This window comes from Desulfomonilia bacterium (genome assembly GCA_036567785.1).
Lineage (GTDB): Bacteria > Desulfobacterota > Desulfomonilia > UBA1062 > UBA1062 > DATCTV01.
Genome location: DATCTV010000037.1, coordinates 230,686 through 288,356, shown reverse-complemented (window position 1 = coordinate 288,356; position 57,671 = coordinate 230,686). Strand labels below are relative to the sequence as shown.

Here is a 57,671-nt window from a genome sequence, read left to right as displayed (position 1 = left end):
CGAGGTGTGTTTTCCGGACATTGATCACGATCGGAGGTTTACCGTTGCCTGCCAGGATAGATTCCTCATGAACCGTCATATCCCGCCATTTGCCGTCCCATTCGTACTGCAAAGGGTTGCCCGGGTTCACCTTTATCTGATACTGGTCGTTAACGTCGGGGTATACGTTCGTTGTGCCCCAGGCGATGTCGTTATTGTGGCCTACAACCACTCCGGGACTCGATGCAAATGCGAAGCCTGCCACGTCGAAGGGTCTCCCCCTGCCGTCATCCGGGCAGTGAAGCGCAATCTCGTACCATATCGAGGGCTGCTGTATGCCGAGATGAGGGTCGTTTGCAAGCAGAGGCATGCCGCTTTTTGTAAGGCCTCCTGTGGCCACCCATGAGTTGCTGCCTGTCCCTTCCGTCTGTCCCATCAGCATGGACAGATCCGCCAGCGGGCCGGTATTTTCAAATGCCTTTCCTGCCGGAATTTCATTGGATGAGAGCTTAACCGCCTGACCGGGAGAAGAGGGATTGAGTGCATCCGGGAACATTGCTTTTATATCCTCATCGAGAAGTATGGTGGGCTTCTCCTTGAGCGGCCATGGCGGAACGAGGAATTGTTCGGCCATTTTCGCACCCAGCTTTGCATAAAGTTTTGTCCGAGGCTGCTCCATGTCGCGTGACAGGCCGAGGTCCCAGGCCATAAGCTTTGAAAAGGCCAGGGAATCCAGAGCCGACCAGGGCTCCACCTTGAACTTTACTCCCGTAAGTCCGAGGATTGAGTAGTTTACCGATAGCTGTCCGGGGGTTCTCTTCGATATATATGCGTTCACGCCCTTGGCAAAGGCGTCAAGAAGGGCCCGGTCCGCAGAGGAATAGCTTTTGTACTCCTCCTCCACGACCCTGTATATGCCAAGAGACCGAAGATATATATCGGCGTTCACCAGGGCGGCCTTCCTGCCAGTGAGTTCCTCTATGCGCCCTCCGCATGTCTTGCGGAAGAACTCCATCTGCCAGAAGCGGTCCTGAGCCTGAACATAGCCCTGGGCGAACATGAGGTCATGCATGTTTTTAGCATATATGTGAGGCACCCCCCACTCATCGCGCAAAACCTCTACGCTCTCCCTGAGCCCGCCCGCCTTCAGCTCGCCTTCGACCTTCGGGACAGGGCTCTTCATCATGCTCCTGTAAAAGACATACCCGCCTGCTGAAATTATGACAACCAGAGCAAGTAGAATGTACAGAATGGTCTTGAGTACCTTGCCGGAATTGTCCCTTGCCATATATTTACCTCCTTTAGCGGCGCGGCCGGAAGCCGGCCTGATTCGTGGAACAGGTCTAAAAAGGTGCGGGTTCAATAACTGAAAGGTTAAACGCCGCAGGATAAAAAATGCAAGGCCTATTTGTCTGGCGGAAGAGGCCTTTCTGTTTCGAAATGTCTTTTCCGATGCGTCATTTCAGCCCGTCCCTGAATTTCAGATAATCACCGGCCGTCCTGTCCGGCTCTTCGATCATGGGAAGGTGGCCTACTCCCGGCATGATAATGACTCTGGATTCCGGCATCAGGTTGTGGAGCACCCCGGCAGTGGCCGCACTGATGACCCGGTCGTTTTCTCCCCACACGATAAGGGCAGGCGTTTTGAGGCCGGCCACGTGCTTCTCGATCGAATCATCGCTCAATTCCTTAAAAATCCGCTTCTCCAGATTATAATTACGTATGCGCTCTTTTGCCATGACATTCAGCATCGGCCTTGGAATGAAAGGCGGTTTCGACATTACGAAAGCAAATATCCGGGCGAAATCATCTTCGCTTTTAGCCATAAGAGGATTTTCTCCACCCTGAGCGATAACCTTTTGAAGTTCGCCGGGAGGCGCGCTCCATATGCCGCCCGGGTCCAGCAGCCAGAGGCTCTGTACCTCATCAGGATACATCGCGGCATACATCATGGAAATGTGGCCGCCCATCGAACTGCCTCCCAGGTGCACTTTCGTTATGCCTAGGGCCAGGGCCAGGTTCCTGAGTCTTGCGGCCTGGGCGCCGGGCCTGTAGTCGGCGTCAGCGGGATGACCGGATTCTCCGAAGCCCAGGTTATCGGGAATTATTACTCTGTAACGATTTGTCAGAAAACGGGCCACCCGGACAAAATTATCCTTGTCGGCCCCGAAGCCGTGCAGGAGCATAAGCGGTTCCCCCTGCCCTCCTTCAAGATAGGCATAATGCAGCCCACCGGGCAGATCTATTTCCTTGAACGAAAGCCCGGCTAGTTTCCGCTCAAGACCAATTGCCATCGCCGTGGCTTTTTCAGGAGCCAGATAGACGAATAAGATACAGCTCAGTATTAAGATAACGATAAAACCAATAACCGCCCTGATGATGCGCATGATCCCCTCCAAATGTATAACGTTGTCCGGTGCCTTGATATAATAGCATTAAAAGATAGATTCAAACCATATCCGATATTCTGAAATGCAAGGCAAATTGGCTTGACATAAAAAAACCAAAAATTCATACTTCCTCTATTATAAAGGAGCTTCTTAATATGAAAACGCAATACCTGATGGCAATCGACATAGGAGGGGGATCCGGCCGTTGCCTCCTTCTGGATATTGAAACAGGGGCGGTAAAAACAGCAAAGCGAAACTGGACACACCCTTCAGCACCCGGCACCAGCGGCCTCGGCTTTTCCATCGATACCGCCGGCATCCTGAAAAAGCTGGGCGAAGCATCCCGTGAGGTGCTCGCAAAAGCCGGCGTTGCACCTGAACAGATCGCGGGCATTGCTGCAAGCGGTATGCGCAATACGACCGTTGTCCTTGATGCAGGTAATGAGATACTGCTGGCAACTCCCAACAAGGATGCCAGGGCCCTTGGCGAAGGCATGATGCTGGGCTTTGAACGTGGAAATGAAGTACACGCCATATCAGGCCATTGGCCGACACCTCTGTTCCTGGGTACCCGTCTTATCTGGCTTAAAAACAACGCACCCGATCTTTTCAAGCGGGCAACCGCCGCGCTGTCGGTTACCGACTGGATTGCATTCATATTGTCAGGAAAACTCGCCTCAGAGCGCTCACAGGCAGGAGAGACGCTTCTTTTCGACCTGAAAGAGAACCAGTGGGCATCCGATCTCATCAACTCACTGGGGCTTCCCGTCTCGCTCTTTCCGGCGCCAGTGGATTCCGGCTCGCATCTCGGTCCGCTGACAAAAGAAGGCGCCGATATCCTGGGCCTTGTCCCCGGAATACCGGTTGCGGCTGGCGGCGCAGACACCCAGTGCGGTCTGCTGGGGGCCGGGGCAGTTGCCGATGGCGACCTTGCAGTCATAGCAGGCACCACTATGCCGCTTCAGCTGGTGAGTGATGATCTGATACTGGATGATTCCGGGCGGCTCTGGAGCGGACAGCATGTCGTACCCGGGAAATATGTCCTGGAAAGCAACGGCCTCATTACCGGCGACATCATCGACTGGTTTGCCCGCCTGCTTTATCCTGACGCCCCCGATGCCGCCCTCGGCTTGTTTGCAGAGGCGGAAGATTCGCTGCCCGGGGCCGCAGGCGTTTACTCCACTTTCGGTACGGCATTATTCGACGGCAGGTCAGTCGGTCTGCCCGTAGGAAACCTCACCTTTTCCCACATGGTTACCGGAGACCCGGCCCGCAGCCGCAGACACATAGCCCGCGCCCTTATCGAGGGTATTGCCTTCTCCGTACGGGCAAACCTCGAGCAGATCATCGCCGTCTCAGGCAAAAAGATACCCAAAATTATGGTTACAGGCGGCATGTCCGGAAGCTTACTCTTCACGCAGATCACATCTGACGTGACAGGATGCGCTGTGAATGTCCCTCCGGTCTCAGAGGCTTCATCGTTAGGAGCAGCAGTGCTTGCAGGCGTAGGAGCAGGAGTGTTCTCCGACCCTGCAACAGGCGCCAGAAAAATATCCATGGCTTTTAACGAATACAAGCCGGGTAAAACCGCGGAAAAATATCAGAACCTCTATACGGGATGGAGGCAGGCCTTTGACAAACGCGCCACTGCCGATGCATGCATCGGCGACCTTCTTACCGCTTCGCTCTTCGAACCCTCTCCCGCAGCGGGCAGGGCAGCCGATCCGTCATTCAAGCCGGATATCTTCATCACCGCTTCCCTTGAAAAGACCGCCATCAGCGAATTCGAAAGCATAGGCAATGTTGTTTACGAGGGATGGCGCGAAAAAATGAAGTTGTACGACGGCGGTAAGGAATTGGCCGATGCGCTTGCGGGCAAAAAAATATTCGTTACCGAAATGGATGTGGTAGATTTCCCCGCCATCCGCGATTCAAAGGACCTCAGGGCGATCGTCACCTGCCGCGGGAACGCGGTCAATGTTGACATCAAGGCGGCAACAGCCTTTGGCATTCCCGTAATGAACACACCCGGACGTAATGCAGATGCGGTTGCCGACCTGACAGTCGCCTTCATGATCATGCTCGCCCGCATGATGCCGGGGTCATCCGATTTCTTAAAGCGCGGAAATGTGAAAGAGGGCGACATGGCAAAGATGGGAGAGGCCTATCTGAAATACCAGGGCAAAGAACTCTGGAGAAAGACCGTGGGGCTGGTGGGAATGGGAAATGTAGGCGCAGGAGTCGCTGCCAGACTGTCCCGATTCGGTGCCAGAATCGTCTTCTATGACCCGATGGTAACCGAAGGGGCCGGTGCTTTGCTTTCAGCACAGAAGGTTTCCCTTGATGAGCTGCTCTCCGTAAGCGATTTTATAAGCATTCATGCCCCTGCGATTGAGGCCACAAAAGGGATGATCAATCGTGAGGCGTTTGAAAAAATGAAAACCGGGGCCTTCTTCATCAATACAGCCAGGGCCTCCCTTGTGGAAGACGATGCGCTGTTATGGGCTCTTACATCTGGCAAAATAGCGGGCGCCGCCCTGGATGTTTTCCCGGCGGAGCCTCCGGGATCGGACGACCCCATCGTATCACACCCCAATGTTATCGCCACTCCTCATCTTGGCGGGAATACCGCCGAAACGGCGGCGCATCAGGGGGCGATAGCAGCAGGTCAGATCAGAAAGCTCATGGCAGGAGAGAAACCGGATTATATCCTTAATCCCGAGGTGCTTCAGGCATTCTCATGGTCGGCCCCCCGCCCCGAGCCGGATGAAAAAAAGCTTGAGGAGCTTTCTAAAAACAAGCGGCCTTCAGTCACGTCATAATACGGCACAGGGACAAACAGGTAAAAAAGGGACTATTTTTTTCCAACGAAAAAGCTTGAAAGGAGCAAAACTGTATATGGGTAAATTTGAAAAGTACCAGAATGAAGTGCTCGAAGCCAGTATATGGCTGTCCGACAACGGTTATTTCGGCTCACTCAGGGGTACGGGAGGCAATGTATCGGTGAGGATAGACGGCGAAAATTTGATGGCGATCACACCGTCATCAGTGAAATACCACGAGATCACCCCGGATGACATCTGCATCGTCGATCTTTCCTGTTCCGTGGTGGAAGGTTGCCGTCCTCCCTCGGTAGAAGCCGGGATGCATGCTGTCATCTACCGCGAAAGGCCGGACGTGAACGCCGTAGTCCACACACATCAGATATACGGGAGCGTCTTCGCACTGCTGAACAAGCCCATCCCCGCACTTTTTGACGAGGTCTCCTTCATGCTCGGCGAATCGGTCGAGGTAACCCCATACGCAGTTTCCGGCAGCCCGGAACTGGCCGCGGGTGTTGCAGGCAAGCTGGGCAACAACGCCAACGCCTACATTATCCAGAACCACGGGATAATTGCCCTGGGTAAAAATATGGACAAGGCGCTGCTTGCCGCAGAACTCCTCGAAAAGGTGGCACACATATACTATATGGCGCTATCTTCAGGACTGCCGGTCAACGCCCTACCCGATCAAGTTCGGGATATGGCCCGGAGTCTGAGGGAATATGAGGTAAGCGAGGCGAAGAAAAAGGCGGCGGCGAATCGCTAAGCAATTATTGAAGGTTATTGACTCTTTATTCAACCTAACTGCTCATTAGCTTAAAAGCTTAACTGCTTTTTCGTGGAGGCATTATGAAAGTTTTAGGCGCAAACGAGCTTATCGCCGATGTCCAGTCAAAGGGCCTTTGCATAGGTTGCGGGGCATGTGTTGATCTGTGCCCTTATTTCAAAAATCACCGAGGAACGACGGTCAGTCTTTTCCCATGCACATCAGCCACCGGCAGGTGCTTCGCTTTCTGTCCGAAGATAGAGGTTGACCTGGATGAGCTCTCAAAAGCATATTTCGGAAATGCTTACAGGGCAAAACCTCTCGGCGAATATCGGAAGATTCTCATCGCAAAGGCTGCGGATAAGACCGGCAAAGGTGATTTTCAGGCAGGAGGCGCCGTTACGGCCCTTGTAATCTCCGCACTGAAATCGAAAAAGGCGAGGGCAGCAATCCTTACCGACAGTTCAGGCCTGCTCCCTGTGCCCAAGGTCGTAAAAACTGCCAAAGGCGTCCTTTCGTGTGCCTCATCGAAATATTCGGCGGCGCCATCTCTTTCGGCACTAAACCGCGCCGTGAGAGAAGGCCTTGACAACCTCGCTGTTGTGGCCACACCATGCCAGTCGCTTTCCCTCGCACAGATGAGACTCAATCCGACCGGTATGGATAATTTCAGAGACCCGACAGCCGTTATCATAGGCCTTTTCTGCACATGGGCGCTTGATTATGGCAGGCTAGAAGCATTTCTGAAGGACAGGCTCGACATTAAAACAATTAAGAAGTTCGACATCCCGCCCCCGCCTGCCGAGGTCTTCGAGGTATATACAGAAGGCGGCAAACTCACCTTCCCGTTATCGGAAATAAGGGGGCTTGTGCCCGAGACCTGCTCTTACTGTACGGACATGACCGCCGAGTTTGCGGACATTTCAGTCGGTGTGCTCGAAGGCAGACCGGATATGAATACGCTTATAATAAGGACGGAACGCGGCGAGCGCTTTTTTGACGATGCAGTTAAAAAAGGCTTCCTCATAACAGACGAGATGCCTGCGGCAAACCTGGAGCACCTGAAAACAGCCGCGAAAAACAAAAAACAGAGGGCGTTTGTCAAGGGCTCATCTGAGGGAAGAATCAACTGTGATGCCGAAGGAACGCGGGCCATGATGCGCCTGGGCGCCGATGTACTTAATGAAATAATTTCAGCCGGAGGTGCAGAATGAGCCGACTGACGGAAGAAAAAGGCGGAGACATCCTTCTGATGATGGGAAACGAGGCGATAGCAAGGGGCGCGCTTGAGGCAGGCGTCCAGGTCGCATCTGCATATCCCGGTACGCCTTCCTCGGAAATAATTGAAAATCTTGGAAAGGCCGCAGATGAACGGGGCCTGTATGTGGAGTGGTCGGTCAACGAGAAGGTGGCGGTCGAAGTCGCGGCAGCCGGTTCTTTTGCCGGATTGCGTTCGCTGGTCGCCATGAAGCAGAACGGCGTTAACGTGGCTTCGGACTTTCTCCTGCATCTGGGGCTTTCAGGTACAAGAGGAGGCATGGTGCTCATTCCCTGCGATGACCCCGGCGCTCTTTCAAGCGTGAACGAAGGCGAATCACGCCATTTTGCAAAGCTGCTTGAACTGCCGCTCCTTGAACCGGGCGATTTCCAGGAGGCGAAGGACATGACCAAGTGGGCGTTCGAACTCTCCGAAGAGATCAAGGGCCTTGTGGTCATGAGGAGCGTCACGCGCCTTTCCCATGCAAGCGGAACGGTTAAGACAGGCCCCCTGCCGGCAGAGAAAAGGAAGGCGGTTTTCAGGTCCGACGGATTCGTGATCGACCCCGAGACAGGACCGGTCCACACCATGCCGGTAGCCTACTGGCATCCGATACAGCAGCAGAAGCTGAAAAAGGCCGAGGCCCTTTTCGAACAGAGCCCTTTCAACACATACACAGGCCCCGTCGAGCCCGAGCTTCTTATAATCACAAGCAGCGCATGCACCTTCTATTCAAAGGAAGCGGTCAATGTCCTGGGTGTTGAAGACAGGGTAGGCATTCTCAAGCTCGGCACCACATGGCCGCTGCCGAGAAATCTTATGAAGAAGCATCTGTCGGCTTCAAAGAAAATTCTCGTTGTCGAAGAAGTTCTCCCTTTCCTCGAAGACAACGTAAAGATTCTTGCCGCCGAACTGGCGGATGAAACAGGCGTCAAGCAGTTTTTCGGAAGGGCGGAGGCGACGCTTCCAACTACCGGTGAACTCAATCCCGATATAGTGATAGCAGCCCTTGCCGGCATTCTGGGAATCGACTACAAACCTGTACCTCAGGAATTCGAGATAAATGCAAATATGCTTTCTTTCGGCAACGCCCCCAGCCGCGAAACCACCTTCTGTGCAGGATGCCCTCACAGGGCGTCATTCTGGGGCATTCACAATGCGCTTGCCATGGATAACCGCAAGGGATTCGTCTGTGGTGACATCGGCTGCTATACGCTCGCCTTTCTGCCTTGCGGGTTTTCGACGCTCAAGACAGGTCACTGCATGGGCGCGGGCACAGGCATAGCAAGCGGCTTCGGCCAGCTTGGAAGATTCGGCATGGACCAGCCTGTGTTGAGTGTATGCGGCGATTCGACATTCTTCCATGCAGCGATGCCCGCGCTTGTGAATGCAGTGCACAACAAATCGGACATCATCATGGTCATACTGGACAACAGCGGAACGGCCATGACGGGCTTCCAGCCCCATCCCGGCCTCAAAGCCAGCGTGATGGGCGACGATGTTCCGGATGTGGATATTGAGGCCGTCTGCAAGGCGGTAGGAGCGAAGACTGCGATAAGCGACCCCTTCGATGTCGAGGCAACTGAGGCGGCCCTGCTTGACATGCTGAGAAACCAGACCGGCACGCGCGTGATGATTTTGAGGCAGAAATGCGCACTGTCACCGGAAAGAAAGGGCAGGAAATATTTCGAGGTGAGCATTGACGAGAATGTCTGCCTGGGCGAAAAGTGCGGGTGCAACCGCTTGTGTACAAGGATTTTCAGGTGCCCCGGCCTTATATGGGACCAGGCGGCGGGAAAGGCGCGTATAGACGAGGTAATCTGCGCCGGCTGCGGCGTCTGCGCAAGCATATGTCCGTCAGGTGCTATAAAGAAGGCGGAGGTGGCAAAATGAGCGCTATCGTGAAAGACCCTTACAACGTTATAATCACTGGCGTCGGCGGGCAGGGTAATGTTATCGCATCGCGCATGCTGGGCAATATTCTCGCAAAAAAAGGTTATACAATAACGATTGGCGAAACCTTCGGCGTATCCCAGCGCGGAGGCTCGGTCATGAGCCATATCAGGATCTCCGCCAGAGGCACATGGAGCCCCCAGATGCCAAAAGGAAAGGCCGACCTCATCGTTGCGCTGGAGCCCATCGAATCACTCAGGGTCATGGCGGGCTACGGCAATCCGTCGACAAAGGTGCTCAGCAATTCGAGGCCGGTCTATCCGGTGGGCGTCATAGCGGGAGATCAGAAATACCCGAGCAGGGAAGAGCTTAATGACGCGCTCTTGAAGCTGACCTCGGACGTGAAATTCGTCGATGCAACAGACGAGGCGCTCAAGCTTGGCGAACCGATTCTGAGCAATGTAATAATGATGGGGGCGATAGCCGGACTCGATGATCTGCCTTTCGACACACCTGACTTTATCGAGGTCATGGCAGGGACATTCAAAAAGGAAAAGCAGGAAATAAATATAAAGGCATTCGAACTGGGCAAGGAGCTTGTGATAAAGGCATAAAGCAACGGCTAAGGCGGTAAGCCCTGATCTGAATTTCCGTTATATTGCCCTGATCCTTTGGATTCCTTGATATTATTTATTTGCCCATTATTATTACACCATTCTGTTACTTGATAATGATGATTCTGGGGAGATATTGGAATGGGTTGGAACATGACACGATTGCTGTGCCTTCTCTGGTCCTGCATGGTGTTGACTGCAGCTTCCGGCAAATCCATAACCACGGGCGAATTGAAGGTCGACAAGGCTGAAGAAAAGCGTGTTCTGATCCTGTACACCTACAACTACAACCAACCCGCCCAACAACAGATATCAGCCGGGCTAGAAACTGCCAGAAAAGTCGCAAATCTCAACCCTGATGACTTCATATATGAATATTTGGACATCTCACCGCCTAAAACCCGGGAACAACGTCTTCTGCTCAGTCGGCTCTTGCTCGATAAATACGCCGGGCAACGATTTGATCTCATTATCACCGTTTTCAACGATGCCCTCAATTTCCTCCTTAACGAAGCCAGAAACCTCTCACCAGGGAGCCCGTGTCTAGCTCTTTACGGCCAGAAGAGACCGCATCTTGAGCGAACGGGCAAACCAATTTTTCAAAGCCCGTTGGCCTTCGATGTGCGTGGGACGCTGGAGCTTGCATTGAAACTTTTCCCCGAGACGCGCAGGGTCCTGTTTGTCTCCGGCAAGGGTGATCTTGACAAGTCATTCGAACACAAGGCCATGATTGATTTTGGCTCGTGGCAAAAAAAGCTGGATTTCGAATATTCCAGCAACATGTCTGTGAACAATCTTCTAGAGCATGTGAGAAGCCTGCCTCCAGGAACAGTGGTCATCTACTCTCGCATTTCATCGGACATTACCGGAAATACATATCAGCCGATCGATATAGCAATCAGTCTTGCCCAAACATCCAATGCACCTGTTTTCTGTCTTGCCACCTCGCAACTGGGTACCGGTGTCATCGGCGGCTCTATGGTTGACGTGCAAGCACTCAGCACCATGCTGGGGAGAATCCTGCCTTCCCTTATGACGGATAATCCGCTTCCTCTCGAACCTGCCTCGCGTTTTTTAAAACCAATGGTTGACTGGCAACAGATCAAACGTTGGGGTGTAAATCCAGGCCTCATTCCGGATAATGCCTTGATAATAAACCGCCCTCCGACTCTCTGGAACCAGTACAAAGCTGTTGTCGTCGGTACGATAGCCGCGTTTCTTGTTCTGGCCGGCCTGATTACAGCCTTAATCATACAGAACTATCGCCGCAGGATTGCAGAGAAACAGGCACGTGAAAGCGAATCCCGTTACCGCATCCTCATCGAACGGGCACCTGATGCCATTTTAGTATATGATGTGGATCAGCAGAAATTTGTGGATGCAAACGCCAGTGCGGAAAGGCTTTTTGGTTGCAGCCGAGATGAACTTCTCGAATCTGATCCGCAACGATTCTATGTAAAAAAGCAACCGGACGGACGCAATCCGGATGAGAGCATTTCAGATCACAGTTTGCGGGTTCTGGCAGGAGAAGATCTTCAATTTGATCGAATTATTCACAGTGCCAATGGCAGGGATCTGTACTGCGAGGTTCGCGTTGTCCGATTGCCTTCCGAAAACAGGAAACTGATTCGTGCCAGTTTCATCGACGTCACGGAACGCAGACAGGTGGAAGAGGCTCTCCGCGAAAACCAGAAACAACTGATGGAAGCCCAACGGCTTGCCCATATCGGTCATTGGGAACTCGATCATACGTCCAATAAAATCACCTGGTCAGATGAGATTTTCCAGATATTCGAGATAGACAAACAACGTTCAAGTTTGTCCTATGAGGTATTTATGGAGAACATCCACCCTGATGACCGCGAAATGGTCATAACCGCATTCAAGCAATCCATGCAAACCAATAAACCATATAAACTGGTCCACAGGCTGCTGTTTCCTGACGGGCGGATAAAATATGTGCATGAACAGGGCGAGACATATTACAGCCCTGATGGAGAACCGATACGCTCAGGCGGGACCGTACAGGACATCACCGAACTCAAACATGCGGAAATTGAAAAGATGAAACTCCAGGAACAATTGACAACAGCGCAAAAGATGGAGGCGGTGGGCCGCCTGGCCGGAGGAGTGGCTCACGACTTCAACAATATACTCAGCGTCATTATGGGACATACCGATCTTGCACTTCAAAAAACCGATGATTCGATGCCCGTATTTGCCAATCTTAAGGAAATACAAAATGCGGCCATCCGGTCCGCCGATCTGACAAGACAGCTCCTCGCCTTTGCACGCAAACAAACCGCCATTCCGAAAATTATGAATATGAATGAGTCAGTGGAAGGCATGCTCAAGATGTTGCGGCGCATGATAGGTGAGGACATCGAACTGATCTGGAAGCCTGAAATGGGATTATGGCCGGTGATGATCGACCCCAGTCAGGTCGACCAGTTGCTGGCTAATTTATGCATCAATGCACGGGATGCAATCGCCGGTGTCGGGAAGATAACCATTGAGACTAGAAATATACTCGCGGATGAGGCCCTCTGCTCAAGATATGCGGACTGCATGCCAGGAGAATATGTGATGTTGGCCGTAAGTGACAATGGAAGCGGAATGGACAAAGATACACTTGATCATATCTTCGAGCCGTTTTTTACCACCAAGGGAGCCGGTCAGGGCACCGGCCTCGGTTTGGCTACAGTGTATGGAATCGTCAAACAGAATGAAGGATTCATCAACGTCCGCAGCGAGCAGGGCAAGGGATCGACATTTTATATTTACTTACACCGATGCAAGGTTGAGAATATTGAACAAATCACTGATAGACCTGAAAAACCATATGCCGGTCATGGTGAAACCATCCTGATTGTGGAAGATGACACGGCCGCATTGTATACAGGGAAGACAATGCTGGAACATCTGGGATATACCGTATTGACCGCCAGCACGCCAAAAGAGGCGCTTCTCATGGCCGAAAATCATATTGACCGGATATCTTTATTGATCACAGATGTGATTATGCCCAAGATGAATGGATGGGAATTGGCTAAAATAATCACCGGCATGAAACCCGGACTGAAATGCCTTTTCTGTTCCGGATATACGGCAGATGTCATATCCAACCGCGGTATGCTTGAAGAAGGGGTGAATTTCCTTCAAAAGCCGTACTCAATCAAAGATCTGGCAATCAAAGTCCGTCAAGCCATGGAATAATACATCTGAGTTTCTTGATGTATAATTTGCATCTGGCTTTTTGATAAATCATGTTGCAGTTGATTCAAGTCATCTGCCCAGAACTTTTTTGAGTTCCTCTTTCATATTTTCAAACTGGTAAGGCTTCTGGATGAAGCCGTCCGGACCCTTCTCCTTGAAGCTGTTCATCACTTCGATCCCGTTATAGCCGCTGCTTATTATCACCCTGACATCAGGATCAATAAGCATAAGTTCGCCATAGGCCTCTTTTCCGTCCATTATCGGCATGGTCATATCCAGTATGACGCATCTTATCTTATCCCTGTTCCTCCTGAAAACGTCGAGCGCGTCCTTGCCGTCAACGGCAGTTATCACATCAAAACCGATTCGCTCCAGCATCTTTTTACAAACGTTTCTGATCTGATCATCATCATCAACCAGCATTATTGTGCCGCTTCCCTGCCAGGTCTGCTCCTGTTCAGCCTTTACCTTGTTTGTGCCCGTGAAAGGTTCTGTTGCCGGGAAGAAGATTTTGAATGTCGTGCCCCTGCCCGGTTCGCTGTATATTTTCAGGGCACCCTTATGGCTCCTCACTATACCGAGTACTGCAGCGAGGCCCAGCCCTCTGCCCGTGAATTTCGTCGTGAAGAAAGGGTCAAAGATTTTGCCCATGGTTTCCCTGTCCATGCCGCAGCCTGTGTCCGATATCTCCATACAGACATAAACACCCTCAACCATCTCATCACCCAGATCCAATGTCTTCAGATATTCACCGCTGCATTCAATCTGTCGGGTCATAATGGTAATAGTGCCCGTATCTTCTCCTATAGCCTCGCTTGAGTTTATTACAAGATTCATTATTATCTGCTGGATCTGCGGCAGATCGGCTTTTATGAATGGAATCTTTTCATCGAGAATCAGATCAAGTTTCGCCTTCTTGGATATCGAGGCTATAAGCATCTGCTCCATCTCGCGAATGAGTCCGGTCAGATTGATCGGTACCATCTGGAAAGCACCCTTCCCCGAATATGCGAGCATCTGTTTGCACAGGCCCGCAGCGCTCATTGCCACCTTAATAACATTCTGCAACCGCTGTACGGCCGGGGACGTCTCAGAGATGTCCAAAAGAGCGAGTTCCGAATTACCTATTATTGCCGTAAGCATGTTGTTGAAGTCATGGGCAATACCTCCTGCCAGCACGCCTATGCTCTCGAGTTTCTGGGCCTGCTGGATCTGCTTTTCCATCAGCTGCTTCTCGTTCTCTGCCTTCTTTCTTTCCGAAATGTCGCGTCCGACTCCCAGAAAGCCGATGGGTTTGCCTCCCGAATCCCTCAGAAGAGTCATTCTGATCTCGCCTGTAAATATCGTGCCGTCCTTGCAGATAAATTCGAGCTCAACCATTCTGGATATCTCACAATCCCTGTCAGCGAGACGTTCAGGGGTCAGTTCTTCAGCCAGAATTTTCATGGCGATATCATAAGACTCTGGTGTCAAATGCCGGTCAATAGGCATGGACTGCAATTCCTCCAGGGTGAAACCCCTGGTTTTTACCACCGAAGGGCTGATCCAGACTGTTTTAAAATCCATATCCATCAACCACAACGTATCCTGCATATTTTCAGATATCAAACGATACTGCTGTTCACTTCTGAAGAGGGCCTCTTCGATTTTTTTTCGGTCGGTGATATCATGAAAGATGGTCATGACAGCCTTTTCACCCTTGAAATAGACATGACTTACGGTTATCGCGACATCAATCAAATTTCCTTTGATGTCTAAACACTTAATTTCAATCTGCGGCGGTGTTTTTCCTTCCTTGAACTGTCTTCTGCGCTCCATCAGGAGGCCATGAGAATTTTCCGGGACAAAATCAAACATGGTTTTACCGGCATAGTCTTCAGGATTCATTGATCCGAAGAGCTTCATTGCAGCAGGATTGCCGTACAGGATTTTACCTTCTTTGTGAATGATTATGCCGTCTGGAAAATTGTATATCAGATGCCTGTACTGTTCCCTGCTTTCTTTGAGAGCCTTCTCCACCTTCTTACGTTCTGTTATGTCATTGACCTGCATAATGAGGCACTTCTTATTGTTTACATCAATTATCTCTGCGGAAAATTCGCCCGTCCTTATCTCGCCGGATTTTGTAATCATCTCGATTTCATAACTGCTTATATGGCCATCCCTTTTGATTATCTCAATCAGTTCGTCCCTTCTGGCTTTATCCCTTACAAGTCCAAGCTCAAAAGCCGATTTGCCTGTAATATCTTCACGCCTCCAGCCCAGTATCTTTTCAAAGTTGTCATTGACTTCGATAAAAACGCCATCATCAATACTGCTTATAGCAAGGATATTGGGAGAGTTATTGAATGCCAGGCGAAACTTGTTTTCGGATGCAGCAAGTTCAACCTCAATTTTTTTCAGCCCGGATACATCGGTTATAACGCTTTCAATTGCTACAGGTCTGCCGTCGCTTCCATATTCAACAACATTTTTATGGTGAATCCATTTTTCCACTCCCGACTTATGGATTATCTTATATTCATAAAAGGGCTTTATCTCACCCATTAAGATTTCATTGAACCGCTCTTGCAGAACAGGCTGCCAATCAGGGTGGATAAACTTTCTGATGAGCATGGGATCGTCATAGAATTCCTGCGGTTCATAGCCTGTTATCTCGATACACCCAGGGCTTACATACTCGAATTTTCCTTCAGGCAGGGCCATTCTAAAGATTATTATATTGGCGTCCTCGATAAGCTTTCTGTAAAAATCAGCATTCAAGGAAACCGGCTTTACCTTCTCCATCCGTCCGCCAATTTATATGATTTTTATAAATTATATTATAACTTATTTTTATCAACATACAATAGCCGGTGTTTCAGGAATGGATGTATATATGGTAAGAATAGAAACCGAAGAACGGGATAACAGAATAATGATTTGTCCTAATTGCGGAGCTGAACAGGCGGACGGCCTGAGCGAATGCACAGGCTGCGGGATAATTTTTGCCAAATATAAAAAAAGGGTGAAATCACCTGCGGATAAAGAACGGCCGGAAGAATCTCCGGTTCGCTCAAGGCTTGCTCAATCCGTTTTACAGGGCATGTTTACGATACCCTCAAATTTCATGACGCTTAGAATTATCCTGTTAGCAGGCCTGTTTCTCTTAGGATTCAGGCTCGCGTTCATCCCTTTATCAGACCCCCAGAGTGAGACATCCTTTCTCCTGAATACCATGCATGCCATAAATCTCGTTTTTCACGAGGCGGGTCATCTGCTGTTGTCTTTCATGGGAGAATTCATAACGGTACTGGGAGGCACACTGATGCAGCTCACTGTCCCGATGGTATTCACCGTTTATTTTATATCATGGAGACAGGATTCATTCGCCGCAGCAGCAACCTTCTGGTGGTTCGGAGAAAATTTTATCGACATTGCCCCTTATATCTATGACGCGCTTGACCTTAATCTGATGCTTCTTGGCGGACATACGGGAAAGGAAGGCCCGCACGACTGGGAATACATACTGGGTACACTTGGCCTGCTTGATTCAAGCCACGCCATAGGATGGATGGCATGGGGGACAGGCTGCCTCATTATGCTTGCAGCAACAGCCTGGGGCGGCTTCCTTGTTTACAGACAGTACCGCTCTACCTGATCTCGGACGTGCAAAGCTTATCCGGGCTGCACGCAAGAACCTCAACTGTTACATGCACAAGCCCGGGTACGGAATCGAGGAGCCTCTTATAATAGCTGTAAGTGCGGCCCGAGCCTGTAATCACGGAAACGATGCATGCATAGCGCCCTTCCGAGACCTGCCAGATATGAAGGTCGCTTACTTTTGAATCACTGTCCTGTTCAATTATCTCCCTGATGCTTTTTGTCACGGACAAATCGCCATGCCAGTCCAGCAGTATCCTGGAAGTGTCCCTGAGCAGCAGAAAGGCCCACCTGAGTATGAGAAAAGCGCCCAGAATTCCCATGGCCGGGTCCAGCCATGTAAGCTTCAGATATTTGGCGCCCAGAAGTGCTGCTATCGCAAGGATTGATGTCAGTGCATCGGCGACAACATGCAGATAAGCGCTTTTCAGGTTGAGGTCCATGTCGCGTCCATGTTCATGAACGTGATTATGGACGACTTCATCATGATCATGCTCATGCCCGTGATTGTGTCCCGAGCCAAGGATTAAGGCACATATGATATTGACCGAAAGTCCTAGCATGGCGACGATAAGCGCCTCGTTATATCTAATAACAAGCGGATTGAGGAACCTTTCGACGGACATGACAATCATGGCAAGGCCAGCAATGCCAAGGACAATGGCGCTCGTGTAGGCGCCCAGTATCTCGATCTTCCATGTCCCGAAAGCGAATCCGGAACTCTTTGCATGTCTGCGCGCAAGCATGTATGCGCCAAGGGATATACCGAGGGCTATGGCATGCGTTCCCATATGAAAACCGTCGGCAAGAAGGGCCATCGAATTGCTGAGCCAGCCGATGAATATCTCGGCGAACATCGTCAGAAGCGTTATTATGACAACAACGAGGGTTTTCGTTTCTGATGATTTTTTTCCTGAATTGAAATCATGGTCGTGCTGCCAGAGGTGTATGTGTTCGCTGTTCATCATTATACCTCTTTTTTAATTCACAAGCCGCTTATCTGAGGCTTGAACAGTAAAACAAGCCAGTCTTCCGAACCGGAGTTTGATACCTGCTGCCGTCCTGCCTGGCTGAGTATCGCCGACGGAACATCGCTGCTGTTCGAGACCTTTACATTATCGATGAATGACATGCCCACGGGAAAGTTCGGATAACAAGTATTCTCGCAGATGTCATAAAAATCAAGCGAGTCTCTGAGGTAGTTCTGCAAAAAGTCAAGGTCACCGTAAGGGCAGCATCCGCCCATGTCTTCCCCGTAAGGCACGATGTCAGTAGCCCAACAGATTCCCGTAAAAGACGAGGATTTCCCGCATGGGCCCAGATTGACAAATCCCTGGGGATTGTTCAGAGACACGTTTTCAAGCAGCGTCACATAACGGCTGCCGCCGTCGGTATAAAAGGTGTTTCCGCCTGCAAGGGTGCGTTTGTTTTCAGCGACGTTGTATGCGATCAACTGGCCGTCTTCCATGCAGGTTCCCTGAAAGCCGGTGCTGTAAATGGCGCCTCCGTCCCACAACCTTTCAAGGAAATATTGAATATGGTTGTGCAAAATCAGGTTACCTGTTGCAGCAGTAGGCGTGGTAAAGGTCCCCCACATATTCGGCGTGCCGCCGGGTACGCCGACGAACCCGCCCGGATCAAGCAGGGCCCAGCCCCAACCGATGGCTATGCCTGACCATGAGGTATGATTGATGTCGTTGTGTTCAACGGTGCTTCGCGTGGTAAAGCCGATATAAATGCCGGCCGCGTCCCAGAATTCCCGGCCTGTGTATTCAATCAGATTGTTCGATATAAAATTATCCTTCGTAAGTCCTGAATCTGTCGTCGGACGCGCATCCTCGTATGTATTGCCGCCGAGCTGTATTCCAGTGGAGGAAATATCACTGATGGTATTGTTTATGATCTGGTTGTTCTGGCTTCCCGAAGCAAAATCGACACCGGCCGCGCCCATATGTTGGACGGTGTTATTTTCGAAAGTGATGTTCTGCGCATAGATAAAGCTCAAATTGCCTGGTGTGCGCACTGTGTTTGGATCATGGCCGATTAAGTTGCTCGGATGTCCGGCCCCTTTCAGGACAAAACCGCTCTGGTCCGCGACATAACCGTCCGAGGTGTTGGGGCCGAGCCATGTCGCATATTCGAAGGTAATCCCTTTAAAATTGATGTGGTGCACCGGGGCTAATGCATCTCCTGTGACGGAAAGCAGTGTCTCAAGTACAGGCAGTTCCACATCGGCGGTGCTCATGTCCTGGCCGTTAAGCGGAATATAGTAAAGTATTTTCGTGACCGGGTTCAGGTACCATTCGCCCGGCTGATCCAGAAATTCATAGGCGTTCTCCCACCAGGAAAGCAGATGAAAATTCCACGGTTCGGGAAATACATTGGCGTTCGCCCAGCACGGGTTCTGCATTACGACCTCGCTACCGCCGTTTATCTGTGCAACCGGGCAGCGCATCATCTTCCACTGAGTGGCGGTTACCGCTTCGACAGAAGTAGGGTTTTCCCATACAGGCGGTATCTGCGGATCGGTCCCGGTTGTATAGGAGTATGTGTAACCGGTTGAGGCAGGCGTATAGTAGTTCGGATAATCCACTGTGCGTGCACGGGTGGCGCGGACGCCGTTTACATAAAGCTGTCTGGGCAAAGTGCTCGTATTCACATTCGTCTGGGCCTGCCAGATGTTAAGGACAGCATCGTGCAATGTCCATCCACTTACTTGAACAGCTCCCGAGATCACAGGAGCCTCTCCGGCGGCTGCCTTATAGGTTATCTCTGCTCCGCTTGCGCCTGAATCCTCATAAGTAAAGACAAGAGGTTCGGTAAGACGGTATAAGCCTCCCTTGATGTTCACATTTATGTTGCAGACTCCTTTATCGGTTCCGGCACGGATAACGTCGCGCGCGTGTGCAATTGTCAGGAAGGGATCGTTCGAATCGCCTGTTCCCGTATCGCTCCCGCCCGGAGAGACCCAGTATTCCCTGGTACAGGAGCAGTTGCAGTCGCTGCCACCCGATGAGCAGGATATAACGAAAGACACGAGCACCAGGACTGTAAAACACAGGACTTTTTTTGCCGGTTTCATACTGATCCTCCGATTTTATGAGTCATGACCGCTTTCTTTCCGTTGGCAATTTTCTATTGCCCGTAGCTGTTGACGCAATCCATATAACCCTCTTTTGACATTTCACCGATGCCGCACCAGTAAGCAGGCCAGTTCGCATCCGTTATCGGATTGCCCCCGTCATGCCCGGAATAATAATAACGCCTGTAAAGTTCCTGCCGGGAAAGGTCGGTCTTGAGCAATGGAAGCAGTTCATCAAGATATCCATCAAGTAAAAGATCATTCAGGAGATATGATGAGGAAAAATTGTAATAGCTGTTGAATCGTCCTGACGGTTCGGAAAGGTCACGGTTAAAGGAAACATAATCCTTGATTGAAAATGAATGCTCATCAAATGAAAATATCTTGTACGCCGGATTGTTGCCGTCGACCGGGCTTATTCCCTGCGTTATTTGAAGGGCGCCTAAAGGAAGACGGTATTCGTCCATGTGTGTATGCCCGGTGAACATCATGGCAACCGTATCCGGGTAGGCTGAAAGGATGTTCAGGAAACGCGTTTGATACTCATCTACCCACATCATCTTGGCATCGTCAATTTGTCCGCCTCCGTCGATCAGCTTTCTGTTGGAAGATATATTCGCACCGACAGGTATATGTGTGACAATCCAGACCTTTTTCCCCGATGAAGCGGCCGATGCAAGCGTTTTTTCAAACCAGTCGAGTTCCGCAGTTGCTGCCTCTCCCGTACCTCCTGCGGCCTTCGGTGAAAAGAAGATAGAGTTGAGCGTGATCACAAGCAGGTCCGGCCCCAGAGGCGCTGCCGAATAATATCCCCCTGTTCTGTATGTGCTGTTGAAGAAATCATGATCCATGACACCGTTTAAAAAGTAATTGTAGAACGGCTCGGCAGTATCGTTCAGAAACCGGCTGTCCGGTTCAATTTTATAATCTCCTTCATAGGAGTCGTTATTTCCCAGTGCGAACATGACAGGGATGCTTCCCAGGTGAGCGCGTACCTCAATTGCAAAGAACGTCGCCGTCTTTAAAAGAAACAACCTCATAGCCGCTTCATCCTCGCTGCCGTAGAGTTTGTAGAACTGCGTTTCGAAATCATGAACGAGAATGTCTCCAGGGAAAATGGCGATCGAACTCGATGATGAGTTTTCCTTTATGCTCGAAAGGGCCTGCGCAAATAGCGGATAGTTTGAGTCTTCACCCCAGGCGGATGGCTCTGAAATGCTTGACGACTCGAATATGCCTTTCCACTGGGCTGCATCGGCAGCAACAAGCGTATCAAAGAGCGTCTGGTCATAGAACGGATTGAAGTGGACATCGGAAAAAACGACGACCTTCGAAGTCCCGACAGTATTGCTGCTGACACTGCTGCATGCCGTCAGCAGTGCAACAGATAAAATAACGGTAAATAGAACTGACCTGTAAATTTTTTTCATATGACACCCTTGACCGTATTTTTTATCATTTCATGACCCCTCTGTCCCGGTACTGACTTTTCATCTTTATCGGCAGAGTCACCTTCGTTCGTTAATGCAGGTTTATTTGTGTTAAGGTTTCTCCGGGACACCGGAAATTATTTCTGCTGAAATTTCGACAGAATGTTTTTTCTGAGTTCCGTTTCGGTATCGATATCCATTTCACGGGCAATCGCGGAAACAGAAAATAAAATCCCGGCTATTATTTCACCCGGCGATTCACAGTTTTCAAGAATATCGAGCTGTTTTTTAATATCCTTTACATGATCCGAGATGTTCTCTGAAATCATCCCCCTTTTTCTGAGGTGCGACACGGCCTTCCCTGCAAGAAGAAGAGACGGCAGATCAGAGGGGACCCCGTCAAGCGCATGGCTGCGCTTTTTCTTGCCTTCCTCCTCTTTCTTCAATTTTTCCCACGAAAGTTTGACGTCTTGGGCGGTATCCGCGACAGCATCTCCAAAAACATGGGGGTGGCGGTGAACAAGCTTATCCGAGATGCCTTTGATAACGTCTTCAATCGTGAAATCGCCAGCCTGAGCAGCCATCACCGAGTGAAACACCACCTGAAGCAGCATGTCTCCCAGTTCTTCCTTTATATGTCCGGGGTTTCTTTCCGAGATTGCATCAACAAGTTCATAAGCCTCTTCGACCGCGCACCTTGCAATGCTTTCATGTGTCTGCTCGGCATCCCAGGGACAGCCGCCCGGCGCCCTGAGCCTTTCCATTATTGCCATAAGCCTGTCGAATTCTTTCATATGTTAATATGGCTCCGAAATTTATGCACTTTAATGTCTTATCAATTACTAATTGACATTTCAATGAATTATGTGTTTCTATATACAGAAACAGTTGCCATGGATAATAAGAATATTAACGAGATGATGGAAACCCTGTTCAGTATCGGCGACAGGGACCTTGCAGAAAGATTCCTTTCGGAACTGATGACGCCGGCGGAAGTCGAGACAATTTCTTCAAGGTGGGAGCTTCTGAAAATGCTTTACTCTGGAGTCTCCCAGAGGGAGATTTCAAAGAGGCTCGGAATAAGTCTCTGCAAGATTACGAGAGGCTCCCGGGAACTCAAGAAGGAGTCATCCGCAATAAAAGAGGTGCTTGAACGCTCTGGCAAAATTTAATCAGAGTAAAAATATCTAGGAGGATACAATGATTAAGGTTCAGTTAAACGAAGATGAAATCCCAAGACAATGGTACAACCTGGCAGCAGACCTGCCCACACCCATGCTTCCACCGCTTGGCCCTGACGGAAACCCCGTTTCCCCTGATGCGCTGGCCCCGGTATTTGCCATGCCGCTTATCGAACAGGAAGTCAGCCAGCAGCGCTGGATAGACATACCCGAAGAAGTCCTCGAAATACTCTATCGCTGGCGTCCTTCGCCGCTTTATCGTGCGACGTTTCTTGAAAAGGCCCTTAAAACACCTGCAAGGATTTATTTTAAAAATGAAGGTGTTTCACCTGCAGGCAGCCACAAGCCGAACACCGCTGTTCCCCAGGCGTGGTACAACAAGCAGTCCGGGATCGAAAAGCTTACGACAGAAACCGGAGCAGGCCAGTGGGGAAGCGCCCTTTCTTTTGCATGTTCGCTCATAGGTCTTAAATGCAAGGTCTACATGGTGCGCATAAGCTTTGACCAGAAACCCTTCAGAAAGCTCATGATGCAGGTCTGGGGCGGCGATTGCATAGCGAGCCCGAGCACTCAGACCAAGGCGGGCCGTGATATACTTGCGAAAGACCCGAACACTCCCGGCTCTCTGGGCATAGCCATAAGCGAGGCGATTGAAGAGGCGGTTTCGGATCCTACCGGAAAGACCCGCTATACGCTGGGCAGCGTGCTGAATCACGTAATGCTCCACCAGACCATAATCGGGCTCGAGGCCAAGAAGCAGCTCGCCAAGATAAACGAGAACAAGGTTGACGTCGTCATCGGATGTGTCGGCGGCGGCAGCAATTTCGCAGGCATTTCCTTCCCGTTCGTGCTTGACAAGATAAACGGTGCGGACATCGACATCATACCGGTTGAACCCAGTTCATGCCCCACAATGACAAGGGCTCCATTCGCCTACGACCACGGCGATGTGGCAAAGATGACGCCGCTGCTCCCCATGCATTCCCTTGGCCATGAGTTCGTTTCACCGCCGATTCACGCAGGAGGGTTGAGATATCACGGCATGTCCCCTCTGGTAAGCCAGGCCGCTGTCGAAGGGCTCATAAGGCCTATCGCAATCGACCAGCTCCATTGCTACGAATCAGCGGTCATGTGGGCGCGCACCGAAGGCTTTATTCCGGCGCCGGAAACAAGCCATGCGATTGCTGCAGTCATCCAGGAAGCAGTGAAGGCTCGTGAAGAGGGCAAGGAAAAGGTCATCCTCTTCAACTGGAGCGGCCACGGGCTAATGGACCTCGTAGGATACGACAACTACATGAGCGGAAGATTGATGGATTATCCGCTGCCCGAAGAGGACATGGCGAAATCACTCAAGTCGCTTGAGGGACTGCCTCCCGCGCCCGAGAGGAAAACAGGCAAATGGTAAAAATTCCATTTCGCATTCAGGCCCTACCTTTGTTGGCTGCGTCGGAATGCTCCTCGACGTACGCTGAAAGTACGCCAGTGCCGCATCCACCTTGCCGCCTCGGTATAATCCTGAATGCAGAACGGAATAATAGACAAGGCGTACCTATAGAACTGCTTTGTTCTAACGCCTTGTATTCATAATCGAAGAAGAGTGCAGGGAAACACCCTGCACTCTTCTTATTCAGCAGTCTGATAACTTACCCTATCGAACCTCTGTCTTTTCATCACAAATGAGTTTATATTACTGTCAGAATTGATAATTAACTTATTCAAACACCCTTAAGAAACATGACGCCAAAGCAGATGAAACAGAAACGTGCACCTGCAACAGCATACAATAAAAGCGAGGTATTAATATGAAAACAAAAGGGTCATGGAAATTGAGGCTGACAGGTTTTATTATCATTTGTCTGGCCTTTGCCTCACCTGTATCGGCACAAGACACCCCAACAAAAAAATTCAAGCAGGAAGAGCTCGACCAGATGCTCGCCCCGATTGCACTCTATCCCGACAGCCTTCTGGCTCAGATATTCATGGCCTCAACCTATCCCATCGAGGTGGTGCAGGCGGACCGCTGGCTGCAAAACAACAAAAGCCTTAAAGGGGATAAACTTAAGGCAGCACTTGATAAGCAGACCTGGGACGAAAGCGTTAAATCGCTGGTCTCGTTCCCTGATGTGCTCGATATGATGAACGACAAGCTCGACTGGACCCAGAATCTGGGAGATGCATTCCTCGCACAACAGAAAGATGTAATGGACACGGTCCAGAAACTGCGCAAGAAGGCCTACCAGGCAGGTAACCTCAAAAGCAACCAGCAGCAGCAGGTTACGAACGACGGAAGCACCGTCATCATTCAATCAGCCAATCCCCAGGTCATATATGTCCCCGTATACGACCCGACCGTAATCTACGGGACATGGTGGTATCCGGCATACCCGCCGTACCCGGTATATACATATCCTCCGGGCGCTGCCCTGGTAACATTCACCGTGGGAGTAGCGGTCGGTGCGGCCTGGTACGGGTGGAGCCACGGCTGCAACTGGCATGGAGGAACGATTATCGTAACTCCTCCACCGCCGCCGCCACCCCCTCCGCATCATGGACCCGGGCCGACACCTCCGCCTCCACCGCATGGAAACGGAAACAATCATCCCGACGGCAACCATCCCCCAGATGCCGCAAAAAACATCAATGGCGGCGGCAAAGCTCCAAGCCAGTGGCAGCATAATCCCGATCACCGTCAGGGGGTTGCCTACGGCGATACTGCAACCCGTAAAAAATATTCCCCTTCAGATCCCGCAGGCGTAAACAGCCGGATGGACTACCGGGGTTACGGCAATTCAGGAAGCGGTGCGGGCAACAGCGTATTTTCAGGCATGGACAGAGGAAATGAGGCGCAGAGGGACAGCGACAGGGGCAATCAGAGCCTCAATTCTTCAAGGTTTGGCGGCGGAGATTTCTCCCGGTCTTCCGGCGAGCATTTGGGCGGCGGAGGTGGAAGAAACCGTTTGTAGAATTGGAGAAAAGCATGACGCTACACATTGAGATCAGGGAAATACCATGGGAGGACACAACCATGCGCTTATTGAAAATTAGATTTCAGCCGGCACGTTTTCTCGCAGGCTGTGCGATTATTCTGTTTACCGCAGCGGTTTTCAGCGGAACAGGCCTGGCTGCACAGACAAAACAGATGACTTTTCCAACACCTGCCGCCGCAGTGGATGCTCTGGTGAAGGCCATCGGCAATGGCAGCGAAAAAGAGATCTCCGATGTCCTGGGACCCGGCAGTAAAGGGCTTATCTCATCGGGAGATGCAGTAGAGGACAGAAAGGACAGGGATAAATTCATACTTCTCTTTGGAGAGAAGAACCTTCTGAGAATGCCGTCCAAATCAAAGTTCATTCTTTATATCGGCAAGAATGACTGGCCTTTCCCGATCCCCATAGTAAAAACCGGCGAGTCCTGGCATTTCGATGCAAAACAGGGCCGGGGAGAAATCCTCAGCCGCCGGATCGGAAAGAATGAGCTTGGCGCCATACAGACCTGCCTTGCGATAGCTGATGCCGAACGGGAATATGCATCTGTTGACCGTGACGGCAACGGACGGCTTGAATATGCACAGAAGCTTGTGAGCTCACAGGGGAAAAAGGACGGCCTGTACTGGAAGGCAAATCCCGGCGAGAATCCGAGTCCTCTCGGGCCTCTGGCGGCAAAAGCACAGGGAGAGGGCTATAAGAAGACAGACGAGGCATCACCTTACAACGGCTACTATTACCGGATCCTGACTTCCCAGGGAGCAAGCGCCAGTGGCGGGGCATACAGCTATATCGTAAACGGCCATATGATAGGCGGGTTCGCACTCGTTGCATACCCTGCTTCATACGGGAATTCCGGCGTGATGACGTTTATTGTAAACTTTGAAGGCATTGTTTATCAAAAAGACCTTGGCCCCGGCACAGCCGGGATTGCCGGGAAAATGAAGACCTTCAATCCGGACAGCACCTGGAAAAAAGCTCAATAGAAAAAGCGCAGACAAAGGGGAAGTCCACCTGAGGATTTCCCCTCGAATCCCAAAAAACCGGACACAAACAGACCCTCAGTCCTGCAGATATCCATGATTCATATCTGCGCCATTCTGTTAATCAAAGCCTTCAATTCCGGGAGCGCTTCAAGGGCGCAACGGCGGCCTTCTTCAATCGCCTCTTTTGTTCTGGTGAACTCCAGCGAGCCGATTGCGGCAACATCGGGATTTATAAGAATATCCGGCTTTTCATATTTAAGCATTAGCCTGTTTTTCTGGTACTGCTGTATGTTGGTGGATGCATTGAGCACGTCGAAGATGTTCATGAATTTTCCGCCCGATGAAAAGCTGTTTTCGACCATCGATGTGATATTGAAACTGAACTGATCCCTTAACTTTTCAATCAGGTCAATCTTCCCGTCTGCATCAGGATCAATCCTTTTACGAAGACTCCTGGTTATAGGCCTTACGTTATTAACAAGCCACTGCCCCGTCGGCATCTTTAAAAGCCATTCATAAAGCACATCTTCATAGCTGGTGTCCGTCTGCTCTTCCTCCGCCTTGACCAGGGCGGCATTCCGCTGGGTTGAACCGTATCTGCCGGTAAGGCTTGCATGAAGGTTTACCGCTATGGTGATATCAGGATTATATGACTTCAGCACATCAAGCGGCAGCGGATCGGAAACGCCGCCGTCGGTAAGGAGCCTGTCCCCGTAGGCAACAGGTCTGAATATCCCCGGCATCGAGGCGCTCGCCATGACAGCTTCAACAAGCAGTCCCTTGTTTAAAACAACAGTATCACCTGATAGGAGGTCCGTGGTCACTGCCGCATAAGTGACCGGCAGGTTCTCGATCAAAGCGTCTCCTAGTACACGGTCAAGGAATGCCCGCGCCCGTTTTCCGCCAAGCAGACTTGATACGGGAAAAACCGGGTCGACATAATAGCTCAGGGCATCCTGCCATTTCATATCCTTAAGGATATCCATGAAAACGCCTCTGGTCTTTGTAGCATAGATGGCGCCAGCAAAGGCGCCGGCACTTGAACCCGCAATTATGTCAACCTCGATGCCGTTTTCATGAAGGACATCGAGCACACCTATATGGGCGCCGCCTTTTGCACCCCCGCTGTCAAGGGCAATGCCGATTATTGGCCTTTTGTCCATATTGAAAATTTTAAGCCAATTGATGAAGTAAATCAATGAAGATAGCGTCTTGCGTTATTTGACCGCACTGTTAATATTGTCACATAATCGAAATAGAGGCCGGATATGAGAACTCCTTCTTCGACAATACCGGAAGGTCTTGAATTGATAAACGATGCGGACGGAATAACGATCCGCAAGGTATGGCGGACATGGCAGGTTGCTCCGCTGGCGATATTCGCCATCTTCTGGGACGGTTTCCTTTTATTCTGGTACTCGCAGGCGATCTCTCAGCCCAGTCCGGCGGAACCCATGATCCTCTTTTTCCCGCTGATCCATGTCGCAATGGGTGTCTGCATAACGTATTATGTTGTGGCTTCCCTTTTCAACAAAACCGATGTGGTTATTTCCATTTCAGGCATCAAGGTCAGCATATATCCTGTTCCCTGGTTCGGCAGCAAAGAGGTTAAAAGGGAGGAAATCACGGATATTATCGTCAGGGAGCGTTACGGCAACCGTAACCGCAGGTCATATGCTATCATGTATGTGGACTATACAAGAAAAGAGAAAAAACTTCTCGCGTCAATTCCCGAATCCGATCAGGCGGAATTCATAGCACAGACAATTAGGGACGCCACTGGAATCAGGATGCAGTCCTGAGATTATTTCAGACTGACGCAAGATCCTTGCAGATACAGGGGATCGGGTTTAATAGCACAGGTATGATGAAAAAGTGCATTCGCCTTTTAGAACTGCATGATATTGACTGCCTTCCAGCATCATTGCGGGATATGTTTACCGATTTCATATCCTATTTCGAATCTCTGAAACAGATATACGCGCCGGTGGCCGGCCTCATAGAACCGGTTGCAGCCATGAGCGAAAGCTTTAAAATAATCGACCTCTGCTCCGGTGGCGGTTCTCCGGCTGTTACTGTAATGAACGCCTCGAAACCTGAAATCGCAAGCAGGATGGAAATAACGCTTACTGATAAATATCCAAACTTGGCTGCATTCAAGAGCATATCGGATAAATCGGACGGTAAAATCAAATATATCGCCGAACCTGTGGATGCTTTGACTCCGCCTGAATATCTCAAGGGGTTCAGGACAATTTTCAGTGCGTTCCATCATTTCGACAAGGCCTCAGCAGCAGCGATCCTGGCGGATACCGTCGAGAAAAGACAGGGCATCGGCATATTCGAATACACGGACAGGTCCATGGTTAAATTCCTGATTCCATTCGGCATAGCCGTGCAGCTCTGGCTGCTCTTTAAATTCTCGTTCCTCAAACCGTTCGACTGGCGGCGTTTACTGTGGACATTCCTGATACCTGTACTTCCTGCAATGGTTTTCTGGGATGGTTTTGTAAGCTGCATGAGGACGTATTCGGTAAAGGAGCTTGAAGAGCTGATCATGCCTTTCAGTGACTGTGGCTATTCATGGAAAACCGGCCGCATGGAATCTTCGTTGCCGTTTTATATAACATACCTCATTGGATACCCTGAAGATTGAACCAGCGGATTTCCTACCTGTGGAGAATATATCCTCCCCAACATTCAATTGACAAAAGGTGGCCGGCCAGCCATATATTTCAAAGCGGATGCCATGTCTGAAAATAATAACAAAATGAGCCTTGAGGATAACACTTCCCGGCAGTTGAATGACCTCCGTCTTGTCGTATACTGGGGCTTCGGGACTCTTATCCCGCTTACGATTCTGTTCATGGTGGTAGGTTTCATTTCGGATTCGCTTACAATCTTCACGGTTGCACTGGACTACGGCCTGTCGCTCATTGTAAACACTTTCGCCTTTGTCGCTGTCCGCATCATGCTAAAAAAGAACATCTTCACTTTCCCTTACGGTGTAGGAAAACTTGAGAACTTTACCAGCCTTCTATACGGCACCCTCCTGATGCCGTCAGGATGCTTTCTTATATACTCGGCTATAAACCGCTTTATCAATCCCCCGGAGAACATCCTTTTCGGTTTGAGCCAGGTTCCCATGGTAATTTCTCTTGTACGCTCACTGTTATTATTGTTGTTAACTTCATGGATAATTCGCAGAAACCCTCAGCAGACATCGCTCATGGCCTCATTCAGGATCAATTACGAGATATCCGCAGTTATGGATGTGAGCGTGATGGCGGTGCTCGGGCTGGCGCTTTTCCTCATATGGATGGACATACGCCCGCTTGCCCTTATGATCGACCCAGCCGTGACAATACTGCTGGCTGTATACATGCTCGCAAACGGCGGCCGGCTCATCGTTAAAAATTTCAAGTCGCTCATTGACCTTCCACTGCCGGAGGATGACCAGATAAAAATCATGGGGGTTCTGGCACGCGAGTTTGACGCCTTTGAGAATATCGGATGTGTTTACACACGCCTTAGCGGTAATACCCGCTTTATCGAGATGGAGCTGTTTTTCAATCCCGGCATGACCCTGTCCGAAATAGCCGTGGTCGAGCAGCGCATCAGGGAAAGGCTGTCTGGGCATTTCCCCGACCTGTCATTCCGTTTGATGCCTGTTGTCACGGATATTTAATCCGGCATCCTATTTCAGTCTCTTCATTGTCCGCCCGAGGTCATTGAATCCAAGCATCACAAGTTTTCCTGAGGCGCACATGGATTGTATCTTTGCTTTCACTTCAGGATCGGTCAGAACCATATAATCGACCATGCGCCAGACCTGACCAACTGGTGCATCTGTTCCCGGATGGCAGAGAACTTCCGTAATCCCGTCCGGCAGATTCATAAGAGTCCTCAGCATGAACTGTTTGCGTTTTGCAAAGGCTTCCGCTGTAACCGACTTTATGCTTGTGTCGGACAGGCCGACAAATTTCTTCGGCACAAGCACCCTGTGGTTGATGAGCCTTTGCTCGTCATCCGTACCAAGAACCCAGCGCAGTGGCAGTCGGTATTCATCACCGAGTTCGGTATAAAGGTCCTTCATGGGGCCGGTGATGTGCCCCCAGCCTACATGGCAGTCAAGGTGCGACAGTTTAACTCCGCTCGCCAGCGCCTTATTTATCTGAGCTCTGCTCTCAGCCTTGATCTCGTCGCGGGAGGCAAAGAGAAAGTTGATATAGCTCTGTTTCAGGTAGCCGTTCTTATCAACCAGAGTGGGAATCTGCTCAGGCGGAAGCACAGGTCTGATCATAAAACCATCGGTCGAACTGAGTGTGAGATGGCAGCCGACATCGATGCCGGGACGCATTCTTATCCCCTCGATTGCTTCCGCGTACGGATCACCCTGAACGGGCTGTCCGTCAATACCCTCGGCCATGGTCACGGTAAAAAGCGAGATGCTAGTAATGGCCCCTGCGTCCCATGCGGAGAAAATTCCGCTGTTGGCGAATTCTCCCATGGCAAGATCGTCGCCGTTTATGATAAGACCTTTTCGCGCGCCCTTGTGATCGAGCAGCAGAGTTGCTGCATTTTCCACGGTGTACTCAACCTTTTCAAGCGACACGGAACCGGCCTGAGTCTCGTCTGAATCAAAGAATGCCTCCCCGCTCACAGTGTCTTTTTTTCGGGTGGCTGAAAAGGCTATAGTCCGTCTTTCATCACCGTATTCAATAAACGCTGCGACCTCGCCCCTGATGCTGAGCATTCTTCCTTTAACTTCATCACCAAGCCCATCGACGGACGTGATCACGCCCTGATTATCCACCGAAACTATGACCCGGAAAGTCCGGGACGCTTCTCTATCGGTGAAAATCCCCTGCCAGTCTCCAGTGCAGGAGGAAAGGTCGTTTACTTTATTTATCCGCCAGTCGCCGCAGCAATCGAAACTGATTGTCCCCTTTACAGGAGACGTTAAAAGAAGTTTCCCTTTAATGTCGGAGCCGCCCGCGCGGAAGATTAAAGACCCGTCTGAATCGATATAATATGTCCCCGAGCCGCCTCCGTTCATACTCCAGTCGGTTAGTTTCCCGCTGCCGTCTGTAATCAGGTAATTCCTTATTGCTGATGAATCAGAATCAAGGACCCAGGCGCCTGAGAGCGAAGCAGCCGTATAGCTTTCTTCGGCTGAGCTGTTATTCGAATTATTCTGGCTTCCGGCATCATCGGATGATTGGCTGCTGCATGCGGCAAGAAAAGCAAGGATCAGCACCATGATGGCCGATGCAATTACCCTGTTGATGATTCTTTTCATTTCTATGTTCCCCCTCACAAATACATTTAAAATTCTCACGGCTGTTTTCGTGCGAACTGTCGGGAAATACATAGCATACTAATTCATAAAATCTCAACCCTGACATCGCATGCATAAATAGAATCATGTGGACATTTCGATTAGCAGAATGTATTTCCAGGCAATTAAAGACATCCATCAAAATCAAACATCGAAGATAGTTCAATAAAATCTTTGGGGAGGGTTTCGTGAAAGTCATCTTAAGAAATTTTGTGATTCTGATATGCGGTCTGTGCACGGCCTGGACCATCGGATGCGGTGAAAACAGCCCGGAGAAATTAGGAGGAAAGGGCAACCAGGACGGTCAGGCGGTAGTCCAGGCGGCGGACGGCGGATTTGTTGTAGCGGGCTCATATGAGCAGTCCGACCTTTCAACCGATCTGTATATTCTAAAAGTCGATACCGCAGGAAAAATCGTCTGGACAAAGATGTACGGCGAGGCAGGCTGCTACGACTATCCACGCTCGATCGCCTTGACTTCTGACGGCGGTTACATCATCGCAGGCGAGACCGAAAGCTACGGCCCTGTCGGTGCAGATGGCAGCATCTGCAATTTCTGGATAGTCAAGCTTGACGCATCCGGCAACATCGTCTGGAACAAGGCATACGGCGACCCACAGCGCAGCGGCGCCATGCAGGCGGTCGAAACCGCAGACGGCGGGTATGCGGTATGCGGCTACACGCATGATTTCAGCGGCATGGGCATTAAGGTTTACCTGCTTGATTCTGCTGGCGGTATAATCTGGGAAAAGACTTTCAGCGATCAGGATGCACTCGTCGGATATTCGATTAAGCAGACAACCGATGGCGGTTTCATCATGGCCGGAACATCGAACCCTTCAACAGGCACGGATGGCGACCCGGATTATGTCATCATAAAAACGGACCCCTCGGGCAATGTGGAGTGGTCGAAAAGGTATGGAGACGCCAGACATGAGTTCGCCAGGTCCGTCATCCAGGCTTCCGACGGCGGCTATGTAGTCGCGGGACACAAACAGGAGAGCTTTTTTCAGGATGGCAATACCGACGCCTGGATAATGAAGCTAAACTCACTCGGAGAAATCGAATGGTCAAAAATCATTGGTGCGGCGACAGGTTTCGATACAGCATATTCGATTGTTGAAACATCCGGCGGCTATGTCTTTGCAGGCGAGACGCAATCCTTTGGAAAAGGCAGGCTGAATTCATCCGACGCATGGGTCGTGAAACTGGACCCGGATGGGAATATGCTCTGGAACAGGACATACGGCGGCTCATCCTATGATACCGCATATACGATAGCCGGAAAAAATGACGGCGGCTTCGTATTCACAGGAGTTACGGTGAACGGAATCTACAAGGATGACATCTACCTCGTCAGGCTCGACTCTTCCGGAAACAGGCAGGTTCCTTGAGAATTCGACAACGAGAGCAGATTCTGCTTTGGCCAGGACGTCTTTGCCAGGGAGACTGGGAACGACGTCAATCCAGATACAACAGCAGTCAGTTATCATACTTGTAAACCACTTCGGGGACGTTGATGACAATATGATTTTAAAAAACATTTTACTCATAATTTCATCAGCGTCCCCCCTACTGTCCCTACTGTCAACTCCTTGAAAATCAGGAATTAAAGAACCTTATAAGTTCATCCCAATTCTTCTGCTTACCGTTTCCTTTGTGTGTGCGCCCAGGGCACCATTCAATCGTAGCTTTTCCTATGCGTAAGTCCCCCAGATGTTTGTCATTGTTGTCATATACATCTAGTTCGATTCCATTATTGCCAAGATCCATATTAACTTGGAGATCCTTAATACTGACTTTCATTTAATTACCTCCTCCAATTTATTGTTATCCCTTGTTGTTTATGCGCTATAGCACATTATGCTAAATCATCAATTAAGCTATAATATACATACATTTATGATCATCAGCAAGCCTCAAGCATGGTTTCCATACATCATTTTCACATGCTACGGCTTGGGAGTAAACGATTGGTTAATTGTTTACAGGACGTCAGAACACAGCAGACCTAGGAGCGACGAAGCAGAAATGCGAGGCATACTTGACGTATGTCGCAGCGTTTTCGCGAGGAGCGACAACGGTATGCAAAGTTATGGCGGCCTGTATATTTATTACTTAGTAACCGCGTTCGAGATAATGCTTTAGAAACCGCCCGGTATGCGAGTTCTTTATCTTTACTATCTCTTCCGGCGTGCCTGCGCCGATTATTCTGCCCCCGTTCTGGCCGCCTTCGGGGCCCAGATCGATGATATAGTCGGCCGACTTGATTACATCCATGTTGTGCTCGATCACGATCACGGTATTGCCTTCGCCGGTCAGTCGGTGGAGCACCTTGAGGAGTTTGTTGATGTCGTCGAAGTGCAGACCTGTGGTGGGTTCGTCCAGTATATAGACCGTGCTTCCGGTAGAGCGTTTGGAGAGTTCGCGTGAGAGTTTGGTGCGTTGGGCCTCGCCGCCTGAGAGCGTTGTCGCGCTCTGGCCGAGCCTTATGTAGTCCATACCGACGTCCATAAGTGTCTGGAGCTTGCGTTTGACTTTGGGGATGGCGTCGAAAAACAGGTATGCCTCGTGCACGGTCATATTGAGTACATCGCTGATGTTTTTGCCTTTGTATTTTATCGAAAGTGTCTCGTCGTTGAAGCGTTTGCCGCCGCACTGGTCGCATACGACATAGACATCGGGAAGGAAGTGCATTTCTATCTTGATTAGACCTTCCCCGTGGCAGGCCTCGCACCTGCCGCCCTTGACGTTGAAGCTGAATCGGCCGGCCTGGTAGCCACGCATACGCGCTTCCGGCAGGAGCGTAAAGAGTTCACGTATGAAGGTGAAGAGACCGGTATATGTTGCCGGGTTGGAACGCGGTGTCCTGCCGATAGGTGCCTGGTCGATGTTTATGACCTTATCTATCAGCTCAGCACCCGTTATGTTTTTGACCTTGAACCGGCTCAGTTTCGAGCGGGAGAGCGAGGCCTCAAGGTACGGGCATAGCGTGTCTATTATAAGGCTTGATTTGCCCGAGCCCGAGACGCCTGTGATGCAGGTGAAGACGCCAAGCGGGATATCGACGTTTACGTTATTGAGGTTGTTAGTGGAAGCCCCGTTTATCTTGAGGAAACCCTTGGAGGGCTTTCTGCGCTCGTCCGGGACATGGATGGTGAGCTTGCCGGTGATATATTTGCCGGTAAGGGAATCGGGGCATTCCTTCAGGTCAGAGGGCGCGCCTTCGCAGACTATATACCCGCCGAGTTCACCTGCGCCGGGCCCGAGGTCGATAACGTGATCGGCTTCAAGTATGGTTTCCTCGTCGTGCTCGACAACGATTACCGTGTTGCCGAGATCGCGCAGGTGTTTGAGCGTGTTGATGAGCCTTTCGTTGTCCCGCTGGTGAAGGCCGATTGACGGTTCGTCGAGTATGTACATGACGCCGGTGAGAGCCGAGCCTATCTGCGTGGCGAGCCTTATGCGCTGGGCCTCGCCTGACGAGAGCGTGCCTGCCTGGCGCTCGAGGCTCAGGTAGCCGATTCCCACCGAGGTAAGGAAGCCCAGCCTTGCGCGTATTTCCTTAATCAGCCGGGCCGCAATGTGCGCGTCCTTATCGGAAAGCATGAGGTTGTCGAAGAAGACTATCAGCTCATCCACGCTCATGAGCGAGATCTCGTGGATGTTCCTGCCGCTCACAAGCACGCTCATGGATTCCTTCCTCAGGCGCGAGCCGCCGCATGCCGGGCAAGTCCTGTATGAGAGGTAGCGGTGGATATGCTCCTGAATCTCGCCGGTCTCGGTGTCTTTCATGCGCCTCAGGATATTCGGGATGACGCCTTCATGGCGGTGGTTGCCGTTAAGCATCATGTCCTGCTCGGTTTTTGTGAGCATGTTAAAAGGCGTCCTCGGGTCTATCCCGGCGTCGCGTGCGAGCCTTTTAAGCGCCCTCGTGTACCATTTTCCGGGCGGCACGCCCCAGGGTTCTATTGCACCTTCCAGTATGGAGAGAGAGGGGTTTGGCACCACGAGTTCGGGGTCGACCTCGAGCATGGCGCCCAGGCCCATGCACTCAGGACATGCGCCGTGCGGGTTGTTGAAGCTGAACATGCGCGGGCTTATCTCCGGGTAGCTTACGTTGCACACAGGACAGCTGAAGTTGCCTGATAAAAGCGTCTCGCCTTTGTCCTTTTCTTCGGCCAGGAGGATACCGCCGGAGAGCTTGAGCGCGGTCTCGATGGACTCGGTCAGACGCTGTCTGACGTCCTCTTTTATGACAAGCCTGTCAATGACGACATCGATTGTATGCTTTTTGTTCTTGTCGAGTTTGGGCGTCTCTTCGATGTCATAGGTGACACCGTCTATGCGTACGCGGGTGAAGCCGTCCTTTGCCAGGTTATCGATCTGCTTTGCGTACTCACCCTTGCGGCCGGTGACGACAGGCGCGTAAAGGATCATGCGGGCGCCGTCCTTCTGCATGATGGCATCCGCCATCTGGCCCACGGTCATGGACGCGATCGGCCGGCCGCATATCCAGCAATGGGGCGAGCCGATACGGGCGAAGAGGAGCCTCAGGTAATCGTGTATCTCGGTTACGGTCCCGACTGTCGAGCGCGGGTTGTTGGAAGTGTTTTTCTGCTCGATTGCAATTGCAGGAGAAAGGCCGTCGATGGATTCCACGTTAGGCTTTGGCATCTGCTCGAGGAACTGCCTTGCATAGGCGCTCAATGATTCGACATAGCGGCGCTGGCCCTCGGCATAAAGAGTGTCGAATGCGAGCGAGCTTTTACCAGAGCCGGATACGCCCGTGATTACAACAAGCCTGTTCCTGGGAATGTTGAGGTCAAAGCCTTTAAGGTTATGCTCGGCCGCACCCCTGATTTCTATGAAGTCTTTCATAATAAACCGGTTTCAGGCGGGAATTTACCTGCTGCTTACATGTAAATCCCGATAAAGTATTCGCTCATGATCTGTTTGAGCCAGTGTTCGAATGCGTCTTCCCTGGCCTTTTCCGTCAGGTCCGCCGCAATCTGGTCTTTCGCTTCTTCAAAATTTCTCGCACCCACAACGTCGCGGCCGGTAACCATGAAAATGCACCAGTAGTCGTTGATCTTCAAAGGGGGCGAGACGTCTCCCACCTTTGAGTTTTCAAGCGCCTTGGCCGCAACCGAATCGAGAGCGTCCAGAGGCATCCAGCCCAGGTTGCATTTCCCGTCTGTCAGGATATCGGAATACTCGAGGGCCACATCGTCAAACGGCGCGCCCGCTTTTATTTCGGCCTCGGCCTTGTCCGCCTTTTCCTTGTTATCCTTTATGGCGATCTGCTTCAGTTCAAGAGACGGTTTTCCGGAATATTCGGGATTATTTTTGAATTCATCCCTGATCATCTGGGGTGTAACAACGACCCTCGACGTAACCATAGTGTCCATGAGGGCTTTTCTCATCATCATTATCCTGGCGGTATCTTCGCTGATCTTGTTCGCCTCAGCCAGTTCCTGGACCTGCTTCTTGTTTATAGGGGCCATGCCGTATTTTTCGTAGGTCTTCTGCACAACGACTTCTTCTATCATCAGTTCAAGTATCTGGCGCGAGCGGACCTCGTTATTCGGGCTGATGCCCACGAGCAAAAGCCTCCTGTTCAGATCGGAACGCATGATCAGCTGCTTGTCGACAACTGCAACGATACCGTCGATAGTATCCGCATGGACTGTGACGGAGCGCATTAAAACAATACACGCTAAAATCACCAGACTAAGCAGCAGTTTTTTGAATGAGCCTTTCGAGTATTCCATGAATCTCCCGTATGTCCTTAATTGTTATTCCGGCCATGCCTTCTTTTGTAAGTCTGCCCTGTTTCTCAGTGACTAAATCTATCAGGTCATGGATGTTTACCACAGTATCACTGCTAAAGTACAGCTTCAAAAAGTTCTCGGCAAGCTCGAGTTTCCTTATTCTCAGGCGCTTCATCATGCCCCTTGTCTCGGCTATGAAAAGCAGCGCCCTGACAGGCCCCGGCACAGGGCCGTACATATCTATAAGCTCGTCCATGACCCCGGGGATATCTTCCGGCGAAACCGTGGCAAGCTTCTTATACAGCCCCAGCCTCAGGTGCTCTTCCGGACAGTAATCCTCAGGTATGTAGGCATCGATGCCCAGCTTGATCTCCGGGTCGAGTCCGGGAGTGACGGTCTTGCCCTGAAGAAGCGAAACCGCTTCTGCAAGCATCTCCTGATAGAGTTCGAAGCCGATTGCCGTGACATGGCCCCACTGGTTATGGCCCAGTATATCGCCCACCCCCCTTATTTCCATATCACGCATGGCCATCTGGAAGCCTGCGCCGAGCGATTCGTATTCCTTGATGGCGGAAAGCCTTTTGCGCGCGTCCTTCGTAACCCTTCCGGTCTCGGGTATGAGCAGCAGGGCATGGCCCTTCAGCTTGGAGCGGCCGACCCGTCCCCTGAGCTGATAGAGGTCGGCCATGCCGAATTTGTCCGCGCGGTTTATGATGATGGTGTTCGCATTGCCGATGTCTATGCCGCTTCCTATGATGGACGAGGACACCAGAACGTTTATCCTGCGGTCGAGAAACTGCTCCATGACCTTTTCCAGTTCCCTCTTCGGCATCTGGCCATGGGCCACTCCTATACGGGCGGCAGGACATATGCGCCTGATATAGTCGGCCATGTAATCGATGTTGGCCACGATGTTATGGACGAAAAAAACCTGCCCCCCCCTGGCAAGCTCCCGGTCGATGGCGTTGACAATGGCCTCGTCGTCAAATCGTGAAATCTCGGTATCTATTGATTTTCGCTCGGCGGGCGGCGTTTCGATTATGGAAAGGTCTCTTATGCCCGATAGCGACATATTGAGTGTGCGCGGGATGGGAGTCGCCGTAAGCGTCAGAATATCGAGCTCGGCCCTTTTCGATTTTATCCTTTCCTTGTCCTTGACCCCGAATCGGTGCTCTTCATCGACGATAAGAAGCCCGAGGTCCTTGAACCTGACATTATCTGAAATGAGCGTGTGCGTGCCTATAAGTATGTCGGCTGCGCCCGTTTCGATCGCTTTCATGACGTTTTCATTCTGCTGTGAGGTTGCAAACCCGGAAAGTGCCTCTATGCGAAGCGGCCAGCGCTCGAAGCGTTCTCGGAAATTGCTCAGATGCTGGCGTACAAGGAGTGTCGTCGGGACAAGTATGGCTGTCTGCTTTCCCGACATGGCCGCAACAAAGGCCGCCCTCATGGCCACCTCGGTCTTGCCGTAGCCGACATCGCCGCATACAAGCCTGTCCATGGGCCTTGATGATGCCATATCCGCATAGACGTCCTCAATCGCCTTCTGCTGGTCGTCAGTCTCGTCATAGGGAAAGTCGTCTTCGAATGCGCGCACCTGCTCGGTGTCCACATCATATGAGAACCCGTGCGAGCTTTCGCGTTTTGCATATATCTGAAGCAGTTCGGCGGCCAGCTTCCTGGCCGATTCACGGGCCTTTTCGGTCACCCTGAACCAGCGTGTGCCGCCAAGTCTGTCGATTGTGAGCGCGTCAGTATCACCCACATAGCGCTGTATCATTGCAAGCCGGTACACGGGCAGGTAAAGCTTGTCGCCCCCTACATACTCGAGAACGACAAAATCGGAGGTTATGCCGTCGAGGGTAAGCCTTTCGACACCTTTGAAAATACCGATGCCGTTGTCACGGTGCACGACCGCATCTCCCACTTCAAGCTGGGTGAACGGATTGACTATGGCCTGGCGTCTTGCGGGTTTTCTCTGCCGTTTTACGCCGAAGGCCTCTTCGGCCGGAATTACGGCAAGCCATTTTTCAGGCAGAACGAAGCCCGATGAGAGCTGATTTTCATTGATGAATATGCCGGGCCGCCTGTGAAGGTCGAAAAGAGGCCTTTCAAACCGTTTTGTATCCGCGCCGCGGGTGATGAGCGCATACTCGACTTTCTCGGCAAGCATGGAGGACCCTGCGGTAAGGAATACGGTGAATCCCTCGGCAGCCAGCCCTGCCAGACGCTCAGGGGCTTTCTCGGGGGCGCCTCCTGTTCTGAAGTCATGCCATGAAAAGCCAGAGGTCCCGCCCGTAATCGAAGTCAGGATGTGCCCGTGTACTGTTGCGGAATCGACAAACGCCTTCTCGGCAATCATCAAATCCCCGGGATGAAGCATACATGCCGGATCGGCAGCCTTGTCATATGCCCTTATATATTTTGAATAGAAACTCTCCCATGCGGTCTTCAAACCCTCTTCATCAGGGCCTACCAGAATGAAATCCCTGCCCATGTAATCGAATATGGTGGCCGTTTCTTCATAAAATACAGGGAGGTAGGCCTCAATGCCGGGGGCCATGACCCCCTGTTCGATATCCTCGATAAGGGCAGAGAGGTTTTCACCCTTGAGCCTTCTTAATCTGGGCCTCGCCGTCTTTATGTTATCCGGCGTCAGAAGAACTTCCGAGACAGGCATAACCGTACATGAAGGATGGCCTTTGGTCTGAGCCGACTTCTTAGAACGCTGGCTTGAGAGGCTGAAGACCTTTATCTCCTCTATCATGTCGCCGAACATGTCGAGCCTTACCGGCTCATCCATGCCCGGTGAGAATATGTCCATCACGAAACCTCTCATGCTGAACTGGCCGACATCGTCAACCAGCGGCTCACGGGTGTAGCCCATGCGGATGAGGTTCATGGAGAATTCCTCCCTGTTCAGTTCGGCCCTGAGGTTCAGTATCATGACGGCATCTTTGAGGGCCTGTCTGGGCAGAGTGTAGGGAAGCACGGCATTGATGGGCGCGATAACGATATAGGGACCCCCGTCAACCAACTTGACAAGCACCTCTATTCTGGCTGCAGTTACCTCTTTCGACGGGCTGTCCCCCTGATAGGGCCTGACATCAGGGGCCAGAAAACAGAGTACACTGTTCTGCGGAATAAAGCACGCAAGGTCGGCCTTGGCCCTGTACATATCCTCATCGCTCTCAACAAGCCACAGTATGTTTTTTCTGAGCGCCAGAAACTCCTCTGCGATGAGCATGGCCTGAAGAGACGGGGGGTAGGTGCCTATGGACATTCCTGCTATTCCGGCCTTCATTCAAACGCTCCCTTCGTAGGCTGCGTCGGAATGCTCCTCGGCATCATCTGGAATAAAGAACGGAATTATAAACATATTCTCAAGCATCATAAGGAAATACCGTTTTGATATCGCTTATATCAAGCACACCGGCAACAGATACGATAGCTCCGTCCATGATCACTACGGGCCAGTATTTTCTGAGAGCAGGGGGGATGTGTCTCTCCTGAAAAATTGCGGTCACCTTTTTATCCTGCACCTTATCACCGGGGAGATAAAACCTTACAGTCACATTCAGGCCGTCAGTAATGCCTTTGATCTCAAGATTTTTTCCTATGGGATTCACCTGATAAACGCCGTTATGATAAACAGCAGCCCGGGGTTTGTCAGGGCATGCACCATCAGACAAAGACAGCAAATGAGCGGACGGATATTTTTCAAATGACAGGTATTTATCGTCACTTTTGATGCTGACCCTGCGCATTATCGTATGCGCCCTGCTTTTTCCCCTTATTACCATCAAAGCCTGCTCCACATCCGTTGCCGGTATCCCGCGCGGGTCTCCCTGCATGTCAGCCGAGATCTTTATGATCATCCGGTGAATGAGGGCCTCCGGCGCATATTTCAGCTTCTGAGCATCATAAACCCGGCACACGTTCCAGTCGTGAATCAGGGCGCTCTCGATAAGCCTGTCTGTTTCGTCTGCTATATATGAGTTCTCGACAGCCGCAATCGAGGCAAATCTCGAAATTGCGGTTTCGGCAAGCGGGTTGATTTCCCTCATGAGGGGGAGAATTTTTTTTCGTATGAGATTTCTCACCAGAGTGAGGTCACTGTTCGTCTGGTCAGTCACAAACCTGATATCATTCTTTCGGGCAAAAGCCTCGACCTCGGCCCTTGTTATGTTAAGCATCGGCCTGATAAGACCGTCGGGTCTTGCATGCCCCATACCGGCCATGCCCCTAATACCCGTTCCGCGAACCAGCCTGTAGATAAGCGTCTCGGCCTGGTCATCGGCCGTATGTCCTGTTGCAATGAACGGAAAGCCCAGCCTTTCCCTGCATTCATATATGGCCTCATACCGCCTGATGCGCGCAGCTTCCTCGAGGTTGGAAATTTCAGGATCCATCTTCAATTCATAAAGACTCGCCTCGACCCCCAGGACGGCACAGGTATCGAGCACGAACTGCGCATCCCCAGGCGCCTCGCATCTGAGGCCGTGGTCGACCGTAACGGCATGGAGTTTTAAACCCAGTTCCAAGGCCGCATTTTTCATCAATCTCAACAGCACCATCGAATCGATGCCGCCCGAACAGCACGCCAGTATACCATCGCCGGGCCTTACACCGCACAGTTCCGTCAGTGTTTTTTTGAACCTCTCAAGCATGATCTCGGCTTTTAGTATCATGGAAAATAGCGGTCAAGTGGAATAACGAGCAATTTTCATGTGCATCTTTATCGAGCGGGTGATAAACAGACCATGTCTTTTAAGTGAAAACTTCCGGAGGAAATATCTCGTTTATGGAAATCAAAGGACTCGAACAGGTCTTGAAACCCGGCCGCTATACCGGCGGAGAGGTGAACCAGGCCGCAAGGTCTGACTCTGAAGTAAAACTCCGCTTTGCCCTGGCCTTTCCCGACGCCTATGAAATAGGCATGTCGCATTCGGGACAGAAGATACTGTACCATATCCTCAATTCGATCGAGGGCGTATGGGCGCAGCGCGTCTTTGCACCCTGGCCCGACATGGTTTCGCTCCTTGAAAAAAACGGCGAACCCCTTTTCTCGCTGGAAGAAAAAAGGCCTCTTGGAATGTTTGATATCGTTGGTTTTTCCCTCATGCACGAGCTTTCATACACAACGGTGCTTAAAATGCTGAGACTCTCAGGCATTCCACTTTATGCAGCGGACCGCAAAAAGACCGACCCCATAATTATCGCAGGCGGAACATGCACATCCAGCCCTGCCCCTTACTTACCATTCTTCGACCTGATCGTAATCGGCGACGGCGAAGAGGTCGTGGCTGAAATAGCGCGGATATGCCTTGATACAGAAGACCGGGACGAACGCATGGAAGCGATGAGCGGGCTTGCAGGCGTTTACATGCAGGGCTCGTCCGCCAGACCGGTCCGCAGGATACTGCCTGACCTTGATAAATACCCTTTCCCGTCGGACATCATCGTTCCCAATATTAATATAGTCCATGACAGGCTGGGAGTGGAAGTCGCGAGAGGCTGCACAAGGGGGTGCCGCTTCTGTCAGGCGGGCATTATTTACAGGCCATACAGGGAACGTTCTTTCGGCTCGGTCATGGATACATTCAGGAAGGGCCTGAAGGCAACCGGCTATGACAACCTCGCCATGACCGCCCTTTCGATAACCGACCTGAGCTATCTGGCAGACATAATGGAATCGCTCAACTGCCCGTCGCGTGAGATATCCCTCGGTGTGCCTTCCATGCGTGTCGAGGGAATGACAGAAAGGATGGCCGACATCATTTCATCGGTGAAGAAGCCCGGCTTCACTCTCGCGGTAGAGGCAGCCACAGAGCGGTTGAGAACGGTCATAAACAAGGGCAATACAGAAGACGACCTTTTGCGAAGTATCGGAATTATCAAGAAGCAGGGCTGGAAGCTCATCAAACTATATTTCATGATAGGCCTGCCCACCGAGACCGATGCCGATGTAGAGGCAATCGTCAGACTTTCAAGAAAGATTGCGAACGCATTCAGGGGCGGTGTCAATGTGAGCGTTTCCACATTCATACCCAAGACATTCACACCCTTTCAGTGGGAGGCGCAGATTGATCCAGTCAGGCTTAATGAAATCCTCAGGTACTTCAAGGGCGAACTCAGGGACAGAAAGATAAGTCTCAAATGGACCGAGCCCGGGTTCTCGGTTCTGGAAGGCGTCTTTTCCAGGGGAGACAAAAGGCTTGCAGGCGTCATAGAAAAGGCATCCGGACTGGGCGCCTACCTTGACGGCTGGTCGGACACCTTCAGGAACGATGTATGGATGAAAACCTTTGATGAGGAAGGAATAGACCCGGAAGATTACCTCAGGAAAAGACCTTTGAATGAAACACAGCCGTGGGAATTCATCGATATGGGCATAAAAAGGGATTTCCTCATCCATGAAAGGGAACTCGCATACACGGCTGAGCAGAGCCCTGACTGCAGGGAGGATGCCTGCCTCGGGTGCGGGGTATGCGAAGGTGACATCAGAAACATCATCAGGGGACCTGCAGAAAAGATCGAGCTTTTCTCAGAAAAGGCACAGGGCCGGTTTCCATATGTTATAGGATTTTCAAAGATGGGGGCCCTGTCGCTCATCGGCAACAGGGACTTCATCGAGATGATGAAGCGGGCCGTGAGAAGGGCAGGACTAAGGGCTTCCTATTCCGAAGGGTTCAGTCCTGCCATGAGGCTTACCCTCCTTCCGCCCGTATCACTTGGAATAGCATCGGAAGACGAATACATGCAGCTTGATCTTGCAGACGACCTGTCGGCGGAAGAAGTTTACGCAATGCTTTCAGGCCATATGCCTGAAGGTTCAATCATGAAAACATGCGAAAAGGGCAGGCTTAAACAGGTCGCATCCTATACGTTCAGGCTTGTAAGGCCATTAAAACTCAATCTGCCGGAAGGCGCCGCAATAAGAAAGGGCGAGGCCGAGCTTGCTGTTAAAGATTATCTTGAACAGTACAATGAAACCACACTCAAAATACGCTTTGCAGGCGGGAGAACCATATCGCCTGTGCTCCTTATAGATACATTCGGGGAAGAAAAATTGCTGCCGTCGGAGATATTCAAGACAGAAACCACCTTCAGTGTGTGATAACTTATAAGATTAATCCTTTTTTCATAACTCATGTAACATTCTGTTATTCGATTGTGGGGAATGAAAAGTTCTGCATCTTGACTTATCAATGCATAAGATTATTATTGGAAAGATTAGTAAATTTTATAAATGTAACTTTTAAATATAATTAAATAAATAAAAGCGGGGAATGAAAAATGAAAAAAACATTATCGAATTTTATCGTCCTGGTAATTGCAGCACTCGCTATTATTTCGACCGGCTGTGGAGGCGGCGGCGGAGGCGGCGGCGGTACATCAGAAGGTGAAGAGAACAAGTCTCCAGTTGCAATTACAGGACCCAACCAGACAGTTGCAGAAGGCTCACTTGTCACTCTTGATGCATCTAATTCAAATGATCCGGATGACGGGATTACCTCTTATTTATGGGAACAGACCGGAGGACCTTCCGTAATCTTATCCAACCCCTCTTCAGTAAAACCATCTTTTACAGCACCCAGTGTGGGTCCAGGCGGTGCTGCACTTACATTCAGATTGACAGTGACCGATAAAGGAGGCCTGAAATCGACTGCAACCTGTATAGTCAATGTCACCTATTTGAATAAGCCGCCATTTGCAGACGCCGGACCGGATCAAACTGTTACAGAAGGTTCAGTTGTAACACTCGATGCATCAAATTCGAATGATCCGGATGACGGCATTGCATCATACCTATGGGAACAGACAGAAGGTCCTTCAGTAACCCTTTCTGATGCAAGTGCCATAAAACCCGTATTTATAGCCCCTGATGTTTCCGAGGATGGGACTGCCCTGAAATTCAGGCTGACAGTAACCGATAACGGCGGGCTCAAATCGACTGCTACATGTATTATCAATATTACCGGTACAAACGATCCGCCGACAGCAGAAGCCGGAGCTGACCAGACAGTCAATGAGGGTGCTCTTGTAACACTCGACGGCTCGGGTTCGACTGATACTGACGATGGGATTGCTTCCTATCTATGGGAACAGACTGGCGGACCTTCCGTTACCCTCTCTAATTCCAGCGCGATCAAGCCAACATTCATTGCCCCTTCTGTGGGCTTTGGTGCGGCACTTACATTCAGGCTGACGGTAACAGATAATGGAGGACTGAAATCGAGTGACACATGTATTGTCAATGTTACCAATGTGAACAAACCGCCCGTGGCGGAAGCAGGACCTGATCAGACTGCTTACGTAGGCTTCATCGTCACGCTTGACGGCTCGGCCTCAAATGATCCGGACAATGACGATATTTCCTATCAATGGCAGCAGACAGCAGGACCTGCGGTTACACTGACCAACGCCAATACCGCCATTACCCAGTTCACGGCCTCTGTTGCAGCCGGATCCGTCCTGAGCTTCAGGCTTACAGTGACCGACATCTGGGGACTGCAGTCGAGTGACACCATTACTGTCACAGTACAGGAGAACCCCAAGAAGCCTGCCCAGACTGCACTCTACACTGCTTATGCCGGTATCGGGTACGGACGGGCCGATTACACTACAACGGACGACGACGAGTTCCTCTACAATGTCATGCTTGACGACCTGAACACGATTACCGGAAACCTTGTCCTTGATACAATCTTCAACGATCCTGACGCGCTTGCCAAACTTCTAAGGCTGGTCCTTATCATCCCATTGACAACCACATTCAACTACACATATCCCGATACCGGCGTTGCGTGCAGCATAAAGATTGTGCCTGGGTCCCTGGTGCATGGCTACCGGGCTTTTACAGGCGATTTATCTGTCAACTTCAGCGCAACCGGGTACCCATGGGAAAGCTGCCTGTATTACGGCAATGAGGGCGGTGTTGACCTGACCGCAAACGTATCGGGGTATTACAAGGCCACCTCGAACGGGCTTGAGTATCTGTTCCTGAACTCGGTGACGATAACTCCAATGACCACGCTCAAGGCTGTTTATCCAAAGGGTGAGGTCAGATACAACCTGTGGAAGATCGCATACAAGACCTACTACGGGACGGTCGACCCGACTTATCCCGATGTCGGATCCGATACTCCCATCAACATGAAGATTGTTCCCACACTCATCACTGAACCTGCATCGGATGCAGATTTCCGTGACTACGACCTGAGCGGCGGCTTTTCTCTCAACGGCAACGCCTACACGCTCGGTTCTTCAAGCGAACCAGTTAACTACAAGCAGAAGCAGGAAAACGGCCAGACCCTCATATACATTTCAGGAAAGCTTGTTGCCCCGGGTTTGACTGATCCGGTAACAGTCTCAACACCTGCCGCCAACCCGGTCACACGAAACATATACGGTTTCTGGAATTCAGGACAGCTGAATTTCGCAGGCCTTACCGGCGCATCCCAGACTGTGTTCAACAGCAACTACTCCTGCACGTTCTCGGGCGGAAATCAAATTGCCTGGACGGTTGCTGGGTGGCAGAACGCCTTGGAGCCTTAAACACGTCAGGGGATGGCAGACCTTGCCATCCCCTTCAATATGAAAATCCATTCCTGTGTAGTTTAAACCGCCGGAAATACCTCTAAAGATTTATTTACACTATTCATACACTTCGATAAAATGGCATGGATAGCAACGGTTCTGTTGACCTTATGCTTCGGACAAACTTTTAAAAACGACAGGGGGGCTTTAAATGAGTTCAAAAATCGTACTTATCGGCGCAGGCAGCGCACAGTTCGGCTATGACACCATGGGGGATATCTTCCAGAGTGAAGTGCTCCCGGGCAGCCGGATCGTGCTGCATGACATCAATCCGGTGACGCTTGAAGCTGTGCACGATAATGCTGAGAAGTTCATCAGGGAAAAGGATTTGCCGTACACGGTCTCGGCCACTACAGATCGCAAGGAGGCCCTCAAAGGCGCTGATTTCTGCATTATCTCGATCGAAGTAGGCGATCGATTCATGCTATGGGATTATGACTGGCATATGCCCCTGCATTTCGGTCTGAACCAGGTTATGGGTGAGAACGGCGGCCCCGGCGGGCTTTTTCATGCGCTTAGAATCATTCCGCCCATTCTGGATATCTGCGCCGATATTCAGACCATCTGTCCCCAGGCAATGGTATTCAACTACAGCAATCCCATGACCAAGATCTGCACCACGGTACACCGCAGGTTTCCGGATCTTAAATTCGCAGGCCTGTGCCACGAGATTTCATCCCTTGAAGAGCATCTGCCAGGTATTCTGGGAACACCCTTTGAAAATCTTACATTGCGCGCCGGCGGTTTGAACCACTTCAGCATTCTGATCGAGGCCGGCTACAAGGACAGCGGCAGGGATGCCTACCCGGATATCAGGGCCAAGGCCCCGGATTATTTCGGCGAGTTCCTGTCTCTGGATGTGGTCATAAGGGAGTTGAAGCGGGTCGAAGCCGGTTCCACACCCATGAGCGAGCCGGCGCTGAGGGCGCAGGCCGGCAAATGGGCCGAGCGCCACATTTTCAAGATCCTGCTGGAACGGTACGGATATCTGCCAATCACTTCCGACAGCCATCTGGGAGAATATATCGCATGGGCACATGATGCGGCCGACAACAAGGCCGTCATGGAATTCTGGCTTTACTATAAGCAGTGGCTTGCTGAAGCAAAACCGGAGATCGAAATCAAGCTGCATGAGCGAGTTGTGCCCATCATGGAAGGCATCATCACGGATTCGGGCTACGAGGAGGCGGCCGTGAATCTGCCCAATGAAGGATATATCGAAGGTTTGCCTTCCTTTCTGGCGGTCGAGGTGCCTGCTGTCGTGACCAGACATGGCCTTAAAGGGATCCGCCTTGAAAACTATCCCAAGGGCTTCAAGGCTTTGCTCTCAAACCAGATCGGCACCAACGACCTGATCGCCGATGCCGTTATAAACGGCTCGCGCGAGCTTGCCTTCCAGGCGCTCCTGGCAGATCCATGCGTGAACAAGTACGAGGCCGCCGCCAAGGTGTTCGACTACATGTTCGTCCTGCAGGAAAAGCACCTGAGCTATCTGAAATAGAACAAAGCAGGATAAAGATCAGGCCGGCAGTTTTCAGCGAATCACATATTTGTTTTATGAAGCTGCCGTTTGATATCCTGGCTATGACGTTGTCGTCTCCGCATCGGCAATAGCGAGGGCCTTGTCGAAAACGCCCATGGCAAAGTCGATCTCGTCTTTCGTGACTGCCAGAGGCGGGGCAAGCATGATCACGCTGGCGACCCCCGGCAGACAGTAGACGCCGTTTTTCAGGGCCTCGGCCAGGACCTTCATCTTGGCGGTAGCAGGTCTCGGGCCTTCTACGAACATGTCATGCAAGGGTTCCTTAGTTGCACGGTCCTTCACCAGTTCCATACCGACAAAGAGACCCTTCCCGCGCACGTCGCCCACGCTCGGATGCCTGTCCTTGAGTTCGCAGGCCTTTTCCATCAGATATTCACCCATCAGGGCGGAGCGCTCAACCAGGCCGTCCTCGATATAGGCCTCGATTGCAGCGACGCCTGCGGCCATGGCCAGGGTGTGCCCGCTATAGGTGTGGCCGTGGACATAGGCCTGATCCTCGAACGCGCGCGCGACACTCTCTCTGACGCTTGTCGCGCCCAGCGGCACATAGCCTGTCGTGATACCCTTTGACATGGTGATGATGTCAGGCACAACACCCCAGTGATCGATTGCAAACCATTTGCCGGTCCTGCCGAAGCCGACCATGACCTCATCGCATATAATGAGAACTCCATACCTGTCGCATATCTCCCTTACTTTCTGCCAGTATCCATCAGGCGGTACGTAAAGTCCGTTCGCCCCTACGATGGGCTCGGCCACGAAGGCCGCCACACGCTTTTCTCCGCCTTCAAAGCGGATGACATCTTCGACATGCCTGGCGCACTGAAGGTCACAAGCTGGATAAGTCATGCCGAACGGACAACGGTAGCAGTACGGGTCAAGACAGTGGATGACGCCCGGTATGGCCGGTTCGCTGCTCCAGTTCCTGAAGTCACTGCTCAATGCCATGGCCCCGAAGGTCGAGCCGTGGTATGCCCGGTAGCGGGCTATTATCTTGTCTTTCCCTGTGGCGAGCCGGGCAATCTTTATGGCGCCCTCATTGGCCTCGGCCCCGCTCGTGGAAAAAAACGTCTTCGAAATGTCGCCCGGCGTTATGTCTGCAAGGAGTTTTGCAAGCTTCGCCTTGGCCTCTGTCGCAAAGGGTGATGCCGACGCGGGCAGCCTCTGCGCCTGAACATGTATGGCCTCCACAACCCTGGGGTCGGCGTGCCCTAAATTGCTGAATACGAACATCGAGCTGAAATCCAGATACTCTTTACCGGCAGTGTCATAGAAATAATTTCCGCTGGCATGATCGATTATCAGGGGATTAAGCGATTTCTGGGCAGCCCAGGGGTATAAGACATGGGCCTTTTCATACTTGAGGACTGTTGCCGCATCCAGTGTTCCCTCATATGTTTTCGAATTCATACGATCCACCTCACAGAAAAATATTTCCTATGTTATTGTATTATATAATAAAATCCAAACCATAAAAAGATAGCCCCAATTAACAAAAAGTAAGAAAAACCCGAGCGGGAGCCGTGAATAATGCTTTAAGGTTTTACAACCCGTCCCTTATCTCATTGAGGAACCCCGACGGATACTGGAACGATTCCCTGCCGTAGAGTGCGCGGACCCTGGCCCATGAAAGATGCGCCTCTTTCCTCGCCCTTGTTATTCCGACATAAAGGAGCCTTCTTTCCTCTTCGATATCGGAATCTTCCGTCATTGATTTGGAGTGCGGGAGGATCCCCTCTTCAAGTCCGAGAATGAAGACATGGTCGAATTCGAGACCTTTGGACATGTGAAGCGTCATGACACTGACCTTTTCACCCTCCGACCTGTCCGTATTGGATATCAGTGATTTCTCTTCAAGAAAATCCTGGAGGCTGTTTGCCCCGTATGCGCTCGCAACAAGCTCTTTCAGGTTCGTAATCCTGTCTTCGCCGTCCACCTCGGACTTGATCTCATCCCTGAGTCCGGTGATGTCGAGAGTCAACGTTATGAGATCGGCTACATCCATTACTGATGAAGCCTCTTTTATCCTTGCAGTCTGAGTGATGAAATCCTTCAGACCTTCCGCCGTTTTTCCCTTGACCACACCAGCGCTGATTGCTTCTTTCAGAGCTTCAAATGTTGGAATGCCTTTCTTCTTTGCGAAATCCTGAAGAAGGAGGACCGTCTTCGGCCCGATGCCTCTGCCCGGTGTGTTGATGATCCTTAAAAGGGCGTCCTCATCTCTGGGATTGGCCGTTATGCGCAGGTAGGCAAGCACATCCTTGATCTCCCTGCGCTCGTAAAATCTTATACCGCCGAACACCGCGTACGGAATCCTGCTGCGAACGAGGTTTTCTTCGATCACGCGCGATATGGCATTGATCCTGTAAAAGACACCAATATCTGCGGGATTTACACCACCTTCCACAAGCTTTGCTATTGTCCTCGAGACACTGGCAGCCTCGACATCGGCATCGGCGTATTCCCTCAGGGTAACGCCCCCCTCCTCCTTCTTAACCGGCTTCAACGTCTTGGGAGCACGTCTGGAATTATACGAAATGAGAGAGGATGCGGCATTAAGTATCTCCTCTGTGGAGCGGTAGTTCTGTTCCAGTGTGATGACCCTCGCCTCGGGAAAATCCTCCTTGAACCTGAGTATGTTGCCGACATCGGCTCCACGCCAGCCGTATATGGACTGGTCGTCGTCACCAACCACACATATGTTCTTCTCGTTTGAAACAAGACCCATGAGCATGACATACTGCGCCATGTTGGTATCCTGATATTCATCGACAAGGATATAGGGAAACATGTCATGATAGCGTTTTCTCGCTTCGGAAAACTCGTTTAATATCTGCCCCGGAACCTTGAGAAGGTCGCCGAAATCAAATGCCACGTATTCCTTTTTCCTTTCTTCATAGAGATTGATTACCGGGACAGGATCGAAGTTTAGCCTCAGGTTGAAATATTTATAGTCCTGGAGCGTGTCCTTTGCCATGGAGATGAGCCATGCGATCTGCGAGTCCGTTCCCTTGTTAGTTTTTATCCTGAGGTCCTTGAGGCATTTTGCTATCAGCGAACGCTGGTCTGCGGCATCGTATATGGTAAAGCTCCCGGGATAGCCTGTCCTGTAGGCCTCGCGCCTGAGCATCCAGGCCCCGAACGAGTGGAACGTGCCCGCCCACAATCCGGATGATGCATTTCCGAGCATTTCGTTGAGCCGGGTCTTCATCTCGCCCGCCGCCTTGTTTGTAAATGTGAGGCACAGGATGCGGTGAGGATTGATGCCGCTCTTTATGAGGTTTGCCACCCTGTGGACAATCACCCTGGTCTTGCCGGAGCCTGCCCCAGCAAATATTAAGAGCGGCCCGCTGATATGGTTGACGGCCCTTTTCTGATCGTCGTTGAGCCCGTCGAAAAGGTCATTCATTTCTTTTGCGCCTTTCTATTACTTTGTCGCCTTCGCTGTATGGTTTCCTGACAAGTTCTCCGGCAAGAGGACTGAAAGGCAGCCTGACTTCGAAAAAGCTGTTGGGCCTGATTTTTGAAACAGGAGCACCATCTTGAGTCGCACCGTTAAGAGTGAATTTTTTTCTTTCTCCCGATGCGGACATCCATTCAAGCTCCATGCCCTCGATGAGCGGATTTCTCGCTTCAAGCATTGCCCTGTCACCGGTTGCTAAGATTACTCGCGCGGCAAGATGATGGCTGTGTTCATAGCCTTTAAAATCGTATTTCATGCTTTCTGATCCGGGAGTACCATTGAAAAAGCCTGTGAAGTATTCGCGGTTGCTGGTCTTTTTTATCTCCTCCAGCCAGTCCGGTTTGATTGAGAACCCTTCAGGATCTGCAAGGTATGCATCACGTGCCTCTTTGTAAACCGATGTCACGGTCGCCACATATAAAGGCGTCCTGTTCCTGCCCTCGATCTTCAGGCCGTCGAGTCCCAGCCGCATGACATCGGCAAAGACAGGCAGAAGGCAGATATCCTTTGAATTATAGAGGTAGGTGAAACCGTCCTCTTCGATAACCGGCATGTACTGTGAGGGCCTGGTCTTCTCTAGAAGGGCGTAATCCCACCTGCACGGCTGTGTGCATTCACCCCTGTTCGCATCCCTTGCATTCAGATAGCTGCTTATAAGGCATCTGCCTGAAATGGATATGCAGACACTACCGTGGATGAACACCTCCAGTTCGGTGGAAACATTTTTTCTTATAAATCCTATTTCATCCGCGGAGAGTTCCCTGGCAAGTATCACCCTTTTTATCCCGAGCCCTGTCCATGCTTTTATAGCCGGCACATTTACCGTATTCGCCTGAGTGCTGAGATGAAGCACAGCCCGGGGCCAGATTTCTTTCACGAGAGAAGCAACACCTATATCAGAAACTATTACCGCATCGATCCCGGCATTCCGGGCGGTTTCAATGCAATCCTTAACAAGACCCATATCTCTGTCATGCGGGTAAATATTGAGCGTCAGGTATACCCTGACGTTTCTGTCATGGGCGTATTTAACAGATTCCTTTAATGTTTCATGCGAAAAGTTCCCTGCTTTGGCCCTAAGGTTCATGCCGCCTGCGAGCCCCATGTAAACTGCATCCGCCCCGTAAAGACATGCGGTTTCCAGCATTTCGCGGTTTCCGGCAGGGGAAAGTATCTCGGGTTTTTTCATGATTTAAAAAGCTATATCGCATGAAATGCCAACTCACAAGCAGGCATTTTCCTCTTGACGTTAATGAGCCCATGATATTAAGAAAAATACCTCACGCCCCCGTAGCTCAGTGGATAGAGCACAGGATTCCTAATCCTGGTGTCGCAGGTTCGATTCCTGCCGGGGGCACTTTTTCTATGCGGTTCGGAGATTATTGCAGGAGTCTGGACGGAAAGTTCCTGCATGCCCTTCAGAACGACATAGCTGCATATTTCCTCACACTCGAAATTGCTTAAGATTGAACAGCCCTGCGCTTCGGTTCCTTTCATTGTTGAGCAGGTGAATTCACCTTAATGGCATTTTGTCTTTGCTCTGGACAACAGGGTTCGTATTGTACATAGATTGATGTCAAAAAAACAGGTAAAAGAGGTCAAGGAGAAGAACCATGAAAAAGATTGTAGCACTTATCGCTTTCTTTCTCATTGCCTGTTCGGTCCCTGCTTTCGCGGACTACATTAAATCTCTAAACAGCGGGGACTATGATGCTGCGCTTAAAGAGATTCAGCCTCTTGCAATAAAAGGTGATGCAAAAGCCCAGTGCTATCTGGGATACATGTATTCAAACGGCCAGGGCGTGAAGCAGAACTATACTGAGGCTGCAAGATGGTTCCGGAAGGCCGCCGATCAGGGCTATGCCGAGGCACAGTGCAACCTTGGACTGTCGTATGATTCAGGTCAGGGCGTCCCGAAGGATCAGGAAGAGGCTGTGAAATGGCTCAGAAAGGCTGCCAGCCAGGGGTTTGCAGAGGCACAGGGCATACTGGGTGTCATGTATTATAACGGCAGGGGTGTGCAGCAGAACTATGTCGAGGCCGCAAAATGGTACAGAAAGGCTGCGGAACAGGGCTCCGTATGGGCGCAGGGCTTTCTGGGGATAATGTATTATAACGGCCAGGGCGTGAAACAGGACTACGCCGAAGCCGCACGATGGTACAAAAAGGCTGCGGAACAGGGCTCTGTCAATGCACAGTTCAACCTGGGGGTCATGTATTCTGCAGGCCAGGGTGTTCCCAAAAGCGCAACCGATGCAGTGAAATGGTACAAGATGGCCGCCGAGAATGGTGATGCCGGTGCCCAGCTCAACCTGGGGCTCATGTATTCGGCAGGTCAGAACGTAAAGCAGGACTATTCCGAAGCATTTCTATGGTTGAACCTCGCAGCTGTTCAGGGCAACAAAGAAGCAGAAAAAGCGAGAGACATGATAAGAGAGATGATGACCCAGGAACAGCTCGACAAGGCCAGAGAGCTGACTGAAGATCTGAAAAAGAAGATCTCAAGGAATGCCAGGCAAACCGTGGGCAAACCTGCAAAAAAGGCTCAGGGCAGTAATGTGAAGAATTGAATGAAGCGCATCATGGTCCTGTAATATTCTTTTCAACAACCACGCCCGTATATTTATCAATCACTATCGTCGCATTCATACCAAGGGCCTTTGTGTTTGTCCTGACAACCCACCTGCCATCATCTTCTCCGGCAGTCACATCATTGAATTTCCAGCCTGATTTTTTGCAGGCTTCTTCTGCAATTCTAATGGCTTCTTCACGGCTTAAAGGGTTCCCGGATATTTCTATTTCGATCGTGTTGGATTTAATTGAGACCAGTTCAATTTTCTTAAGCAGTTCTCTGTTTTTAATGATTTCCTTTTCACGTTTCTTCCAGAATTCATTTGAATTTCTGCTGTTCCAGTATTCATCCGAGTACATGCCGTACCACTCCCATTCCTTGAGTGCTACAGTCGAATACCTTATGAAGATATAATATTTGCCCGGTTTGACAAGTTTGAAAGCATTGCTGAAAACAAACCCGCCATCGAAGAGTTCCGCCGATTCGCCGGAAAGGACTTCAATGAATTCATCCGGAGTCAGCGGATTGACAACCTTGCACATCGGGGCGAATATGTTCTCAGGTGTTTTACCTGAAGAATCCTTGATCTCGAAAACGCACTGCGGGTATCTAAAGCCCCGTGCAGAACCATCCAGACATCTTACCAGCAGGGCCGGCGTGTTCATGTTGTTTTTCACCTTTGCCCAAACGATAATCTCCTCTCCTGGTTTATAGGAATATTTTGATGAAGAGAGACCTATCGAAAAGGCATCTTCTGTTTCATAAAATGCAGTTGTTTTTAAATCGACGGCGGTTTTTGAAAGGTCAAAAAATACGGTTTTATCGCGCAATCCTTTTTCAAGTTTCTCCAGATATTTTTCAATCAACGGCTTCGGTCCCGATACCTGCCATTCTACGAAAAACCCTCCCCCGTTGAAATCCGCCTTTACCAGAATATCATATAAACGATAGCGCTTACCGCCAAATTCACCGATTTCCTTCATCGGGTCGAGGTAATCCGACAGCATCTCGAGTGTCAAAAACTTGCCGCTTATATTGTATGCACTGTTCCCTTCATTCCCGTCATAGTAAAGCCTGTCGCAGACCACAGGCCTTCCTTCGCTCATGCAGATGGCAGGCACAGATAAAATGATGAACAGAACAATTATGGCCGATGATGCCCTGACTTTTTCAGACATATCCCGCCTCCGGTTCTTTTCTTTTCATGACTCTGTGTAATTATAAATGTCCCGGCATCGGTTTTTCTTCGGTTCCCGCATTTATCCTTTCTGCCAGGACATTTTGGACAATTCACATCTAAAAACATGAAGACCTCTCAGATGGCTATTTCCCGGGAATAAGGGTTAGCACATCCTTATACTGCTTTCTTACGTTTACTTCCTTGAACACCAGCGGATGGTTTTCTCCGGTTATAAAATAATCCTTCAGCATATCCCTGTAATGAGGGCTTGAAGGGTTGCCGGACTGTCCGGGCACACTTACCAGATGCGCCGGTTCATCCTCTCCAAAGTTTACGATCAATCTCATTGCAGGGATTTCAGAAACCTCGAACGTGCCGTCCGCCAATGAAAAACCTGCTACATTAATGGTATTCCAGTCGCCGCCGGCCGGATACATTCCGGGATTCAAATAATCTTTCAACAAACCGAGCGGCATCTCTTCGCTGATATCATGCCTGAAGTCGTAATGAAGAAGCTGGCCCCACTGCCATTTTGCCGGATCAGTCCCCATTCTCTTTTCACAGAGAATTACAGCATCGGCAAGTGAAACCGCGATGATATCGGCCTTTGTCTCTTTTGCATCCGTCCTCGGATCATCCCACAACGGAGAATCCGGCCTTGCCAGTAAATGATCCTCCTGTGCGGAATATCCCCATGCAGCGGTTGAATCGAGGCATTTCCACGCAGTGGCATCATATTGCTTAAACTTGTCCAGAAATGTATTGACTGAAGAATAGCGGCCGGTCAGCCTTCCCAGCGCCTTCCACTGGGGATTATCCATCGGCCCGAATTCATCCAGAAAAGTATTGATAGTCGCCGTATGATAGAATGCACCCATGACAGCGGCATTGGGAGATGTCGGCTTCATATTGCAGTCAAAGACCTTCGGGTCGAGTAGCTCAAGACATTTGTTCGCCTTATCCCTGTCATTCATAGACAGCTTTCCGATGGCCGTTCTTATCTCCTGGGCAAAGGGGCCTTCAAAAAGCATTTTCTGAACCTTGAAGGCCATAAGGGAATACCGGTCGAATTGCATAGTCATCATGTCACCTGTCGTCGTATTTTTAATCGGCGATAAAATGGACTCAATCCTTTCGATTCGCTCCGGACATGCCCATGAACTTGATATCATTACAGGGTAATCGGGCGGAACAATGGCATTGTTGGCTGTTGCTAAAAACCCCTTCGAGGGATTCTTGTCACCGGGCATCTTTTCCACAGGGACATAACCAGTCCAGTCATATTCACCTGTCCAGCCCGGTGAAGGCAGCAGGCCTACACCATTTTTTCTGACAGGGCATATCCCTGAAACCTGCCACCCGATATTTTCGCTGTCTCCGAATACGAAATTCAAATACATGGCGCCGACCTTCAATATGCAATTCCTGGCTTCATCGACATTACCGGCGCCTGCCAGTGTGTAGAACCCGGCGAACGTGTCCGTCATGCCCTGATTAGCCCATGAAAGTGCAAGACCATATCTGCTGCTGTCGGGCATTATCTCAGAGGAAAACGGGACATTCTTGATGTTCGTATTCAACAGCGAACCGTGGCATGTTGCTGAAATAATCTTCTCAACGGGCTTGTCCGAAGACTTTATTTTAAAGGTCTCCTTCCTTTGTGTAACCGGCAACCACTGTCCCTTATATAGATATGAACGGCTGCCGCCCTCTGTCTTCAATTTTTCAACGAAAATATCCTGAGAGTCGGCTGATACCATGGTTATGCCCCATGCGACTTTGCCGTTATACCCAAGAACCACGACAGGCAGTCCCGGGGCCATGACGCCCGCCGCCTCATAAGTGGGACATTTCAAATGCATTATCAGCCATTCCGAAGGTGTCGACGGCATGAGGTGGGTATCATTGCAGACTATCGATTTTCCCGAAAGTGTCTTTGAACCCATGATAGC

At 50.7% G+C, this 57,671-nt stretch carries 38 protein-coding genes and 1 tRNA gene (2 of these 39 only partly in view); 20 read left to right on the top strand and 19 right to left on the bottom strand.

The genetic code is table 11. The features are described from left to right. Positions 1-1,267, bottom strand: partial view of a penicillin acylase family protein gene (locus VIS94_11940; protein HEY9161785.1) — the beginning only. 1,334 nt of this gene lie to the left of the window's left edge; 1,267 of the gene's 2,601 nt are visible here — the first part of the coding sequence; it begins with the start codon at positions 1,265-1,267; the stop codon falls past the left edge of the window. 169 nt (positions 1,268-1,436) lie between these two features. After that, on the bottom strand, positions 1,437-2,366 hold the full coding sequence (locus VIS94_11935; protein ID HEY9161784.1) for an alpha/beta hydrolase: 930 nt from the start codon (positions 2,364-2,366) through the stop codon (positions 1,437-1,439). A 158-nt stretch (positions 2,367-2,524) separates the two neighbouring features. On the opposite strand from VIS94_11935, the gene VIS94_11930 reads away from it, so the two are divergent. The 6 genes from VIS94_11930 (at position 2,525) to VIS94_11905 (ending at position 12,938) form a co-directional block, all read left to right on the top strand. Beyond that, entirely contained in the window at positions 2,525-5,191 is a 2,667-nt protein-coding gene (locus VIS94_11930; GenBank protein ID HEY9161783.1) for an NAD(P)-dependent oxidoreductase, read from the top strand. Positions 5,192-5,267: 76 nt separating this feature from the next. After that, positions 5,268-5,957, top strand: coding sequence for a class II aldolase/adducin family protein (locus VIS94_11925; protein HEY9161782.1), 690 nt, complete (start codon positions 5,268-5,270; stop codon positions 5,955-5,957). An 83-nt stretch (positions 5,958-6,040) separates the two neighbouring features. Continuing rightward, a complete protein-coding gene (locus VIS94_11920) occupies positions 6,041-7,171 on the top strand; it encodes a Coenzyme F420 hydrogenase/dehydrogenase, beta subunit C-terminal domain (GenBank protein ID HEY9161781.1) in 1,131 nt (376 codons plus the stop codon). Continuing rightward, complete coding sequence (locus VIS94_11915) at positions 7,168-9,108, top strand: thiamine pyrophosphate-dependent enzyme (GenBank protein HEY9161780.1); 1,941 nt, start codon at positions 7,168-7,170, stop codon at positions 9,106-9,108. The genes VIS94_11920 and VIS94_11915 overlap by 4 nt, the downstream gene beginning before the upstream one ends. Beyond that, positions 9,105-9,722 (top strand): indolepyruvate oxidoreductase subunit beta, encoded by a 618-nt coding sequence (locus tag VIS94_11910; GenBank protein ID HEY9161779.1) that lies wholly within the window; start codon positions 9,105-9,107, stop codon positions 9,720-9,722. The genes VIS94_11915 and VIS94_11910 overlap by 4 nt, the downstream gene beginning before the upstream one ends. 141 nt (positions 9,723-9,863) lie before the next feature. Next, positions 9,864-12,938 (top strand): PAS domain S-box protein, encoded by a 3,075-nt coding sequence (locus VIS94_11905; protein ID HEY9161778.1) that lies wholly within the window; start codon positions 9,864-9,866, stop codon positions 12,936-12,938. A 69-nt stretch (positions 12,939-13,007) separates the two neighbouring features. Here the strand turns inward: VIS94_11905 and VIS94_11900 are convergent, their stop codons facing one another. Beyond that, a complete protein-coding gene (locus VIS94_11900) occupies positions 13,008-15,725 on the bottom strand; it encodes a PAS domain S-box protein (protein HEY9161777.1) in 2,718 nt (905 codons plus the stop codon). A 91-nt stretch (positions 15,726-15,816) separates the two neighbouring features. Between VIS94_11900 and VIS94_11895 the strand changes: the two genes are divergently transcribed. Further along, on the top strand, positions 15,817-16,578 hold the full coding sequence (locus tag VIS94_11895; protein ID HEY9161776.1) for a zinc ribbon domain-containing protein: 762 nt from the start codon (positions 15,817-15,819) through the stop codon (positions 16,576-16,578). On the opposite strand, the gene dmeF is transcribed toward VIS94_11895, so the two are convergent. The 4 genes from dmeF to VIS94_11875 form a co-directional block, all read right to left on the bottom strand. Further along, entirely contained in the window at positions 16,571-17,548 is a 978-nt protein-coding gene (gene dmeF / locus VIS94_11890) for a CDF family Co(II)/Ni(II) efflux transporter DmeF (protein HEY9161775.1), read from the bottom strand. The two genes, VIS94_11895 and dmeF, sit on opposite strands and share 8 nt — an antisense overlap. A gap of 17 nt (positions 17,549-17,565) precedes the next feature. Further along, the gene (locus VIS94_11885; GenBank protein HEY9161774.1) at positions 17,566-19,662 is read right to left on the bottom strand and encodes a right-handed parallel beta-helix repeat-containing protein; all 2,097 of its coding nucleotides are present in this window, start codon (positions 19,660-19,662) and stop codon (positions 17,566-17,568) included. A gap of 53 nt (positions 19,663-19,715) precedes the next feature. Beyond that, a complete protein-coding gene (locus VIS94_11880) occupies positions 19,716-21,092 on the bottom strand; it encodes a metallophosphoesterase (protein HEY9161773.1) in 1,377 nt (458 codons plus the stop codon). 137 nt (positions 21,093-21,229) lie between these two features. Next, positions 21,230-21,886, bottom strand: coding sequence for a MazG family protein (locus VIS94_11875; protein HEY9161772.1), 657 nt, complete (start codon positions 21,884-21,886; stop codon positions 21,230-21,232). 99 nt (positions 21,887-21,985) lie between these two features. Here VIS94_11875 and VIS94_11870 point away from each other — a divergent pair, with 99 nt between their 5' ends. From VIS94_11870 to VIS94_11855, 4 genes are all read left to right on the top strand, one after another. Next, the gene (locus tag VIS94_11870; protein ID HEY9161771.1) at positions 21,986-22,264 is read left to right on the top strand and encodes a Trp family transcriptional regulator; all 279 of its coding nucleotides are present in this window, start codon (positions 21,986-21,988) and stop codon (positions 22,262-22,264) included. A gap of 28 nt (positions 22,265-22,292) precedes the next feature. Beyond that, the gene (locus VIS94_11865; GenBank protein HEY9161770.1) at positions 22,293-23,678 is read left to right on the top strand and encodes a TrpB-like pyridoxal phosphate-dependent enzyme; all 1,386 of its coding nucleotides are present in this window, start codon (positions 22,293-22,295) and stop codon (positions 23,676-23,678) included. A 397-nt stretch (positions 23,679-24,075) separates the two neighbouring features. Then, positions 24,076-25,236 (top strand): DUF3300 domain-containing protein, encoded by a 1,161-nt coding sequence (locus VIS94_11860; GenBank protein ID HEY9161769.1) that lies wholly within the window; start codon positions 24,076-24,078, stop codon positions 25,234-25,236. 14 nt (positions 25,237-25,250) lie between these two features. Continuing rightward, positions 25,251-26,243, top strand: a complete 993-nt coding sequence (locus VIS94_11855; protein ID HEY9161768.1) for a DUF2950 domain-containing protein — start codon at positions 25,251-25,253, stop codon at positions 26,241-26,243. A 98-nt stretch (positions 26,244-26,341) separates the two neighbouring features. On the opposite strand, the gene VIS94_11850 is transcribed toward VIS94_11855, so the two are convergent. Next, positions 26,342-27,406 carry a patatin-like phospholipase family protein gene (locus VIS94_11850; protein ID HEY9161767.1) on the bottom strand — a complete coding sequence of 355 codons (1,065 nt, stop codon included), beginning with the start codon at positions 27,404-27,406 and terminating at the stop codon, positions 26,342-26,344. Between the two features lie 105 nt (positions 27,407-27,511). Here VIS94_11850 and VIS94_11845 point away from each other — a divergent pair, with 105 nt between their 5' ends. The 3 genes from VIS94_11845 (at position 27,512) to VIS94_11835 (ending at position 29,931) form a co-directional block, all read left to right on the top strand. Then, positions 27,512-28,045 (top strand): hypothetical protein, encoded by a 534-nt coding sequence (locus VIS94_11845; GenBank protein ID HEY9161766.1) that lies wholly within the window; start codon positions 27,512-27,514, stop codon positions 28,043-28,045. A 131-nt stretch (positions 28,046-28,176) separates the two neighbouring features. Beyond that, positions 28,177-28,899 (top strand): hypothetical protein, encoded by a 723-nt coding sequence (locus VIS94_11840; GenBank protein HEY9161765.1) that lies wholly within the window; start codon positions 28,177-28,179, stop codon positions 28,897-28,899. A gap of 93 nt (positions 28,900-28,992) precedes the next feature. Continuing rightward, positions 28,993-29,931 carry a cation diffusion facilitator family transporter gene (locus VIS94_11835; protein HEY9161764.1) on the top strand — a complete coding sequence of 313 codons (939 nt, stop codon included), beginning with the start codon at positions 28,993-28,995 and terminating at the stop codon, positions 29,929-29,931. A gap of 9 nt (positions 29,932-29,940) precedes the next feature. On the opposite strand, the gene VIS94_11830 is transcribed toward VIS94_11835, so the two are convergent. Continuing rightward, a complete protein-coding gene (locus tag VIS94_11830) occupies positions 29,941-31,545 on the bottom strand; it encodes a ChbG/HpnK family deacetylase (GenBank protein ID HEY9161763.1) in 1,605 nt (534 codons plus the stop codon). Positions 31,546-31,772: 227 nt separating this feature from the next. Between VIS94_11830 and VIS94_11825 the strand changes: the two genes are divergently transcribed. Continuing rightward, entirely contained in the window at positions 31,773-32,978 is a 1,206-nt protein-coding gene (locus VIS94_11825; GenBank protein ID HEY9161762.1) for a hypothetical protein, read from the top strand. Positions 32,979-33,186: 208 nt separating this feature from the next. Here VIS94_11825 and VIS94_11820 read toward each other — a convergent pair whose 3' ends face one another. The 5 genes from VIS94_11820 to tilS form a co-directional block, all read right to left on the bottom strand. Beyond that, entirely contained in the window at positions 33,187-33,390 is a 204-nt protein-coding gene (locus tag VIS94_11820; protein ID HEY9161761.1) for a hypothetical protein, read from the bottom strand. Positions 33,391-33,702: 312 nt separating this feature from the next. Beyond that, positions 33,703-36,465, bottom strand: a complete 2,763-nt coding sequence (uvrA, locus tag VIS94_11815; GenBank protein HEY9161760.1) for an excinuclease ABC subunit UvrA — start codon at positions 36,463-36,465, stop codon at positions 33,703-33,705. A gap of 35 nt (positions 36,466-36,500) precedes the next feature. Continuing rightward, a complete protein-coding gene (locus VIS94_11810) occupies positions 36,501-37,358 on the bottom strand; it encodes a peptidyl-prolyl cis-trans isomerase (protein ID HEY9161759.1) in 858 nt (285 codons plus the stop codon). Continuing rightward, positions 37,318-40,662 carry a transcription-repair coupling factor gene (mfd, locus tag VIS94_11805; GenBank protein HEY9161758.1) on the bottom strand — a complete coding sequence of 1,115 codons (3,345 nt, stop codon included), beginning with the start codon at positions 40,660-40,662 and terminating at the stop codon, positions 37,318-37,320. Before mfd ends, VIS94_11810 begins: the two co-directional genes overlap by 41 nt. Positions 40,663-40,741: 79 nt before the next feature. Continuing rightward, positions 40,742-42,028: a tRNA lysidine(34) synthetase TilS gene (gene tilS, locus VIS94_11800; protein HEY9161757.1), complete on the bottom strand. Its 1,287-nt coding sequence runs from the start codon at positions 42,026-42,028 to the stop codon at positions 40,742-40,744. Positions 42,029-42,162: 134 nt separating this feature from the next. Here tilS and VIS94_11795 point away from each other — a divergent pair, with 134 nt between their 5' ends. The 3 genes from VIS94_11795 to VIS94_11785 all read left to right on the top strand — a co-directional run bounded on the left by VIS94_11795 (position 42,163) and on the right by VIS94_11785 (position 48,462). Continuing rightward, positions 42,163-44,478, top strand: coding sequence for a TIGR03936 family radical SAM-associated protein (locus VIS94_11795; protein HEY9161756.1), 2,316 nt, complete (start codon positions 42,163-42,165; stop codon positions 44,476-44,478). 179 nt (positions 44,479-44,657) lie between these two features. Beyond that, the gene (locus VIS94_11790; protein HEY9161755.1) at positions 44,658-46,919 is read left to right on the top strand and encodes a PKD domain-containing protein; all 2,262 of its coding nucleotides are present in this window, start codon (positions 44,658-44,660) and stop codon (positions 46,917-46,919) included. A 193-nt stretch (positions 46,920-47,112) separates the two neighbouring features. Next, positions 47,113-48,462, top strand: a complete 1,350-nt coding sequence (locus VIS94_11785; protein HEY9161754.1) for an alpha-glucosidase — start codon at positions 47,113-47,115, stop codon at positions 48,460-48,462. A gap of 81 nt (positions 48,463-48,543) precedes the next feature. Here VIS94_11785 and VIS94_11780 read toward each other — a convergent pair whose 3' ends face one another. From VIS94_11780 to VIS94_11770, 3 genes are all read right to left on the bottom strand, one after another. Further along, positions 48,544-49,914 carry an aminotransferase class III-fold pyridoxal phosphate-dependent enzyme gene (locus VIS94_11780; GenBank protein HEY9161753.1) on the bottom strand — a complete coding sequence of 457 codons (1,371 nt, stop codon included), beginning with the start codon at positions 49,912-49,914 and terminating at the stop codon, positions 48,544-48,546. Between the two features lie 133 nt (positions 49,915-50,047). After that, positions 50,048-51,913, bottom strand: a complete 1,866-nt coding sequence (locus VIS94_11775) for a UvrD-helicase domain-containing protein (protein ID HEY9161752.1) — start codon at positions 51,911-51,913, stop codon at positions 50,048-50,050. Beyond that, on the bottom strand, positions 51,906-53,156 hold the full coding sequence (locus tag VIS94_11770; protein ID HEY9161751.1) for a peptidase U32 family protein: 1,251 nt from the start codon (positions 53,154-53,156) through the stop codon (positions 51,906-51,908). Before VIS94_11770 ends, VIS94_11775 begins: the two co-directional genes overlap by 8 nt. A gap of 95 nt (positions 53,157-53,251) precedes the next feature. Between VIS94_11770 and VIS94_11765 the strand changes: the two genes are divergently transcribed. Both VIS94_11765 and VIS94_11760 read left to right on the top strand, forming a co-directional pair. Further along, positions 53,252-53,324 (top strand) — tRNA-Arg (locus VIS94_11765). Between the two features lie 256 nt (positions 53,325-53,580). Continuing rightward, positions 53,581-54,537, top strand: coding sequence for an SEL1-like repeat protein (locus VIS94_11760; GenBank protein HEY9161750.1), 957 nt, complete (start codon positions 53,581-53,583; stop codon positions 54,535-54,537). A 10-nt stretch (positions 54,538-54,547) separates the two neighbouring features. Here VIS94_11760 and VIS94_11755 read toward each other — a convergent pair whose 3' ends face one another. Next, a complete protein-coding gene (locus VIS94_11755; GenBank protein HEY9161749.1) occupies positions 54,548-55,717 on the bottom strand; it encodes a hypothetical protein in 1,170 nt (389 codons plus the stop codon). A gap of 145 nt (positions 55,718-55,862) precedes the next feature. Then, positions 55,863-57,671 carry the 3' portion of a penicillin acylase family protein gene (locus VIS94_11750; GenBank protein ID HEY9161748.1) on the bottom strand. Its footprint extends 768 nt past the window's final position, so the window shows 1,809 of its 2,577 coding nt (coding positions 769-2,577); its start codon lies beyond the right edge, outside the window — the gene reads right to left on this strand; its stop codon occupies positions 55,863-55,865.

What these genes read in the sequence shown, in the direction of transcription:
- VIS94_11935 (HEY9161784.1), bottom strand. Translation starts at nt 2,366, where the DNA reads ATGCGCATCATCAGGGCGGTTATTGGTTTTATCGTTATCTTAATACTG.
- VIS94_11930 (HEY9161783.1), top strand. Translation starts at nt 2,525, where the DNA reads ATGAAAACGCAATACCTGATGGCAATCGACATAGGAGGGGGATCCGGC.
- VIS94_11925 (HEY9161782.1), top strand. Translation starts at nt 5,268, where the DNA reads ATGGGTAAATTTGAAAAGTACCAGAATGAAGTGCTCGAAGCCAGTATA.
- VIS94_11920 (HEY9161781.1), top strand. Translation starts at nt 6,041, where the DNA reads ATGAAAGTTTTAGGCGCAAACGAGCTTATCGCCGATGTCCAGTCAAAG.
- VIS94_11915 (HEY9161780.1), top strand. Translation starts at nt 7,168, where the DNA reads ATGAGCCGACTGACGGAAGAAAAAGGCGGAGACATCCTTCTGATGATG.
- VIS94_11910 (HEY9161779.1), top strand. Translation starts at nt 9,105, where the DNA reads ATGAGCGCTATCGTGAAAGACCCTTACAACGTTATAATCACTGGCGTC.
- VIS94_11905 (HEY9161778.1), top strand. Translation starts at nt 9,864, where the DNA reads ATGGGTTGGAACATGACACGATTGCTGTGCCTTCTCTGGTCCTGCATG.
- VIS94_11900 (HEY9161777.1), bottom strand. Translation starts at nt 15,725, where the DNA reads ATGGAGAAGGTAAAGCCGGTTTCCTTGAATGCTGATTTTTACAGAAAG.
- VIS94_11895 (HEY9161776.1), top strand. Translation starts at nt 15,817, where the DNA reads ATGGTAAGAATAGAAACCGAAGAACGGGATAACAGAATAATGATTTGT.
- dmeF (HEY9161775.1), bottom strand. Translation starts at nt 17,548, where the DNA reads ATGATGAACAGCGAACACATACACCTCTGGCAGCACGACCATGATTTC.
- VIS94_11885 (HEY9161774.1), bottom strand. Translation starts at nt 19,662, where the DNA reads ATGAAACCGGCAAAAAAAGTCCTGTGTTTTACAGTCCTGGTGCTCGTG.
- VIS94_11880 (HEY9161773.1), bottom strand. Translation starts at nt 21,092, where the DNA reads ATGAAAAAAATTTACAGGTCAGTTCTATTTACCGTTATTTTATCTGTT.
- VIS94_11875 (HEY9161772.1), bottom strand. Translation starts at nt 21,886, where the DNA reads ATGAAAGAATTCGACAGGCTTATGGCAATAATGGAAAGGCTCAGGGCG.
- VIS94_11870 (HEY9161771.1), top strand. Translation starts at nt 21,986, where the DNA reads ATGGATAATAAGAATATTAACGAGATGATGGAAACCCTGTTCAGTATC.
- VIS94_11865 (HEY9161770.1), top strand. Translation starts at nt 22,293, where the DNA reads ATGATTAAGGTTCAGTTAAACGAAGATGAAATCCCAAGACAATGGTAC.
- VIS94_11860 (HEY9161769.1), top strand. Translation starts at nt 24,076, where the DNA reads ATGAAAACAAAAGGGTCATGGAAATTGAGGCTGACAGGTTTTATTATC.
- VIS94_11855 (HEY9161768.1), top strand. Translation starts at nt 25,251, where the DNA reads ATGACGCTACACATTGAGATCAGGGAAATACCATGGGAGGACACAACC.
- VIS94_11850 (HEY9161767.1), bottom strand. Translation starts at nt 27,406, where the DNA reads ATGGACAAAAGGCCAATAATCGGCATTGCCCTTGACAGCGGGGGTGCA.
- VIS94_11845 (HEY9161766.1), top strand. Translation starts at nt 27,512, where the DNA reads ATGAGAACTCCTTCTTCGACAATACCGGAAGGTCTTGAATTGATAAAC.
- VIS94_11840 (HEY9161765.1), top strand. Translation starts at nt 28,177, where the DNA reads ATGTTTACCGATTTCATATCCTATTTCGAATCTCTGAAACAGATATAC.
- VIS94_11835 (HEY9161764.1), top strand. Translation starts at nt 28,993, where the DNA reads ATGTCTGAAAATAATAACAAAATGAGCCTTGAGGATAACACTTCCCGG.
- VIS94_11830 (HEY9161763.1), bottom strand. Translation starts at nt 31,545, where the DNA reads ATGAAAAGAATCATCAACAGGGTAATTGCATCGGCCATCATGGTGCTG.
- VIS94_11820 (HEY9161761.1), bottom strand. Translation starts at nt 33,390, where the DNA reads ATGAAAGTCAGTATTAAGGATCTCCAAGTTAATATGGATCTTGGCAAT.
- uvrA (HEY9161760.1), bottom strand. Translation starts at nt 36,465, where the DNA reads ATGAAAGACTTCATAGAAATCAGGGGTGCGGCCGAGCATAACCTTAAA.
- VIS94_11810 (HEY9161759.1), bottom strand. Translation starts at nt 37,358, where the DNA reads ATGGAATACTCGAAAGGCTCATTCAAAAAACTGCTGCTTAGTCTGGTG.
- mfd (HEY9161758.1), bottom strand. Translation starts at nt 40,662, where the DNA reads ATGAAGGCCGGAATAGCAGGAATGTCCATAGGCACCTACCCCCCGTCT.
- tilS (HEY9161757.1), bottom strand. Translation starts at nt 42,028, where the DNA reads ATGCTTGAGAGGTTCAAAAAAACACTGACGGAACTGTGCGGTGTAAGG.
- VIS94_11795 (HEY9161756.1), top strand. Translation starts at nt 42,163, where the DNA reads ATGGAAATCAAAGGACTCGAACAGGTCTTGAAACCCGGCCGCTATACC.
- VIS94_11790 (HEY9161755.1), top strand. Translation starts at nt 44,658, where the DNA reads ATGAAAAAAACATTATCGAATTTTATCGTCCTGGTAATTGCAGCACTC.
- VIS94_11785 (HEY9161754.1), top strand. Translation starts at nt 47,113, where the DNA reads ATGAGTTCAAAAATCGTACTTATCGGCGCAGGCAGCGCACAGTTCGGC.
- VIS94_11780 (HEY9161753.1), bottom strand. Translation starts at nt 49,914, where the DNA reads ATGAATTCGAAAACATATGAGGGAACACTGGATGCGGCAACAGTCCTC.
- VIS94_11775 (HEY9161752.1), bottom strand. Translation starts at nt 51,913, where the DNA reads ATGAATGACCTTTTCGACGGGCTCAACGACGATCAGAAAAGGGCCGTC.
- VIS94_11770 (HEY9161751.1), bottom strand. Translation starts at nt 53,156, where the DNA reads ATGAAAAAACCCGAGATACTTTCCCCTGCCGGAAACCGCGAAATGCTG.
- VIS94_11760 (HEY9161750.1), top strand. Translation starts at nt 53,581, where the DNA reads ATGAAAAAGATTGTAGCACTTATCGCTTTCTTTCTCATTGCCTGTTCG.
- VIS94_11755 (HEY9161749.1), bottom strand. Translation starts at nt 55,717, where the DNA reads ATGTCTGAAAAAGTCAGGGCATCATCGGCCATAATTGTTCTGTTCATC.